General features: G+C 71.3%; 41 protein-coding genes and 1 pseudogene. 29 read left to right on the forward strand and 13 right to left on the reverse strand.

Annotation, left to right across the window (positions count from 1 at the left end; genetic code table 11):
• The first annotated feature begins 321 nt into the window (after nt 1-321).
• The 6 genes from ACFP2V_RS32185 to ACFP2V_RS32210 all read left to right on the forward strand — a co-directional run bounded on the left by ACFP2V_RS32185 (nt 322) and on the right by ACFP2V_RS32210 (nt 7,621).
• Nucleotides 322-1,419, forward strand: coding sequence for an ISAs1 family transposase (locus ACFP2V_RS32185; protein ID WP_381218811.1), 1,098 nt, complete (start codon nt 322-324; stop codon nt 1,417-1,419).
• Between the two features lie 270 nt (nt 1,420-1,689).
• Nucleotides 1,690-2,796 (forward strand): dual-specificity RNA methyltransferase RlmN, encoded by a 1,107-nt coding sequence (gene rlmN / locus ACFP2V_RS32190; RefSeq protein ID WP_381218812.1) that lies wholly within the window; start codon nt 1,690-1,692, stop codon nt 2,794-2,796.
• Between the two features lie 239 nt (nt 2,797-3,035).
• Nucleotides 3,036-4,124, forward strand: coding sequence for a thiamine ABC transporter substrate-binding protein (locus ACFP2V_RS32195; RefSeq protein WP_381218813.1), 1,089 nt, complete (start codon nt 3,036-3,038; stop codon nt 4,122-4,124).
• Entirely contained in the window at nt 4,100-5,773 is a 1,674-nt protein-coding gene (locus tag ACFP2V_RS32200) for an ABC transporter permease (RefSeq protein ID WP_381218814.1), read from the forward strand. Before ACFP2V_RS32195 ends, ACFP2V_RS32200 begins: the two co-directional genes overlap by 25 nt.
• The gene (locus tag ACFP2V_RS32205) at nt 5,774-6,799 is read left to right on the forward strand and encodes an ABC transporter ATP-binding protein (protein ID WP_381218815.1); all 1,026 of its coding nucleotides are present in this window, start codon (nt 5,774-5,776) and stop codon (nt 6,797-6,799) included.
• A 24-nt stretch (nt 6,800-6,823) separates the two neighbouring features.
• The gene (locus ACFP2V_RS32210; protein WP_381218816.1) at nt 6,824-7,621 is read left to right on the forward strand and encodes a maleylpyruvate isomerase family mycothiol-dependent enzyme; all 798 of its coding nucleotides are present in this window, start codon (nt 6,824-6,826) and stop codon (nt 7,619-7,621) included.
• 84 nt (nt 7,622-7,705) lie between these two features.
• Here ACFP2V_RS32210 and ACFP2V_RS32215 read toward each other — a convergent pair whose 3' ends face one another.
• The 6 genes from ACFP2V_RS32215 to ACFP2V_RS32240 form a co-directional block, all read right to left on the reverse strand.
• A complete protein-coding gene (locus ACFP2V_RS32215; RefSeq protein ID WP_381218817.1) occupies nt 7,706-8,440 on the reverse strand; it encodes an LAETG motif-containing sortase-dependent surface protein in 735 nt (244 codons plus the stop codon).
• A gap of 786 nt (nt 8,441-9,226) precedes the next feature.
• A complete protein-coding gene (locus ACFP2V_RS32220) occupies nt 9,227-9,634 on the reverse strand; it encodes a VOC family protein (protein ID WP_381218818.1) in 408 nt (135 codons plus the stop codon).
• A 555-nt stretch (nt 9,635-10,189) separates the two neighbouring features.
• On the reverse strand, nt 10,190-11,575 hold the full coding sequence (locus tag ACFP2V_RS32225) for a hypothetical protein (protein ID WP_381218819.1): 1,386 nt from the start codon (nt 11,573-11,575) through the stop codon (nt 10,190-10,192).
• Nucleotides 11,557-12,306 (reverse strand): ABC transporter ATP-binding protein, encoded by a 750-nt coding sequence (locus ACFP2V_RS32230; protein WP_381218820.1) that lies wholly within the window; start codon nt 12,304-12,306, stop codon nt 11,557-11,559. Before ACFP2V_RS32230 ends, ACFP2V_RS32225 begins: the two co-directional genes overlap by 19 nt.
• A 225-nt stretch (nt 12,307-12,531) precedes the next feature.
• A complete protein-coding gene (locus ACFP2V_RS32235) occupies nt 12,532-13,905 on the reverse strand; it encodes an aspartate aminotransferase family protein (protein WP_381218821.1) in 1,374 nt (457 codons plus the stop codon).
• A 2-nt stretch (nt 13,906-13,907) separates the two neighbouring features.
• Nucleotides 13,908-14,426 carry an Lrp/AsnC family transcriptional regulator gene (locus ACFP2V_RS32240; RefSeq protein ID WP_381218822.1) on the reverse strand — a complete coding sequence of 173 codons (519 nt, stop codon included), beginning with the start codon at nt 14,424-14,426 and terminating at the stop codon, nt 13,908-13,910.
• Between the two features lie 180 nt (nt 14,427-14,606).
• On the opposite strand from ACFP2V_RS32240, the gene ACFP2V_RS32245 reads away from it, so the two are divergent.
• Nucleotides 14,607-16,046 carry a gamma-aminobutyraldehyde dehydrogenase gene (locus ACFP2V_RS32245; protein ID WP_381218823.1) on the forward strand — a complete coding sequence of 480 codons (1,440 nt, stop codon included), beginning with the start codon at nt 14,607-14,609 and terminating at the stop codon, nt 16,044-16,046.
• A gap of 163 nt (nt 16,047-16,209) precedes the next feature.
• Nucleotides 16,210-16,737 (forward strand): hypothetical protein, encoded by a 528-nt coding sequence (locus ACFP2V_RS32250; protein WP_381218824.1) that lies wholly within the window; start codon nt 16,210-16,212, stop codon nt 16,735-16,737.
• 15 nt (nt 16,738-16,752) lie between these two features.
• On the opposite strand, the gene ACFP2V_RS32255 is transcribed toward ACFP2V_RS32250, so the two are convergent.
• A complete protein-coding gene (locus ACFP2V_RS32255; RefSeq protein WP_381218825.1) occupies nt 16,753-17,439 on the reverse strand; it encodes a glycerophosphodiester phosphodiesterase in 687 nt (228 codons plus the stop codon).
• Nucleotides 17,440-17,498: 59 nt separating this feature from the next.
• Complete coding sequence (locus ACFP2V_RS32260) at nt 17,499-18,575, reverse strand: adenosine deaminase (RefSeq protein ID WP_381218826.1); 1,077 nt, start codon at nt 18,573-18,575, stop codon at nt 17,499-17,501.
• A 152-nt stretch (nt 18,576-18,727) separates the two neighbouring features.
• Between ACFP2V_RS32260 and ACFP2V_RS32265 the strand changes: the two genes are divergently transcribed.
• On the forward strand, nt 18,728-19,666 hold the full coding sequence (locus ACFP2V_RS32265) for a DUF4190 domain-containing protein (protein ID WP_381218827.1): 939 nt from the start codon (nt 18,728-18,730) through the stop codon (nt 19,664-19,666).
• Nucleotides 19,667-20,430: 764 nt separating this feature from the next.
• Here ACFP2V_RS32265 and ACFP2V_RS32270 read toward each other — a convergent pair.
• Complete coding sequence (locus tag ACFP2V_RS32270; RefSeq protein ID WP_381218849.1) at nt 20,431-21,057, reverse strand: NADAR family protein; 627 nt, start codon at nt 21,055-21,057, stop codon at nt 20,431-20,433.
• Nucleotides 21,058-21,258: 201 nt separating this feature from the next.
• Between ACFP2V_RS32270 and ACFP2V_RS32275 the strand changes: the two genes are divergently transcribed.
• The 8 genes and pseudogenes from ACFP2V_RS32275 to ACFP2V_RS38665 form a co-directional block, all read left to right on the forward strand.
• The gene (locus tag ACFP2V_RS32275; protein WP_381218828.1) at nt 21,259-22,794 is read left to right on the forward strand and encodes a gamma-aminobutyraldehyde dehydrogenase; all 1,536 of its coding nucleotides are present in this window, start codon (nt 21,259-21,261) and stop codon (nt 22,792-22,794) included.
• Between the two features lie 49 nt (nt 22,795-22,843).
• Nucleotides 22,844-24,091, forward strand: coding sequence for a polyamine ABC transporter substrate-binding protein (locus ACFP2V_RS32280; RefSeq protein ID WP_381218829.1), 1,248 nt, complete (start codon nt 22,844-22,846; stop codon nt 24,089-24,091).
• A gap of 4 nt (nt 24,092-24,095) precedes the next feature.
• Nucleotides 24,096-25,280: an ABC transporter ATP-binding protein gene (locus ACFP2V_RS32285; protein WP_381218830.1), complete on the forward strand. Its 1,185-nt coding sequence runs from the start codon at nt 24,096-24,098 to the stop codon at nt 25,278-25,280.
• Nucleotides 25,280-26,206, forward strand: coding sequence for an ABC transporter permease (locus ACFP2V_RS32290; RefSeq protein ID WP_381218831.1), 927 nt, complete (start codon nt 25,280-25,282; stop codon nt 26,204-26,206). Before ACFP2V_RS32285 ends, ACFP2V_RS32290 begins: the two co-directional genes overlap by 1 nt.
• Entirely contained in the window at nt 26,206-27,006 is an 801-nt protein-coding gene (locus ACFP2V_RS32295) for an ABC transporter permease (protein ID WP_381218832.1), read from the forward strand. Before ACFP2V_RS32290 ends, ACFP2V_RS32295 begins: the two co-directional genes overlap by 1 nt.
• A gap of 5 nt (nt 27,007-27,011) precedes the next feature.
• Nucleotides 27,012-28,415 (forward strand): NAD(P)/FAD-dependent oxidoreductase, encoded by a 1,404-nt coding sequence (locus tag ACFP2V_RS32300; protein ID WP_381218833.1) that lies wholly within the window; start codon nt 27,012-27,014, stop codon nt 28,413-28,415.
• Between the two features lie 173 nt (nt 28,416-28,588).
• Nucleotides 28,589-29,047 carry a hypothetical protein gene (locus tag ACFP2V_RS32305; RefSeq protein ID WP_381218834.1) on the forward strand — a complete coding sequence of 153 codons (459 nt, stop codon included), beginning with the start codon at nt 28,589-28,591 and terminating at the stop codon, nt 29,045-29,047.
• 506 nt (nt 29,048-29,553) lie between these two features.
• A pseudogene (locus ACFP2V_RS38665) lies at nt 29,554-29,939 on the forward strand (carbohydrate binding domain-containing protein); the annotation flags it as partial.
• Between the two features lie 144 nt (nt 29,940-30,083).
• On the opposite strand, the gene ACFP2V_RS32310 reads toward ACFP2V_RS38665, so the two are convergent.
• Both ACFP2V_RS32310 and gabT read right to left on the reverse strand, forming a co-directional pair.
• Nucleotides 30,084-30,719 (reverse strand): phosphatase PAP2 family protein, encoded by a 636-nt coding sequence (locus ACFP2V_RS32310; protein WP_381218835.1) that lies wholly within the window; start codon nt 30,717-30,719, stop codon nt 30,084-30,086.
• Nucleotides 30,720-31,193: 474 nt separating this feature from the next.
• A complete protein-coding gene (gene gabT / locus ACFP2V_RS32315) occupies nt 31,194-32,528 on the reverse strand; it encodes a 4-aminobutyrate--2-oxoglutarate transaminase (RefSeq protein WP_381218836.1) in 1,335 nt (444 codons plus the stop codon).
• 351 nt (nt 32,529-32,879) lie between these two features.
• Here gabT and ACFP2V_RS32320 point away from each other — a divergent pair, with 351 nt between their 5' ends.
• The 3 genes from ACFP2V_RS32320 (at nt 32,880) to ACFP2V_RS32330 (ending at nt 38,629) form a co-directional block, all read left to right on the forward strand.
• On the forward strand, nt 32,880-35,003 hold the full coding sequence (locus ACFP2V_RS32320; protein ID WP_381218837.1) for an ATP-binding protein: 2,124 nt from the start codon (nt 32,880-32,882) through the stop codon (nt 35,001-35,003).
• A 207-nt stretch (nt 35,004-35,210) separates the two neighbouring features.
• Nucleotides 35,211-36,824 carry a PucR family transcriptional regulator gene (locus tag ACFP2V_RS32325; RefSeq protein WP_381218838.1) on the forward strand — a complete coding sequence of 538 codons (1,614 nt, stop codon included), beginning with the start codon at nt 35,211-35,213 and terminating at the stop codon, nt 36,822-36,824.
• Nucleotides 36,825-37,183: 359 nt separating this feature from the next.
• Nucleotides 37,184-38,629, forward strand: coding sequence for an aldehyde dehydrogenase family protein (locus ACFP2V_RS32330; protein WP_381218850.1), 1,446 nt, complete (start codon nt 37,184-37,186; stop codon nt 38,627-38,629).
• A 348-nt stretch (nt 38,630-38,977) separates the two neighbouring features.
• On the opposite strand, the gene ACFP2V_RS32335 is transcribed toward ACFP2V_RS32330, so the two are convergent.
• A complete protein-coding gene (locus tag ACFP2V_RS32335) occupies nt 38,978-41,935 on the reverse strand; it encodes a glycoside hydrolase family 3 C-terminal domain-containing protein (RefSeq protein WP_381218839.1) in 2,958 nt (985 codons plus the stop codon).
• Nucleotides 41,936-42,312: 377 nt separating this feature from the next.
• Here ACFP2V_RS32335 and ACFP2V_RS32340 point away from each other — a divergent pair, with 377 nt between their 5' ends.
• The 6 genes from ACFP2V_RS32340 to ACFP2V_RS32365 all read left to right on the forward strand — a co-directional run bounded on the left by ACFP2V_RS32340 (nt 42,313) and on the right by ACFP2V_RS32365 (nt 51,150).
• A complete protein-coding gene (locus ACFP2V_RS32340; protein ID WP_381218840.1) occupies nt 42,313-44,004 on the forward strand; it encodes an extracellular solute-binding protein in 1,692 nt (563 codons plus the stop codon).
• Between the two features lie 27 nt (nt 44,005-44,031).
• Nucleotides 44,032-45,075, forward strand: coding sequence for an ABC transporter permease (locus ACFP2V_RS32345; RefSeq protein WP_381218841.1), 1,044 nt, complete (start codon nt 44,032-44,034; stop codon nt 45,073-45,075).
• Complete coding sequence (locus ACFP2V_RS32350) at nt 45,072-46,010, forward strand: carbohydrate ABC transporter permease (RefSeq protein ID WP_381218842.1); 939 nt, start codon at nt 45,072-45,074, stop codon at nt 46,008-46,010. The genes ACFP2V_RS32345 and ACFP2V_RS32350 overlap by 4 nt, the downstream gene beginning before the upstream one ends.
• Before the next feature lie 130 nt (nt 46,011-46,140).
• The gene (locus tag ACFP2V_RS32355) at nt 46,141-48,108 is read left to right on the forward strand and encodes a beta-galactosidase (protein ID WP_381218843.1); all 1,968 of its coding nucleotides are present in this window, start codon (nt 46,141-46,143) and stop codon (nt 48,106-48,108) included.
• A 32-nt stretch (nt 48,109-48,140) separates the two neighbouring features.
• The gene (locus ACFP2V_RS32360) at nt 48,141-50,402 is read left to right on the forward strand and encodes a glycosyl hydrolase family 95 catalytic domain-containing protein (RefSeq protein ID WP_381218844.1); all 2,262 of its coding nucleotides are present in this window, start codon (nt 48,141-48,143) and stop codon (nt 50,400-50,402) included.
• Nucleotides 50,403-50,436: 34 nt separating this feature from the next.
• Entirely contained in the window at nt 50,437-51,150 is a 714-nt protein-coding gene (locus tag ACFP2V_RS32365; RefSeq protein WP_381218845.1) for a glycoside hydrolase family 12 protein, read from the forward strand.
• Between the two features lie 73 nt (nt 51,151-51,223).
• Here ACFP2V_RS32365 and ACFP2V_RS32370 read toward each other — a convergent pair whose 3' ends face one another.
• Nucleotides 51,224-52,273, reverse strand: coding sequence for a LacI family DNA-binding transcriptional regulator (locus ACFP2V_RS32370; RefSeq protein ID WP_381218846.1), 1,050 nt, complete (start codon nt 52,271-52,273; stop codon nt 51,224-51,226).
• A 433-nt stretch (nt 52,274-52,706) separates the two neighbouring features.
• On the opposite strand from ACFP2V_RS32370, the gene ACFP2V_RS32375 reads away from it, so the two are divergent.
• The 3 genes from ACFP2V_RS32375 to ACFP2V_RS32385 all read left to right on the forward strand — a co-directional run bounded on the left by ACFP2V_RS32375 (nt 52,707) and on the right by ACFP2V_RS32385 (nt 57,415).
• Nucleotides 52,707-54,647 carry an acyl-CoA dehydrogenase family protein gene (locus tag ACFP2V_RS32375; protein WP_381218847.1) on the forward strand — a complete coding sequence of 647 codons (1,941 nt, stop codon included), beginning with the start codon at nt 52,707-52,709 and terminating at the stop codon, nt 54,645-54,647.
• Between the two features lie 204 nt (nt 54,648-54,851).
• Nucleotides 54,852-56,114, forward strand: a complete 1,263-nt coding sequence (gene dxr, locus ACFP2V_RS32380) for a 1-deoxy-D-xylulose-5-phosphate reductoisomerase (RefSeq protein ID WP_381218848.1) — start codon at nt 54,852-54,854, stop codon at nt 56,112-56,114.
• 8 nt (nt 56,115-56,122) lie between these two features.
• Nucleotides 56,123-57,415, forward strand: coding sequence for a M50 family metallopeptidase (locus ACFP2V_RS32385; protein ID WP_381218851.1), 1,293 nt, complete (start codon nt 56,123-56,125; stop codon nt 57,413-57,415).
• The last annotated feature ends 256 nt before the right edge of the window (nt 57,416-57,671 follow it).

Here is a 57,671-nt window from a genome sequence, read left to right on the forward strand (position 1 = left end):
CAACTCGCCACCATCGCCGGGCACGACTCCACGCCCCCATAACTCCACATCAAGATCGAAGAGTTATTTTTCGACAGCCCCCAGGGTCCGTTGCAAGATCAGGATTGTCCCGGAACGCCGGGCTCGCTCGAGATTGAGCTGGACGTCCCGGCCGGGCGGCGGTGAACGCAGTGCAGGCACGGTCTCGGTGATCATGTGAGTGTCGAAGTCCCATGAACACTTGGTGAGTCCGTGCCTGCTCCTTCATCTTCCCTCATGCCCTCTGCGCTGGATCGGCTGGCCCAGGCGTCCGCACCGGCCCCGTTGGCGGACGCTGCGCGGTTGTCGCATTTCCTGGAGCGCATACCCGACCCGCGAGGGCTTCGGGGGCGTCGTTACCTGCTGTCCGCCTTGCTCGCTGCGGCCGCGGCCAGTGTCCTGGCCGGTGCCCGCTCGCTCGTCGCGATCACGGAATGGATCACGGACGCTCCGCACTGGGCCTGCCGAGCCCTCGGCTTTCCGCTCGATCCGCTGACCGGCACGGTGTGCGTTCCGCATCCTCACACTCTGCGCCGCCTCCTGGTCCAGCTCGACGGTGACGCCCTGGACACCGCGATCGGCGCGTTCCTGACCACCCGCGCCACCCCGGCCGGAACCGGACTGCGGGCGATCGCGGTCGACGGCAAGGCCCTGCGCGGCTCGCGCACCGCCACCAGCACCTACGTCACTCTGCTGGCCGCGATGGATCACACCGGCACCGCCCTCGCCCAGCGCCAGGTCGCCGACAAGAGCAACGAAATCCCCGCGTTCGCCCCGCTACTGGACAGCGTCGACCTGACGGACGCCGTGATCACCGCCGACGCACTGCACACCCAGCACGCCCACGGCGCCTACCTCCGCGCCCGCGGCGCCCACTACATCGCCCAGGTCAAGGCCAACCACCCCGGACTGTTCGACCGCGTGCGCCGTCTGCCCTGGCCCGACATCGTCCTGGACCACTACGAGCGCACCCGCGCCCACCACCGCCACGAGATCCGGCGGTTGAAGACCGCGGCCTTCGCGCACATCGACTACCTCGACGCCGCCCAGGCACTCCAAGTCGTGCGCTGGCGCAAGGACTTCACCAGCGGCAAGCTCACCGTCGAACGCGTCTACCTGATCACTAGCCTGCCGCCCGGCGCCGCGACCGGGGCTCAGCTCGCCGCGTGGATCAAGGGCCACTGGAAGATCGAAAATCTTCTGCACCACGTCCGGGACCGCACCTTCCGCGAGGACGACTCCAAGATCCATGTCGGTCAGCTCCCACGCGTCATGGCCGGCCTGCGCAACCTCGCCATCGGCGTCCACCGCCAGAACGGCCACACCAACATCGCCGCCGCACTACGCCACACAGCCCGCGACTACCGCAGGCCCCTGACCGCCCTCGGCCTCACCGGATAGATCCGGACAGAAGGTAATCACGCAACAGACCCTGGGTCTCCCTCTTCGGGCATTTCATCGCGGAACAGCTGGTCGTGCCCCTTTTACCTGCGCCTTTACCCGCATTTTCACCTGCCGCGATGAGGTGACTGCCGGGCCCTCCCCGGGCCGCCCCCGGGCCGTCCCCGGGCCGCCAAGGGGGGTGGCTGCCGCCGGCGGCAGCCCTCGGCGATCGTCCTTTGGAGCGACATCCTCAGGCCACACCAATGGATCTGCGACACTGGTACCGCTATGCCTAAGCCCGGAGAACTCACGTTTGTCGCGCCGCGCGGATCCAAGAAGCCGCCGCGGCACCTTGCCGACCTCACGCCCGCCGAGCGCAAGGAGGCGGTCGCGGCGGCCGGTGAGAAGCCGTTTCGGGCCAAACAGCTCTCGCAGCACTACTTCGCGCGGTACGCGCACGATCCGGAGCAGTGGACCGACATCCCCGCCGGGTCCCGGGCCAAGCTGCGGGAGGCGCTGCTTCCCGAGCTGATGACGGTGGTCCGGCATCTGTCCACCGACCAGGGCACCACCCGCAAGACGCTGTGGAAGATGTTCGACGGGACCCTCGTCGAGTCGGTGCTCATGCGGTACCCGGACCGGGTGACGATGTGCATCAGCTCGCAGGCGGGCTGTGGCATGAACTGCCCGTTCTGCGCGACCGGGCAGGCCGGTCTCGACCGGAACCTGTCCACCGCGGAGATCGTGCACCAGATCGTGGACGGGATGCGGTCGCTGCGGGACGGGGAGGTTCCCGGCGGACCGGCGCGGCTGAGCAACATCGTCTTCATGGGGATGGGCGAGCCGCTCGCCAACTACAACCGGGTCGTGGGCGCCATCCGCCGCCTGACCGACCCCGAGCCGGACGGCCTCGGGCTGTCCCAGCGCGGGATCACCGTGTCGACGGTCGGACTCGTGCCGGCGATCCACCGGTTCTCCGACGAGGGCTTCAAGTGCCGCCTCGCCATCTCCCTGCACGCGCCCGACGACGAACTGCGCGACACCCTCGTCCCCGTGAACACGCGGTGGAAGGTGCGCGAGGTCCTGGACTCAGGGTTCGAGTACGCGGCCAGGTCCGGCCGGCGGCTGTCCATCGAGTACGCGCTGATCCGGGACATCAACGACCAGGCGTGGCGCGGTGACCGGCTCGGGAGGCTGCTCAAGGGCAGGCCCGTGCACGTCAACCTCATCCCGCTCAACCCGACGCCCGGCTCCAAGTGGACCGCCTCGCGGCCCGAGGACGAGAAGGCGTTCGTGGACGCGATCGCCTCGCACGGCGTGCCGGTGACCGTCCGGGACACCCGGGGGCAGGAGATCGACGGGGCCTGCGGTCAGCTCGCCGCGAGCGAGAGGTAGCCTGGCCGGCACAAGAGCAACAACTGCATACCGGGTAACCACTACGTTCATATTCCGACAGGGGAGCGCCACAGCGCTGAGAGTGCGGCATCGGCCGCAGACCCTCCGAACCTCGCCCAGGTCATTCTGGGTAGGGAGATCGGTCATCACTCGAGCTGTTACGCCCTGCCCGGGACACCCGTGAGGGGTCCCGGGCAGGGCCGCGTCTCTTCCTGGTCACCCCCAGGAGGAAAAAACCGGTGAACATCACCAAGAAGGTCACGATCCTGGCCGTCGGGCTGGGCCTGGTCACGCTGTCCGCCTGCGGTTCGTCCGCCGGCGGAGGTGACGGCGGGAGCGACGGCGGGTCGAAGACCGTGACTCTCGTCAGTCACAACTCGTGGGCCGCGTCCAAGGACGTCGTCGCCGCCTTCGAGAAGGAGTCCGGCTACAAGCTCAAGGTCCTGGAGGACGGCGACGCCGGGCAGGCCGTCAACAAGGCGATCCTGACCAAGGACAACCCCCAGGGCGACGTCTTCTTCGGCGTCGACAACACCCTCCTCTCCCGGGCCCTCGACAACGGGCTGTTCCAGCCGTACGAGGCGAATGGCTCCGACCTCGTCCTGCCGGAGTACCGCGCCGACGAGGACAAGCACCGGGTCACGCCCGTGGACACCGGCGACGTCTGCGTCAACTACGACAAGGCGTGGTTCGACGAGCGCGGTCTCACCCCGCCGCGGACCTTCGACGACCTGATCGAACCCGAGTACAAGGATCTCCTCGTCACGGAGAACGCCTCCACCTCCTCGCCCGGCCTCGGCTTCGTCCTCGGCACCGCCGCGAAGTACGGCGACGAGGGCTGGCCGGACTACTGGAAGAAGCTCAAGGCCAACGGCGTGAAGGTGGTCGACGGCTGGGAGCAGGCCTACAACCAGGAGTTCTCCGGCTCGGCCGGCGGCAAGCAGGCCAAGGGCGACCGGCCGCTGGTGGTGTCCTACGCCTCCTCGCCGCCCGCCGAGGTGATCTACGCCGACCCGAAGCCCAAGACCGCGCCCACCGGCATCGCCGACGGCACCTGCTTCCGCCAGGTGGAGTACGCGGGGCTGCTCGACAACGCGAAGAACCCCGAGGGTGGCAAGGCGCTGCTCGACTTCCTGCTCACCAAGGAGTTCCAGGACGACATGCCGCTGAACATGTTCGTCTACCCGGTGCGCGAGGGCGCCCAGATGCCCGAGGACTTCGCGCAGTACGGTCCTCAGGCCGAGAAGCCCGAGACCATGGACCCGGCGAAGATCGCCGACCACCGTGACCAGTGGGTCAAGTCGTGGACCTCGCTCGTACTGAAGTGAGCCGAGCCGCGGCGAGGCGGCGCAAGGCCGCGGCGCGGCTCGGTCTGATGGCCGTGCCCGTCGCGTTCTTCGCCGTCTTCTTCGCCTACCCCGTCACCGCGATCGTCGCGCGGGGACTGAAGGCCGACGGGGTCTGGCAGTTCGGGCGGATCGGGGAGGTGCTGGCGCAGTCCGACGTCCGGCAGGTGCTGTGGTTCACCACCTGGCAGGCGCTGGTCTCCACCGCTCTCACCCTCCTGATCGCCCTGCCCGGCGCGTACGTCTTCGCCCGCTTCGACTTTCCCGGCAAGCAGCTGCTGCGGTCCGTGGTCACCGTCCCGTTCGTGCTGCCGACGGTCGTCGTCGGTACGGCGTTCATGGCGCTCGTGGGGCGCGGCGGGCTCCTCGACGAGCTGTGGGGTCTGCGGCTGGACACCACCGTGTGGGCGATCCTGCTGGCGCACGTCTTCTTCAACTACGCCGTCGTCGTACGGACCGTCGGCGGACTGTGGGGGCAGCTCGACCCGCGGCAGGAGGAAGCGGCGCGGATGCTCGGCGCCTCCCGGTTCACGGCCTGGCGGACCGTCACGCTGCCCGCGCTGGCGCCCGCCGTGGCCGCCGCCGCGCTGATGGTCTTCCTGTTCACCTTCACCTCGTTCGGTGTGGTGCAGGTCCTCGGCGGGCCCACCTTCGCCACCCTGGAAGTGGAGATCTACCGGCAGACGTCGGAGATCTTCGACCTGTCCACCGCCGCCGTCCTGACGATGATCCAGTTCGTCGCGGTGGGCGCGATCCTCGCCCTGCACGCCTGGACCGTACGGCGGCGGGAGACCGCGCTGCGGCTGGTGGACGCCTCCGGGACCGCGCGGCGGCCGCAGGGCGCCGGGCAGTGGGCGCTGCTCACCGGGGTCGTCGCCACCGTCGCCGTCCTGCTGCTCCTGCCGCTCGTGGTGCTGGTGGAACGATCCTTCGGTGACGCGGGCCTCGGCCACTACCGGGCGCTGACCCGCGACGACGGGGGCGTGTTCCTGGTCGCGCCGATCGAGGCAGTCGGCAACTCCCTGCGGTACGCGGTCCTGGCCACCGCCATCGCCGTGCTGATCGGAACCCTGGCATCCGTCGCGCTCACCCGGCGGGACGCGGGACGGCTGGTGCGCGGCTTCGACGCCCTGCTGATGCTGCCGCTCGGGGTGTCCGCCGTGACCGTCGGCTTCGGGTTCCTGATCGCCCTCGACGAACCGCCCCTGGACCTGCGTTCCTCCTGGATCCTGGTGCCGCTCGCGCAGGCGCTGGTCGGTGTCCCCTTCGTCGTACGGACCATGCTGCCCGTGCTGCGGGCCGTGGACGCGCGGCTGCGGGAGGCGGCGGCGGTGCTCGGGGCGTCGCCGTGGCGGGTGTGGCGGGAGGTGGACCTGCCGATGGTGCGGCGGGCCGTACTCGTCGCGGCGGGGTTCGCCTTCGCCGTGTCACTGGGGGAGTTCGGGGCGACGGTGTTCATCGCACGACCGGACAACCCGACACTGCCGGTGGCCGTGGCACGGCTGCTGGGCCGGCCGGGGGAGCTCAACTACGGACAGGCGATGGCCCTGTCGACGATTCTGATGATCGTGTGTGCGGTGGCGCTGCTGGCCCTCGAGCGGCTGCGGACCGACAGATCCGGGGAGTTCTAGATGCTGTTGAGCCTCGAGAGTGCCACCGTCCGCTTCGGTGGGCGGGCGGTGCTGGACACCGTGGATCTTCAGGTCGCCGAGCACGAGATCGTGTGCGTGCTCGGCCCCAGCGGCAGCGGCAAGTCCACGCTGCTGCGGGCGGTGGCCGGACTGCAGCCCCTCGACGCGGGGCGGATCTCGCTCGCCGGGCGCGACCAGGCGGGCGTGCCCGCGCATCGGCGCGGGGTCGGGCTGATGTTCCAGGACCACCAGCTGTTCCCGCAGCGGGACGTGGGCGGCAACGTGGCCTTCGGGCTGCGGATGCACGGGGCATCCCGCACCGAACAAGCCTCCCGCGTAAGGGAGTTGCTGGACCTCGTCGGGCTGCCCGGGGCGAGGGGGCGGGCCGTGGCCGCACTGTCCGGCGGAGAGCAGCAACGCGTCGCGTTGGCCCGCGCACTGGCGCCCAGCCCTCGGCTGCTGATGCTCGACGAGCCGCTCGGCCAGCTCGACCGGTCGCTCCGGGAGCGACTCGTCGTCGAACTGCGTGAGTTGTTCGGCCGGTTGGGCACCACCGTGCTCGCCGTGACGCATGACCAGGGCGAGGCGTTCGCCCTGGCCGACCGGGTCGTGGTGATGCGGGACGGGCGGATCGCCCAGTCCGGTACACCCCTCGAGGTGTGGCAGCGCCCGGCCGACGCGTTCGTGGCCCGTTTCCTCGGTTTCGAGAACGTGGCCGAGGCGACGATCACCGCGGACGTCGCGGCGACGCCCTGGGGCAAGATCCGGGTGCCGGCGGACGCCCCGCAGGGCGCGCGCACCCTGCTGGTCCGGCCCGCCGGCGTCCGTCTGGTCCCGGACGGGGCGGGCCTGCGCTGCACCGTGGCCGCGCGCACCTTCCGCGGCACCCATGTCGCCGTCCGCCTCCAGCCGGGGGACGGCGAAGGGCCCCACCTGGAGGCCGCCTGCGCCCTCCGGGCGGCACCGGAGGTCGGGGCCGGGGTCGGGGTGGAGTTCGACGCGGCCGAAATCGTCGTGCTCGGGTAGGGGATCCTGCCTAGGGTGGGTGGCATGACCTCACTCGCGCACGACCGCTACTGTGACGAAATCGCCGACCAGGTAGGCCGGTTGCGGTCCGTGGTGACCTCGGGGGCCGATCTGGACGGCACGGTGCCCACCACCCCGAAGTGGTCCCTGGAGGAGCTCGTCCGGCATGTCGGCGGAGCTCTGCGCTGGGCGGCGCTGATGGTGCGTACCCGGGCTGAGGAGGAGATTCCCGAGGATCGGGTGCCGGGATTCGACGGGCCCGACGCGCGGGGCGAACCGGCCGCGCTGGACGCGTGGCTGGCCGAATCCGGTGAACTGCTCGTCATGGCGCTGCGGGAAGCCGGGCCGGACGCCGGGGTGTGGAGCTGGGCGGGAATCCACAACGCAGGATTCTGGGCCCGCCGTATGACGCACGAGCTGACCGTCCACCGCGCGGACGCGGCCCTTGCCGCTGGGCTGCCCTACGAGGTCGCGCCCGATGTCGCCGCCGACGCGATCGACGAGTGGCTGGAGATCGTGCAATGGGCGCAGCGGACCCTGCCGAAGGACACGGCGCAGGAGCTGCGCGGCCCGCATCGGAGCATCCATCTGCACGCCACCGACACCGGTCCGGAGGTGAACGCGGAATGGAGCATCGAGCTGACCGAGGAGGGTGTCTCCTGGCACCGCGGCCACGAGAAGGCCACGGTCGCCCTCCGTGGCCCGCTCACCTCCGTGCTCCTCGCCTTCTACCGCCGGCTGCCGCTCGACGCACCCGAGGTGGAGGTGCTGGGCGACCGGGAGGTGCTGGAGTTCTGGCTGGAACGGGCGACGTTCGGGTGAGGTGAGCCGCCGGGACGGAAGGCCCCGCAGAGCGATGGCCCGCCCCCACCGGGGACGGGCCATCACTTTCATGTCTTTGAGACGTCAGCTGTCGCTGCTCGCCCCACGACGGCGCATGCCGAAGAAGACCGCACCGCCACCGACGGCGACCAGGGCCGCCGCGATACCGGCGATCAGACCGGTGTTGGAGTCGGCACCGGTCTCGGCGAGGTTCGACTCACCGACGGCGGGCGACGGAGCGTTGTCCGAGGTGTCCGCCGGGGCGCTGCCCTCGGGCGCCGGCTCCGACTCCGAGGAAGTCGGCGTGCCGGGCTCGTCCTCGTCCTCGGGCGGGGCCGAGGCGGAGTCCGACGGCGTCGGAGCGGGCTCCGACGGAGCCGGGGTCTCCTCGTCCTCCTTGCAGGCCGTGGCCGGGGTGGTCAGGTTCGGCTTGATGTCCTCGTCCACGTAGGGCTTGGCCTTGACGTGGATGCGGTACTCGGCGTTGGGCTGCCAGTCCTCCTCGAAGGTGATGGTGACACCCTCGCGGGAACCCTTGACGACCTGCTCGCCGATCTTCTTCTCGTCGGCACCGTTGTTCTCCAGGAACACGGTGACGGTGGCGGAAACGCCCGCCGGGTCGACGTCGGTGACGGTGATGACACCCTTGTCACCGACGCACTTCGCCTCGGCCGAGAACTCGTTGATGTTGCAGGCGGCCGCGCTGCCGGCGAGACCGATGGTGAGTGCGGCCGACGCGGAGACGACACCGAGGGCGCGTACGGTGCGTGCGGCGGTACGGCGCGAGGCCGTACGGCGTGATACGGACAGAACTGCCACGTTTGTCCTTTACGTGATACGCAAATGCGGGGGGTTGAGGGAGGGTTGATGCAGCATCAGCACTCCCATGAAGCTCCCAGGTCTATAAGCGCCGCGTAAGTAGTGTCAACGCATATGCCGATAGCAGGCCAACGCTTTACTGTTTTGTTAGCTGTATGGGCGTTTCAACGCTCCCGCACGGTGCCGGCGGTGACCGGCAGGACGACCGCGCCCGCCTTCCGGCAGGCCGGCCGCCCGTCCTCGCGGGTGGCGTCAACGGCGTACGCGGCGGTGGGAGGCGACGTGTTCGGCGGCTCGTGCCCATGGAGTCAGCGGTCGGACGCCGACCGGGGGTGGCCCTTCCGTCACCGCTCGCCCAGTTCGGAGGCGGCACACGGCCCGTTGGTGACCGACGGGTCGAATGAGGTTGCCGGAGCGATGAGTTCGCAGGCCTCGACCAGCATGGTGTTGTCGCGTCGGGGGCGTCGGGGGCGTCGGGGGCGTCGGACGTCGAGGCGTCGTGGGCGGCGCGCGGCCGAGAGGGACGGCCCCCGCGGGTCGGTGGGTGAGCAACTCCCTTGCGCGGTGGGCCGGATCGAGGCGCCGGCCCCGGAGCCCGGTGAGTGTGCCGCGGGCCGGGGCGATCGCGTCGCACTCCTCGGGTGTCTCGATCTCATGGTCGCCGCGGTGGGCGGCATGGGCGGGACTGTCCTCAACCGCCCATGCCGGGACGGGCGGGAGCGGGCCTCGGTGCCGGTGTGCCCGGCTGCCGCGGCTCTCTTCGCCGGACTCGCTCCAGGCCCTGCCTCAGCCCTCCAGCGCGGCCGGGTCCATCCACGCGATCTCCCAGGTGTGGCCGTCCAGGTCGTCGAAGGCGCGGCCGTACACGAAGCCCTCGTCCTGGGTCTCCCCGCTCACCGAGCCGCCCGCCGCGAGGGCCTTCTCGACCAGTTCGTCGACCTTCTCGCGACTCTCGGAGCTCAGGGCCAGCAGCACCTCGCTGGTCCCGGTGGAGTCGGCGATCTCCTTCTTCGTGAACTCCGCGTAGCGCTGCCTGGTGTGCAGCACCGCGATGATGGTGTCGCTGATCACGACGGAGGCGGTGTTCTCGTTGCTGAACTGTTCGTTGATCCCGTAACCGAGCGCCGTGAAGAACTTCTTAGAGGCCTCGAGGTCGTTGGTGGCCAGGTTCACGAAGATCATATGCTGTGCCATGGTGGTGCCTCTCCCGCGGGTCTGCCGGTTCCTGGGCGGTCCGCGCCGTGTCGTTCGAGGGGTTGGTAACTGCTCGCCGAAGAGTGCATACGAGGCCGCGTTGGCTCGATCGTGTGAGGGTTCGTTCGCGAGCTTACGGTGCCCTGGGCCGGCTGGGTCGACGTGAGCGTGCGATCTGCGGCGTCGGGACGGCGTCGGCGTGCGGGGCCCCCGCTCCACCGATGTGATGGTTCGGGGCCTCTCCGTCGCCTCCGGCCACACCCATGTGGCCGGGTCGCGCGGGGCAGTGTCATTCAGCGACCTCCGGCCGCGGAGGCCTCCCGGGACCGGAGCACGCACGGGATGCGTGCCGCCGCCCCGGGGTCGAGTACGCCGGGGACCCGGGGGCACCTCCCACGCCCTTGAGGCAGTGGGGAACGCCCAGGACCGTTCGGGGCGTGCGGCCGAACGGGCCCACTTCTGCTCGGTCTTCAGGAACGGTGGACCGGGGCCGCGTACGTAACTCATCGCCCCGCGGAGATTTTCTTCGGGTCCGGCGGCGTGTGGTACGCGGCCTCAGAGGGCCGGGGGCAGCGCCGACAGTTCGGCCACGATCACGGTCAGCGGGCCGAACAGGGCGAGGAGCGCGCCGGCCCTGAGCGCCGCGGCCCGGCGCGGTGTCGAGGCGGGAGCCCCGAGACGCAGCAGCGCGGCCGTGGTGCCGGCGTGCGCCTGCTTGGCCTCGACAGCGGCCGTCAGCAGCGTCGCCACGGTGCAGCCGGTCACCAGCAGCACGCCGAGCAGGGCGAGCGGGCCGGCCGACAGGCCGTCGGCGTAGTACAGCGAGTCCATGGCGTACGCGCCCGACAGCACGGCGCAGACCACACCCAGCGGACGGCCGATCCTGGTGGCCTCCGTCATGAGGACCCGCCCGGCCAGCAGGCGCAGGGCACCCGGGCGGACCGACTGGAGCAGCCGGCCGCACAGATGGGTGAGTCCGGGACCGGCCAGGATCAGGCCGACGGTGGCCAGCACCGGACCGGCCGGCGCGCCGGGCCGGTCGCCGGGCGCGGTGCCGGCGCCGGTACGGCTCGCGTAGGCCTCCACGGCCAGGCTCACGGCCAGTACCGCGATGCCCCAGGGGAGACCGGACGGCGCCGTGCCGGCGCCGGGCGCCGGGACCGCGGCCGCCGGTGCGGGGCTGCTCTCCGTGTCGTGCGGCCCGTGCGCCCGCTCGGGGTCCTCCCCCGGAAGATCTGCCCGCAGCCGATCCTGCCGTGCCTCCTCCGGCGTTCGCTGCTGGGCGGCGGGCGGACGGCGGCCGTGGGCCGCCGTCTCCAGGTGTCTGCCGAAGCGTCCGTACGACCCGAACGTCTCCCGCGCCGCCGTGGCACGGTACGCGCCGAAGCGGCCGTACGCCGTCCGCCCCGAACGGGACGGTCCTGCCGCCCGCTCGCGTGGGCGCAGCGCCACCGCCACCGCCACCGAGGCGCTCACCGGCACCAGCGTCAGCAGTGTCAGGGTCGCCGGGAGCGGCAGCGGCCGGCCGACAGCCAGGAAGTCGGTGCCGGCGTCCTTGAAGGGCATGCCGGTGAGGTCGCCGCGCAGGTGGAGGAAGACGAGCAGCGCGATCAACGACCCCAGTGCGCAGGCCAGGGCCGTGGTCGTCGCGGAGATCGCCCTCAGCCCGGCAGGGCCGAGGCCGAGCGCGGAGAGCCCGGACCGGGGCCTGGTCCCCGGGTCGGTCCGGGCCACCGCGACCGCGAAGTACACCGTGGCTGCCAGCGGGGCCGCGCACCAGGCCAGCCGGAGCAGCGAGGCGGACGGCGTGCCCGGGTGGCCGAGCGCGTGGCCGAGGGCGCACAGCAGCAGAAAGCCCGTGCCCGCCGAGGCCGCGGCTACCAGGAGGCGGCGCAGCTGGACGGCCGGACGGGCCCCTCGGGTCAGACGGAGAGCGAGCACGCGGCCCGGCCCTCCGTCTCGGCGGTCCCGGAGACCGGAGGCAGATGTACGGTGCGCACCCGGCGTCCGTCGAGCAGCGACACCGTGCGGTCGGCGAGGGCCGCGGTGTCCGCGTCGGCGGTGGCGAGCAGCACCGTGATGCCGTGCGAACGGGCCGCCGTGGTCAGCGTGCGCAGGACGTGCCGCCGGTCGGCGCGGTGCAGCGGGGCGGTCGGTTCGTCGGCGAACAGCACCGAGGGGGCCGGGGCGAGGGCGCGGGCGATGCAGACCCGCTGGCGCTCCGCGTGCACCAGGTCCGCGGGGTGCTTGCGGGCCTTGTCGCCGATGTCGAGCCGCTCCAGCCACTCCAGGGCCGTCGCCCTGGCCGGGTGGCGGGCGGCGCCGCGCAGCATCAGGGGGAGGGCGGTGTTCTCCCAGACGTTCAGCTCGGGGACGAGCACCGGCGCCGGGTCGATCCAGCCGAAGTGCTTTCGGCGCAGCCGTTCGCGGGCGGCCGGGCGCATGGTGTGCACGGGCACGCTGTTGAACCAGACCTCACCGCTCGCCACGGGCACCAGTCCGGACAGGCACCGCAGCAGGGTCGTCTTGCCGCTGCCTCGCGGGCCGCCGACGGCGAGGATCTCGCCCTCCCCGACGCCGAGCGAGACCCCGCTCAGCCCGGGTGAGCCGTCGTTGTGCCGGAAGTGCAGGGCGCGGGCCCAGAGCACGTCGTTGTCCGGTGGGGCCACCATGGCGTACACCTCGGTTCGGATCAGAAATGCCGTGCGAGATTCGTGAATCCCCCATGCGGGGGAACGAAAGCAAAGCCGATCGGTCACTGGGCACGCTAGGCAGCACGCGACGGGACGCCGGACAGCACGCGGCCCCGGACCGCCGTTTCTCACTCGAACGGGCGGCCCCGGGGCCGTATTCGATCATTCCAGCCGAAGATCACAGCCGAAGATCGCAGTGCGGAGTCACAGCTTCGTCCATGCCTCCGACAGGGTGGCGCGCAGGATCTGCTCGATCTCGTCGAACGTCTCCTGGTCGGAGATCAGCGGCGGGGCGAGCTGGACGACCGGGTCGCCGCGGTCGTCGGCACGGCAGTACAGGCCGTTCTCGTACAGCTGCTTGGACAGGAAGCCGTACAGGACGCGCTCGGTCTCGGCGTCGTCGAAGGTCTCCTTGGTGTGCTTGTCCTTGACCAGCTCGATGCCGTAGAAGAAGCCGTTGCCGCGGATGTCGCCGACGATCGGCAGGTCGTACAGCTTCTCCAGCGTGGAGCGGAAGGCGTCCTCGTGATCCAGCACATGCTGGTTGAGGCCCTCGCGCTCGAACAGGTCGAGGTTGGCGACGCCCACAGCGGCCGAGACGGGGTGGCCGCCGAAGGTGTAGCCGTGCAGGAAGACGTTGTCGCCCTGGTAGAACGGCTCGGCGAGGCGGTCGGAGACGATGCAGGCGCCGATGGGGGAGTAGCCGGAGGTCATGCCCTTGGCGCAGGTGATCATGTCCGGGACGTAGCCGAACTTGTCACAGGCGAACGTGGTGCCCAGGCGGCCGAAGGCGCAGATGACCTCGTCGGAGACGAGCAGGACGTCGTACTGGTCGCAGATCTCGCGGACCCGCTGGAAGTAGCCGGGCGGCGGCGGGAAGCAACCGCCGGCGTTCTGCACCGGCTCGAGGAAGACCGCGGCGACCGTGTCCGGGCCCTCGAAGAGGATCTGCTGCTCGATCTGGTCGGCGGCCCAGCGGCCGAACGCCTCGGGGTCGTCGCCGTGGATCGTGGCTCGGTAGATGTTGGTGTTCGGCACCTTGTGGGCGCCCGGCACCAGCGGCTCGAACGGGGCCTTCAGAGCCGGCAGGCCGGTGATCGACAGGGCCCCCTGCGGGGTGCCGTGATAGGCCACCGCGCGGGAGATGACCTTGTACTTGGTCGGCTTGCCGGTCAGCTTGAAGTACTGCTTGGCGAGCTTCCAGGCGGTCTCCACCGCCTCGCCGCCGCCGGTCGTGAAGAAGACCTTGTTCAGGTCGCCCGGCGCCTCGTGGGCCAGCCGCTCCGCCAGTTCCACGGCCTTGGGGTGGGCGTAGGACCACACCGGGAAGAAGGACAGTTCCTGCGCCTGCTTGAAGGCGGTCTCGGCGAGCTCGACCCTGCCGTGCCCCGCCTGGACGACGAACAGCCCGGCGAGACCGTCGAGGTACCGCTTGCCCCTGTCGTCGTAGATGTGGGTGCCCTCGCCGCGGACGATGGTGGGCACGGGCGCGTTCTCGTACGAGGACATGCGGGTGAAGTGCATCCACAGGTGGTCGTACGCGGCCTTGCTGAGGTCCTTGGGGCTGTCGGTGCTCACGATTATCGGGTTCCCCACATGTAGGTCTGCTTCTTGAGCTTGAGGTAGACGAAACTCTCGGTGGAGCGCACGCCGGGCACGGCCCGGATGCGTCGGTTGATGACCTCCAGAAGGTGGTCGTCGTCCTCGCAGACGATCTCGACCATGAGGTCGAAGGAGCCCGCGGTCATCACCACGTACTCGCACTCGTCCATGGCGCTCAGCGCGTCGGCCACGGACTCCACGTCCCCCTCGACATTGACGCCGACCATCGCCTGCCGGCGGAAGCCCACCGTGAGCGGGTCCGTGACGGCGACGATCTGCATCACGCCCTGGTCGAGCAGCTTCTGGACGCGCTGGCGCACGGCCGCCTCCGACAGGCCGACGGCCTTGCCGATGGCGGCGTAGGGCCTGCGGCCGTCCTCCTGGAGCTGCTCGATGATGGCGAGGGAGACGGCGTCCAGGTGCGGACCGCCGCCGTGCCTGGACTCGCGGGAGTCCTTGGGTTCTGCGCTTCGACTGGCCACACGGTCACTGTGCACGACGTCTCGATCGTTCCGCAAGGCGCATTCGATGAAATCCGTTGTTACGAGGGTTAATGTTTGCGGATTTCGCAGACTCGGGGTGGTCGGGGGTGTTGAATGCGTCAGGAGTCCGTCTAGGGTGGTGTCTCAGAGGTTGGACACCTCGGACATCCACGAGGAGCACCGGGAGGACCTGCAGTGAGCACCGAGCTGCGACGTCTGCGCAACTACATCGGCGGCGGGTTCCGTGACGCCGCCGACGGACGGACCACCGAGGTGGTCAACCCCGTGACCGGCGAGGCGTACGCGACCGCGCCGCTGTCCGGACAGGCCGATGTGGACGCCGCGATGGCGGCTGCCGCCGAGGCCTTCCCCGGCTGGCGCGACACCACGCCGGCCGAGCGGCAGAAGGCCCTGCTGAAGGTCGCGGACGCCATCGAGGAGCGTGCCGAGGAACTCATCGCGGCCGAGGTGGAGAACACGGGCAAGCCCATCGGGCTGACCCGCACCGAGGAGATCCCGCCGATGGTCGACCAGATCCGCTTCTTCGCGGGCGCGGCGCGGATGCTGGAGGGCCGCTCGGCCGGTGAGTACATGGAGGGCCTGACCTCCATCGTGCGCCGTGAGCCGGTCGGCGTCTGCGCCCAGGTCGCCCCCTGGAACTACCCGATGATGATGGCCGTGTGGAAGTTCGCCCCGGCGATCGCGGCGGGCAACACGGTCGTCCTCAAGCCCTCGGACACCACCCCGGCCTCCACGGTCCTGCTCGCCGAGATCCTCGGCTCGGTCCTGCCGACGGGCGTCTTCAACGTCGTCTGCGGCGACCGCGACACCGGCCGCATGATGGTCGAGCACGAGACCCCGGCGATGGCGTCCATCACCGGTTCGGTGCGGGCCGGCATGCAGGTCGCCGAGTCCGCGTCCAAGGATCTCAAGCGCGTCCACCTGGAGTTGGGCGGCAAGGCGCCGGTCGTCGTCTTCGAGGACACCGACATCGCCAAGGCCGTGGAGGACATCTCCGTCGCGGGCTTCTTCAACGCCGGCCAGGACTGTACGGCCGCCACGCGTGTCCTCGTCCACGAGTCGATCCACGACGAGTTCGTCACCGCGCTCGCCAAGGCCGCCGCCGACACGAAGACGGGTGCGCCCGACGACGAGGACGTCCTCTTCGGCCCGCTCAACAACGCCCACCAGCTGGCCCAGGTCCAGGGCTTCGTCGACCGGCTGCCCGCGCACGCGCGTGTGGAGGCCGGCGGCAAGCGCGTCGGCGACAAGGGCTTCTTCTACGCGCCGACCGTGGTCTCGGGCCTGGAGCAGGACGACGAGATCATCCAGAAGGAGGTCTTCGGCCCGGTCATCACCGTCCAGACCTTCACCGACGAGGACCAGGCCGTCGCGTACGCCAACGGCGTCGAGTACGCGCTGGCCTCCTCGGTGTGGACCAAGGACCACTCCCGCGCGATGCGCATGTCCAAGAAGCTCGACTTCGGCTGCGTGTGGATCAACACCCACATCCCGCTGGTCGCGGAGATGCCGCACGGCGGCTTCAAGAAGTCCGGCTACGGAAAGGACCTCTCCGCGTACGGCTTCGACGACTACACGCGCATCAAGCACGTGATGACGTCGCTCGACGCGTAGGCGCTCCGCTGGGGGGAGCCGGGCGAACAGCCTCCCGGGCGCCGTTCGGGCCCCGCCGTTCGGAGGGCGCGGGCCGTGCGGGGCCGGTCGCGCGGTTCCCCGCTCCCCTTCGAGGGCGCGACCCATTTTTGAACGCGTTCAACTGTGGGCGTACGCTGCCGCCATGAGCGACAGAGCCGCCCTGCTCAAGGGCATTCGCGTCTGGCTGGTCCTCTTCGTCTTCTGCCTGGTGCTCAGCGGCGCCACGGCCTTCCCTCTGGTGCACGAACTGCGCTGGACCGAGGAGGTGCTCCGCTCCCTGGGGACACCGGAGCACCTTCCCGCCCTCATGGAGTGGATCGAGCGGGTCCGGGACGGACTCGACGCCGCCGACGCCGAGTACCCGTTCCTCCTCTACGGCACCGACTGGCTGGCCTTCGCCCACCTCGTGATCGCCGTCGCCTTCTACGGCCCCTACCGCGACCCGGTCCGCAACATCTGGGTCATCGAGTTCGGCATGATCGCCTGCGCCGGCGTCATTCCACTCGCCCTCGTCTGCGGCCCGGTCCGTGGCATCCCCTTCTGGTGGAGCGTCATCGACATGGCGTTCGGGGCGTTCGGCGTGCTCCCGCTGTACGCCGTACGGAAGAAGATCAAGCGGTTGGAGGCACTCACCCCGTACGCCGTGCCGGCCCCCGCGTCCTTGGCATGATCCGTCGGACGAGCCCTACCGGGGGGAGCGCAGGGCGCGCAGGACGTCGATGCGGTTGGTGGTGATCGAGTCGGCGCCCAGCGCCAGCAGGCGGCGTAGGGAGCGGCGGGTGTCCGGGGTCCACACGGAGAGCAGATAACCGTCCGCGTGGACCCGGTCGGCGAGGGCCCGGTCGACCAGGCTGAAGCGGTAGTTCAGCCAGCGCGGCCGGATCGCCTCCAGGACACCGGCGCGCGGCGGGGCCAGTGACGTATGGGTGAGGGCGATCTCGGCGGCCGGGTCCGCCGCGCGCACGGCGAGCATGGCGGCGGCGCCCGCGCAGTAGTAGACCCGGTCCCGGGCGCCGTGCTCCCGTACGGCGTCCACGATCCGGCGCACCACACGAGGGGCGGGATCGCCCGGCAGGTCCAGCATGACCCGGCTGCCCTCGGTCGCCGACAGCGCGTCCGGGAGCGTGGGCACACCGCCGCCGGTCAGGCCGCGCACCTCCTCCCAGGACAGCGATCGCAGCGGGCGGTCGTGCCCCCAGAGCCGCTTCAGCGTCTCGTCGTGCAGCAGGACCGGTACGCCGTCCCGGGTGAGGCGTACGTCGAACTCGACCGCGTCCGCGCCCTTGTGGAGCGCGGAACGCAGCGAGGCGAGCGTGTTCTCGCGGACGTGGTACGGGTCGCCGCGGTGGGCCACGACGGTCACGTTGTGCATGGCGGTCCTTCGCGGGATCGGTCCACGGAACGACTGGTCCACCGCAGCGGAGGACGGATTCACCGCAGCGGCCGGGAGGCGAGCCAGGACGTGGTGTAGGCGTCGATCTCGGCCGCCAGCCGTGCCTTGGCCGGCTTGTCCAGGAACGACGCCTCCACCGCGTTCTTCGCCAGCGCCCCCAGGCCCCGCTCGTCGAGGTCCAGCAGCCGCGCGGCGACCGCGTACTCGGTGTTGAGGTCGGTGCCGAACATCGGCGGGTCGTCGGAGTTGACGGTGACCAGCACACCGGCGCGGACGAACTCCTTGATCGGGTGCTCGTCGAGGCAGGTGACCGCGCGGGTGGCGATGTTGGAGGTGGGGCACACCTCCAGCGCGATGCGCCGCTCGGCGAGATGCGCGAGCAGCTCGGGGTCCTGGGCGGCGCTGGTGCCGTGCCCGATCCGCTCCGCGCGCAGGTCGACCAGGGCGTCCCACACCGTTTCGGGTCCGGTGGTCTCACCGGCGTGCGGCACCGAGTGCAGGCCCGCGGCGATGGCCCGGTCGAAGTACGGCTTGAACTGCGGCCGGGGCACCCCGATCTCGGGTCCGCCCAGGCCGAAGGAGACCAGGCCCTCCGGGCGCAGCCGGTCGTCGGTGGCGAGCCGGGTGGTCTCCTCGGCGGACTCCAGGCCGGCCTCGCCGGGTATGTCGAAGCACCAGCGGAGCACGGTCCCGAACTCGGACTCGGCCGCCTTGCGGGCGTCCTCGATCGCCTCCATGAACGCCCGCTCGTCGATCCCGCGGCGGGTCGACGAGAACGGGGTGATCGTCAGCTCGGCGTACCGCACCTGCTGCCGGGCCAGCTCACGCGCCACCTCGTAGGTGAGCAGCCGGACGTCCTCGGGCGTGCGGATCAGGTCGACGACGGACAGGTACACGTCGATGAAGTGGGCGAAGTCCGTGAAGGTGAAGTAGTCGGCGAGCGCCTCGGGGTCGGTGGGGACCCTGGAGTCGGGGTGGCGGGCGGCCAGCTCCGAGACGATGCGGGGGGAGGCGGAACCGATGTGGTGCACGTGCAGTTCGGCCTTGGGCAGTCCGGCGATGAAGTCGTGCGGGCCGCTGCCCGCCTCGGCGGACGCGGCGAGGCGTTCGGTCATGGTCCCTCCCCGGGAGCGGCGTTCCCGGCCGGGGTGCGGCGGGACGCGGGTGATCGGCTGATCGGTGGATCGGGGATCATCGTAGGCCGGGCACGCACGGGGCGGGGACGGGCCGTACCATGACGGGACGTTCGACGGAGGGGGTCCGGCGTATGTCCGACGACGCGCAGGCGCCAAAAGCGCGGGGGAACTCGGCGGGCGGCACTCCGCCCCGGGACCCGCATGCTCATGACGACGTCTGGGCGGCGCCGGCCGACAGCAGGGCCGCGCAGGCCCAGCCGCCCCAGAGCCCGCCGCGGGACGTGGCGCCGCCCGAGCCGACCCAGGTGGACCTCGGCAGCCAGGGTGCGACCGGGCTGTCGGGCTCCGCCGGAGTCACCGACCCGTTCGCTCTCCCGGAATTCGACCCGCCGGCCCCTGCCCCGGGTACGCCCGGCGCGGCCGGCACACCCCCGACCTCCGGCACCCCGTCAGCTCCCTCGGCGCCATCCGCGCACGACCAGCGGACGGTCACGTCCTTCCCCGCGACGGGCGCCCCGGCCATCCACCCGGCCTCGCCGTCCGCCCAGGGCTGGGCCGACCCCTCCGCCCCGTCCGCCCCCGCAACGCCCGCCGGCCACGGCGCCGCGGCCCCCAATCCCTTCGCGCCCCCGGCCGCCGAGCCGGTCCCGCCGCCGCCCGTCGCCCCCGGCGGCCCCGGCCAGGCGCCGTACGGCTACCCGGGCGGCCCCCAGGGCGGTTACGCCCACCCGGCCGTGCAGCCGTCCGGCTATGCCGGCGCCCCCGGGTACAGCGGTACGCCCGACCAGGGCTACTACGGCTGGACCGGCATGCCTCCGCAGCCCGCCAACGGCATGGGCGTCACCGGACTCGTGCTCGGGATCATCTCGGCCGTCATCTTCTGCCTCTGGCCGCTGGCCATCGGGCTCGGCGTCCTCGCCGTGATCTTCAGTGCCCTGGGCCGGGGCAAGGCGGCCCGCGGCGAAGCCACGAACCCCGGCCACGCCCTGGCCGGCCTCATCTGCGGGGGAGCTGGCATCGTCCTGGGCACTGGCTTGGGCATCCTCGTCCTCACCACGTCCTACTGGTAGGGCCTGTCGTTCCGGTAGGGCCCCTCGTGTGGATCGGGCCGGGCTCGCGGGGTCCGGTGCCGTGCCTCGCCGCGTTGCCGTCGGTCTTCGGGGCTTCTCCCCCGAGCTCTCGGCTTCTCCCCCTCTCGGCTCCTCCCCCACTCTCGACTTCGCTCGAGCGGGGGGACCCCCATGAGCGGGGGACCCCCCGCTCGAGCGGGGGGACCACGACCGGCTCCCTCCTCCGCCCTGCGAGGCTCCTGCCTGCCCGAAGGGCGTGGGCGGTGCCCCCGGCACCGGGCCCCGCTCTCTGGTCCGGGCCCGATCCACACGAAAGACCGAGCCCGGCCCTCACCCGCACCGACGGCCTGGCCCGGCCGGCACGCGCGACCTTTGTCGGGGCCCGCGAGACGGACCTCGCCCTGTCCGCCCGGCCTGGACCGACCCCGGTTACCGTCCGCCCCGGATGCTCGTGGCGTTGGCCCGCATCCGGGCGGCTTTCACCCGGTCACGTGGCCGGGTGCGGTCCCGGTGCGCCGGTCCGGCCGCCGGTTGACCCTCGCCGTGCCGGTCCGGACCCCGAGCGACCCCAGGCGGCCGTCCGGTCCCGGACCGTCGGGGTGCCGGTCCGCTGCTGGGCGGGTTTCACCAGGCCATGAGGTGCGGTGGGGTCCCGACGCGCCGGTTCGCGCCCGGACCCGCCCCACGGCGTCCGTCCTGCCCCGGCCGGTTGTCGTCCGCCCGGTGGCCGGGGCCCTCACCGTGGCGGGCCGGACCCGGGCCGCTCATGCCTCCGCGCCGGCCCCGGCCTCCTGGAGGCGGGTGCGGGCCCGCATCAGGGCGAAGCCCAGGAGGTTCGGGCCGCGCCACTGGGCGGGGTCCGTCGCCCTCTCGTTCCCCGCCGAGAGCCCGATGCCCCAGACGCGGTCCCTGGGGCTCGCCTCGACCAGGACGCGGTCGCCCGTGTTCAGCAGGAAGGCGCGCAGGTCCGCGTGGGCCGCGAACTTGTGCGTGCTGCCCTCGACGACGACACGGAACCGCTCGCGCCGCCAGGTCGCCTCGTCGAAGTCCCGGACGAGCCGGCCCTCCTTCTTCGCGTCGGCGGGGTGCTCTGCGGCCAGGATCCTCCGTTCCGCCTCCGGGTCTGCGAATATCCGGGCCTTGGCCGCCATCATCCAGTGTTCGGCGGTCGCGTAGGTCACGCCGTCCACCGTGAACGGCGCCGGCCACCACTGGCTCAGGCAGCTCGCCCCGATCCGGCCGTCGGGCAGTGGCTGGTGCCCCCAGAAGTGCAGGTACTTGATCCGCTCCCCGGCGCTCAGTGCCTCGATCAGGGCCTCCCGGGAATCGATCGCCCCGGTTCGCACCGCAGCTCCAGCCCTCTCCATGACCTTCTCCGCCTCCGTGTTCATCCCCATGCGCGCGAGTTTCGCAGGCAGCACCGACAATCGGCCTGTCCTTTCCGTGCTCGCGCGAGGCTCTGCCGACAGATTTCGTTGCGTAACCAAATGGAAACAACGGAATCACTTGTTGGTGTCGCATGTCTCTGTCAGGATCGGCACTCAAATCGAGCCGGCGCCACGCCGCCCCCTCGGAAAACGGAGGAGAGCGACATGCAACACCCGGGCCATGCCACCCCGGAACGATTTCCGGCCCAGGAACGATTCGCCGACGGGGCGCAGTTCGTCGCGGGACGGCTGACGAAGGGCACCTCGGGCCGTACGCACACGGTCGTCGACCCGGCCACCGGCGAGGACGCGTACACCTACGAACTCGCCGGCACCGACGACGTGGACGCGGCCGTCGCCGCCGCGCGGGAGGCGTTCGGGGCATGGGCCGGTGCCACCCCGGGCGAGCGGTCCGACGCGATGCACCGGTTCGCCACCGTGGTCGCCGAGCGTGCCGAGGACTTCGCCCGCGCCGAGTCCCTGCAGTGCGGCAAGCCCCTGAAGCTGAGCCGGGAGTTCGACGTCCCCGGGACCATCGACAACATCGCCTTCTTCGCCGGTGCGGCCCGGCACCTGACGGGCCAGTCGGCCGGTGAGTACTCCGGCGACCACACCTCCTACGTGCGCCGCGAACCCATCGGCGTCGTCGGTTCCATCGCACCCTGGAACTACCCCCTCCAGATGGCCGCGTGGAAGATCCTCCCGGCGATCGCCGCGGGCAACACGATCGTCCTCAAGCCCGCCGAGATCACCCCGCTGACCTCCCTCCTCTTCGCTCGGGCCGCCACCGACGCCGGCATCCCGGACGGCGTGATCAACATCGTCACCGGCACCGGCCGGGAGGCGGGTGAGCACCTCGTCGGCCATCCCGACGTGGCCATGACCTCCTTCACCGGCTCCACCGCCGTGGGCAAGCGGGTCGCCGCCGTCGCCACCGCCACCGTCAAGCGCATCCACCTCGAACTCGGCGGCAAGGCGCCCTTCGTCGTCTTCGACGACGCCGACCTCGACGCCGCCGTCAACGGAGCGGTCGCGGGCGCGCTCATCAACACCGGCCAGGACTGCACGGCCGCCACCCGCGCGTATGTGCAACGGCCCCTCTACGAGGCGTTCGTGGAGCGCACCGCCGCGCTCATGGAGACCGTGCGGCTCGGTGACCCCTTCGCCGCCGGGACCGACCTCGGCCCGCTGGTCTCGCACGCGCAGCGCGAGAGGGTGGCCGGCTTCGTCGACCGGGCCCGCGCCTACGCGCGCGTGGTGACCGGCGGTCGGGCTCCGGGCGGGGAACTCGCCGCCGGCGCGTACTACCGGCCCACCCTGATCGCGGGTGCCCCGCAGGACAGCGAGGTCGTGCAGGCCGAGATCTTCGGACCGGTGCTGGTCGTTCTGCCCTTCGACACCGACGACGAGGGCATCGCGCTCGCCAACGACACGCCGTACGGACTCGCCGCCTCCGCCTGGAGCCGGGACGTGTACCGGGCCGGCCGCGCCACGCGCGAGATCAAGGCCGGGTGCGTGTGGATCAACGACCACATCCCGATCATCAGCGAGATGCCGCACGGCGGCTACAAGGCGTCCGGCTCCGGCAAGGACATGTCCGCGTACTCGTTCGAGGAATACACCCAGCTCAAGCACGTCATGTTCGACACCACCGCGGTGGTCCGCAAGGACTGGCACCGCACGATCTTCGGGGACCGATAGCAGCCGGGCCGTCCGACCCACGGCCCCACTCCCGAAAGGCACCACACGTATGGAGCAGTACGAGCCCGACCGCCTTTCCCCGGCCCAGGTGGCCGCCATGCGGCGCAGCTTCCGGCGCGGCAGGGCGGCCCTGTCGCGCCGGTCCCTGCTGCGCGCCTCCGCGGGCGGCGCGCTCGCGTTCGGCGGAGCCGGGGCGCTGAGCGCCTGCGGCATACCCCCGGCGGGCAACACCCAGGGCGGCGTATCGGCCGAGGACCACTCGGAGAAGGAGAAGAGCATCGCCTTCTCCAACTGGACCGAGTACATGGACGTCGACGACAGCGGGCGCGAACACCCCACGCTGGACGCGTTCACCGAGCGGACCGGCGTCAAGGTCACGTACACCGAGGACATCAACGACAACACCGAGTTCTTCGGCAAGGTCAAGCCGCAGCTCGCCGCCGGCCAGGAAACCGGCCGCGACCTCATCGTCCTCACCGACTGGCTGGCCGCCCGCCTGATCCGGCTCGGCTGGGTGCAGAAGCTGGACCCGTCCCACCTGCCGCACGCCTACGCCAACCTGTCGCCGCAGTTCCGCAGCCCCGACTGGGACCCGGGCCGTGCCTACTCCTACCCCTGGCAGGGCATAGCGGCGGTCATCGCCTACAACAAGAAGGCGCTCGACGGCATCGAGGTGAAGACCCTCTCCGACCTGCTGGACAACCCGAAGCTCAAGGGGCGCGTCGGCCTCCTCACCGAGATGCGCGACACCATGGGCCTGACCCTGCTCGACATGGACAAGGACCCGGAGAAGTTCACCGCCGACGACTACGACGCGGGGATAGCCCGCCTCCAGAGGGCCGTCGACAAGGGCCAGGTCCGCCGCTTCACCGGCAACGACTACACCTCCGACCTCAGCAAGGGCGACTTCGCCGCGTGCGCCGCCTGGGCCGGTGACATCGTCCAGCTGAAGGCGGACAACCCGGACATCGACTTCCTGATCCCGGACAGCGGCTACATGATGTCCAGCGACAACCTGATGATCCCGAACAAGGCCCGGCACAAGGCCAACGCCGAGCGGCTCATCGACTACTACTTCGAGCCGCGGTCGGCCGCCGAGCTCGCCGCCTACATCAACTTCGTCTGCCCGGTCGACGGAGTGAAGGACGAGCTCGCGAAGATCGACGAGGATGCGGCGAACAACCCGCTGATCCTCCCCGACCGGGCCATGCAGGCCGCGTCCCGTGCCTTCCGCTCCCTGAGCACCGAGGAAGAGACGGCATTCGAAGCGAAGTTCGCGAAGCTCACGGGGGTGTGACGAGATGAAGACGACGCACGACACGGCCGGCCACGGCGGGGACGTCCGCCTCACCGGCCTCGGCAAGACCTACGGCGCGTTCACCGCCGTCCACCCCCTCGACCTGACCGTGCCCGAGGGCTCCTTCTTCGCCCTGCTCGGCGCGTCCGGCTGCGGCAAGACCACCACCCTCAGGATGATCGCCGGCCTGGAGGAACCCACCGCCGGCACCGTCCACCTCGGCGACCAGGACGTCACCGCGCTCCCGGCGTACAAGCGGCCGGTGAACACCGTCTTCCAGTCCTACGCCCTCTTCCCGCACCTCGACATCTTCGAGAACGTCGCCTTCGGTCTGCGCCGGCGCGGCATCAAGAGCGTGCAGAAGCAGGTCGGGGAGATGCTGGAACTCGTCCAGCTCGGCGAGCAGGCCCACAAGAAGCCGCACCAGCTCTCCGGCGGCCAGCAGCAGCGGGTCGCTGTGGCCCGCGCCCTGATCAACCACCCGAAGGTGCTGCTGCTCGACGAGCCGCTCGGCGCCCTCGACCTGAAACTGCGCCGCCAGATGCAGCTGGAGCTCAAACGCATCCAGACCGAGGTCGGCATCACCTTCGTGCACGTCACGCACGACCAGGAAGAGGCCATGACGATGGCCGACACGGTCGCCGTGATGAACGGGGGCCGCGTCGAGCAGCTCGGCCCGCCCAGCGAGCTGTACGAGAACCCGCGCACCACGTTCGTCGCCAACTTCCTCGGCACGTCCAACTTCATCGAGGCCGACGTCGACACCAGGTCGGGCGACGACCTCGTGCTGCAGGCGGGCGGCGGCAAGCTCGTCCTGCCCTCGGCGCGCAACAACGGCCCCACGGCGACCGGCGGCAAGGTGCTGCTCGGGGTGCGTCCGGAGAAGATCTCCCTCGTCCACGCCGACGACGCCGGACGCATACCCGAGGGCCGCAACCGGATCACCGGCCGGATCTCCGACTCCAGCTACCTCGGAGTCTCCACGCAGTTCGTCGTCGACAGCCCGGTCTGCACCGCGTTCGAGGTCTACGTCCAGAACGTCGACCGCGACGACCGGCTGGCGCCCGGCGCCGAGGTCGTCCTGCACTGGAACCCGGCGCACACCTTCGGTCTCGACGCCGCTCAGTCCCTGCTTGCCGGGACAGTGGGCTCCGCCGGGGTGGAGACCGTCGAGGAGGAGGCCGTCTGATGGCCACCGCCACCCAGTCGCCGCCGGCCCTGGCGCCGGCCCCGCAGGCGAAGCCGCCGCGGAAGCGGGGCCGCTGGACGCCGTACCTGCTCCTGCTGCCCGGCCTGCTGTGGCTGTTCGTCTTCTTCGCGCTGCCGGTGCTCTACCAGGCCTCCACCTCCGTCCAGACGGGCTCCCTGGAGGACGGCTACGAGGTCACCTGGCACTTCGCCACCTACTGGGACGCGCTGTCCGCGTACTGGCCGCAGTTCGTCCGCTCGGTGCTCTACGCGGCCTCCGCGACCGTGCTGTGCCTCGTGCTCGGCTACCCGCTGGCGTATCTGATCGCCTTCCGCGCGGGACGCTGGCGGAACCTGATCATGATTCTGGTGATCGCGCCGTTCTTCGCCAGCTTCCTGATCCGCACCCTCGCCTGGAAGACGATCCTGGCCGACAGCGGTCCCGTGGTCGAGATCCTCAACACGCTGCACCTACTGGACGTCACCTCCTGGCTCGGCTGGACCGCCGGCGACCGGGTGCTGGCCACACCGCTCGCCGTCGTCTGCGGTCTGACGTACAACTTCCTGCCGTTCATGATCCTTCCGCTCTACACCTCCCTGGAGCGCATCGATCCCCGGCTGCACGAGGCGGCGAACGACCTGTACGCCAGGCCGGCGACCACCTTCCGCAGGGTCACCCTCCCGCTGTCGATGCCGGGCGTCGTCTCCGGCACGCTGCTGACCTTCATCCCGGCCACCGGCGACTACATCAACGCGGACCTGCTCGGCTCCACCGACACCCGCATGATCGGCAACGTGATCCAGACGCAGTTCCTGCGCGTCCTGGACTATCCGACGGCCGCGGCGCTCTCGTTCATCCTGATGGCCGCGATCCTGTTCGCGGTCACGTTCTACATCCGCAAGTCCGGCACGGAGGATCTGGTGTGATGGCCTTCGTCAACTGGCTCAAGCGCCGTCTCGTCGTCATCGCGGGACTGCTGACGCTCGCGTATCTGCTGCTGCCGGTCGTGGTGGTGGCCGTGTTCTCGTTCAACAAGCCCAAGGGCCGCTTCAACTACGAGTGGCAGGAGTTCTCCACGGACGCCTGGAAGGACCCGTGCGGGGTCTCCGGCCTGTGCGGCTCACTGTCGCTCAGCCTCCGGATCGCGCTGTGGGCGACCCTCGGCGCAACCGTGCTCGGCACCATGATCGCCTTCGCGCTGGTCCGCTACCGCTTCCGCGCCCGCGGCGTCGTGAACTCGCTGGTCTTCCTGCCGATGGCGATGCCCGAGGTGGTCATGGCGGCATCGCTGCTGACCCTGTTCCTCAACATGGGCGTCCAGCTCGGCTTCTGGACGATTCTCATCGCCCACGTCATGTTCTGCCTCAGCTTCGTCGTGGTCGCCGTCAAGGCGCGCGTGATGTCGATGGATCCGCGTCTGGAGCAGGCCGCCCAGGACCTGTACGCCGGTCCGGTCCAGACGTTCCTCCGGGTCACCCTGCCGATCGCCGCCCCCGGCATCGCGGCGGGCGCGCTCCTCGCCTTCGCCCTGTCCTTCGACGACTTCATCATCACCAACTTCACCTCGGGTTCCACCGTCACCTTCCCGATGTTCGTCTGGGGCTCCGCGCAGCGTGGAACTCCCGTACAGATCAACGTCGTCGGCACGGCCATGTTCGTCGTCGCCGTCCTGTTGGTGCTGGTCTCGATGGCCGTCGGCAACCGCCGCAAGCGGCAGAAGGCGTGAAGACCATGAACCGTTGGACGAAATCCCTCGCCGATGCCCGGCCGGCCGCGTACTGGCTGGACGACCCCGGCCGGCCGGAACCCCGGCCCGCCCTCACCGGCACCGAGACCTGCGACCTGCTGGTGGTGGGCGGCGGATACAGCGGACTGTGGACGGCACTGATCGCCAAGGAACGCGACCCGGGCCGGGACGTCGTCCTGGTGGAGGGACGCGAGGTGGGCTGGGCCGCCTCGGGCCGCAACGGCGGATTCTGCGCCGCCTCTCTCACCCACGGCCTGGCCAACGGCCTGACCCGCTGGCCGGACGAGATCCACCGGCTGGAGCGGTTGGGCGCCCGCAACCTCGACGCCATAGAGGAGGCGGTCGCCCGCCACGCCATCGACTGCGCATTCGAACGCACCGGCGAACTCGACGTCGCCACCGAGCCCTACCAGGCACGCGAACTGCGCGACTGGTACCAGGAGATCGACCGCCGGGGCCTCGCCGACGGCGTCGACCTCCTCGACACCGAAGCGGTCCGCGCCCAGGTCGACTCGCCCACCTTCCTGGCCGGCCTCTGGGACCGCCGGGGCGTGGCCATGCTCCACCCGGCGAAACTCGCCTGGGGGCTCAAACGGGCCTGCCTCGACCTCGGCGTCCGCGTGTACGAGCACACTCCCGCCCTCACCCTGCGCCCGTACGGCGCCGGGATGTCCGTCCGCACCCCCTACGGGCAGATCCGCGCCCGCACGGCCGCCCTCGGCACCAACGTCTTCCCCAGCCTGGTCAAACGGGCCCGCGCCTACACCGTCCCGGTCTACGACTACGCCCTGATGACCGAACCGCTCACCGACGGACAGCTGGCGTCCGTCGGCTGGAAGAACCGGCAGGGGCTCAGCGACAGCGCCAACCGGTTCCACTACTTCCGGCTGACCGCCGACCACCGCATCCTGTGGGGCGGCTACGACGCGGTCTACCCGTACGGCGGGCGGGTGCGGGCCGAGTACGACGACCGGCCACAGACGTACGCGAAGCTCGCCGACCACTTCTTCACCTGCTTCCCGCAACTGGAGGGTGTCCGCTTCACCCACGCCTGGGGCGGCGCGATCGACACCTGCTCCCGCTTCTCGGCGTTCTACGGCACCGCCCACCGGGGCCGGGTCGCCTACGCGGCCGGCTTCACGGGGCTCGGCGTCGGCGCCACCCGCTTCGGCGCCGAGGTGATGCTGGACCTGCTGGCGGGGGAGCGCACCGAGCGCACGGAGCTGGAGATGGTGCGCAAAAAGCCGCTGCCGTTCCCGCCCGAACCCTTCGCCTGGACCGGCATCGCGTTCACCAAGTGGTCGCTGGCGCGGGCCGACACCCATGACGGACACCGGAACCTGTGGCTGCGCACGCTGGACCGGCTGGGACTGGGCTTCGACAGCTGAGAACGGTTCTCGGCGGCGTGGCCGGTTTTCGACAGCGGCGGCCGGATGTCGACGGGTGTGATCCGGTTCACTCCCCTCGGGTGCCAAAACCCGCGTAATGCCCGGCGGAAAGCTTCCTCTCCTCCTCGTGACGCGACTTTCCCGCGTCCACGACAGAGAGGCAGGCGTTTGTGATGACAGGGAAGAAGTCGGCGGTCGAGTGGCTCTCCTCCGTCGCACCCGATCCCGAGGCGTGCCGCTGGGAGTGGGAGCGGAACCCGCACGGGGTGGCGCTACTGCCGGCCGGCAAGACGTGGGACGTGCTGATCCTGCCAGGTGAGCTCGGCTACCCCACGCTCGACGTGCTCACCCGCGTCCTTGACCAGCCCGGTCCGGTGCTGGTCGACGTCGGTGACGCGCGGATGGGCTTCCTCGTGCCGCCGGGCACCGCGGCCCGCTGGGTCGGCACCGGCATCCGCACGGCGGGGGACGGCACCTGGATCGTGGTGCCGTATCCGGGTCGCTCGTCGGCCGGCGGGACGCGCTGGCTGTTCCCGCCGGACGGCTCGGGCACGCTCACCGATCCGGCCCTGCTCGAACTGGCCATGCACGAGGCGGCGGCGGGGCTCCCGAGGCGGGAGGAGGGCTGGTAACTGCTCGCCGGGGAGTGCACACGGGGCCGCGTCGGCTCAATCGTGTGATGGTTCGTTCGCGCGCTCATGGCGCCCCGGGCCGGCCGGGTCGACGTGGGCGTGCGCTCCGGGACGCCGGGTGCGGGGCCGGTGTGCGGGGCCGCTGCTCCACCGGTGTGATGGTTCGAGGCCTCCCCGTCGCCTTGGCCGTACCCGTGGGGCCGGGTCGCGCCGGGAACCGGCCTCCCGGGACCGGACCACGCACGGGAGGCGGGTCGCCGCCCCGGGGCCGGGTACGCCGACAACCCGGGGGCACCTCCCACGCCCTTGAGGCGGTGGGGGAGCGCCCAGGACCGTTCGGGGGGCTGAATGGGCTCACTTCTGCGCAGTCTTCAGGAACGGTTCAGTGCCGGTAGAACGCATCAGTAGCAGAAGCTCTGACGACCTGACTGCCGGGTCCGGGGCAACTCGAAGGCGCTCCCTCCCCACCTTCCTCCCTCCGTTCCCCCTCATGCCCGGAAGCGGTTGTGGATCGCCGCTGGCCGTTTTGGGCATTCGGTTTTCTCGCCGTACTCGTCACCGCGGCTCTCGCCGCGTCCGGTATCCCGTCGGCCGCCCGTGCGGCCGACGCGGGCCTCATCAGGAACGGCGGCTTCGAATCCGGCCTCGAGAACCGGACCTCTACGGCAACTGGACCTGTGCAGCCGGCGAAACCGTGAACCTGCCCGTCCGCAGTGGTGGTTCGGCGCTCAGGGCGGCCCGGCAGGTGCCGACAAGGCCCGGTGCGTGCAGACCGTGACCGTGCGGCCGGACTCCCCCGTACGCGCTCTCCGCCCATGTCCGCGGCGCCTGTGTCCATCCCGGCGCGAGCGGGACCGGCGCCACCGACGTCTCGACCTGGCCCCAGTCCGCCCTCCGACCGGCAGCAGCTCGCCGCCACCCGGACCGCGGCTCGTACGCACCCCACGGCACCTGGCCCGACCTGCGTGGCCCGATGACCTGGTCGATCAACGGGGACCAGGTTCGGGGGCCGGGAGTTCCAGCGGACCTTCGACGGCTACTTCGGCTGATCGGCCGGCTGCCGGTCAGTGGCCGGCGGACGGCTGTTTCGGCCGACCAGCAGCCACAGGCAGATCAGCAGGAGCGCCCCCAGGCACCAACTGGCCGCCACGTCCAGTGGCCAGTGGTAGCCCCGGCGCACCAGCCCGTAGGAGGCGCCGGCGACCAGGGCGGCGCAGAGCAGCGGGAGTGCGCGGCGGACCGCCGGCGAGCGCAGCAGCGGGACGAGGAGCAGGACCGCCGCACCGTACGCCACGACGGCGGTGGCGGTGTGGCCGGAGGGGTAGTAACCGACCGCCGGGGGCACGGCCGGGGTGCCGGGGCGGTCGGCCCACTCCTTCAGGGGCACCACGAGCACCGGCACCAAGGCCATCGCCACGGCTCCGGCTGCGGGCGGCAGCCACCAGCGGTCCTGGCCCGCGGCACGCCCCCGCCACGCGACGTACGCCAGCGCGATCGCCAGGACGGGCACGGCCACCTCGATGTTGCCGAGGCCGGCGAGCAGCTCGGAGGACCGGTCCGGGTGGATGAGCGCACTGCTCAGCCGCTCGTCCATGTCCACCAGGGGGCCGTCGGCGACGACCTGCCAGGTGATCAGGGCGAAGAGGAGGAGGGGCGGTCCGAGCAGCAGCATGGTGCACAGCTTCGCAGGCGCGCGGCCGACCGCTGCGGCCAGGCGCGGGGCGTGGCATGCCGAAGGGCCAGTGCAAGGGGGGGTGAGCACTGGCCCTTCGGGGAACGGCCTGCCGCGCGTGACGCGTGGGCAGCCATCCGGATCGGAACGCCGCGCGCCCCGGGGGGTTTGGGGCGGGCGGCTGTCCGATCGTGAGAAGACCCGGAATCCGGGAACTCCCGCGGTGTGCGCGAGGGCACGACCAGGTCGAAGCTGGGGAGGCCTCGGCCCGTACCGCTCACAGTTCCCTGTGAGCGGGTGTATCTCTTGTCCCGGTAGAACCTACGGCAGGGGGTGGGCCCGCGACAGGGTCAACCGGCTCCTGTCATCCACCCCGCACACGTTCTTCACACGCTCTGCCGCTCGCGCCCCGGCCGTGGATGCCGGGGCGGCTCACCCGCTCCGTCGGCGGCTCAGATGTGCGCGCATGCCTGTTCAGAGGCGTGCGAACGCCTGCTCGAGGATGTCCAGGCCCTCGCTCAGCAGGTCCTCGCCGATGACCAGCGGCGGCAGGAAGCGCAGCACATTGCCGTAGGTGCCACAGGTCAGGACCAGCAGGCCCTCCTGCTGGCAGGCCTTGGCCAGCGCGGCCGTCGCCTCCGGGTTCGGCTCCTTGGTCGCGCGGTCCTTGACGAGCTCGATGGCGATCATGGCGCCGCGGCCGCGGACGTCGCCGATGAGGTCGAACTTGTCGGCCATCGCGGTCAGCCGGGTCTTCATGACCGCCTCGATCGCCTTCGCCCTGGCGTTGAGGTCCAGCTCCTTCATCGTCTCGATGGCGCCGAGCGCGCCCGCGCAGGCCACCGGGTTGCCGCCGTAGGTGCCGCCGAGGCCGCCGGAGTGGGCCGCGTCCATGATCTCGGCGCGTCCCGTCACGGCGGAGAGCGGGAGTCCGCCGGCGATGCCCTTCGCGGTCGTGATCAGGTCCGGGACGATGCCCTCGTCCTCGCAGGCGAACCACTGGCCGGTGCGGCAGAAGCCGGACTGGATCTCGTCGGCGACGAACACGATGCCGTTGTCCGCGGCGAACTCGCTGATCGCGGGCAGGAAGCCCTTGGCCGGCTCGATGAAGCCGCCCTCGCCGAGGACCGGCTCGATGATGATCGCGGCCACGTTCTGAGCGCCGACCTGCTTGGAGATCTGGTCGATGGCCTGGGCGGCGGCCTCCGGGCCCGCCTGCTCGGCGCCGGTCGGCCAGCGGTAGCCGTAGGCCACCGGCACGCGGTACACCTCGGGCGCGAACGGCCCGAAGCCCTGCTTGTAGGGCATGTTCTTCGCGGTCAGCGCCATGGTGAGGTTGGTGCGGCCGTGGTAGCCGTGGTCGAACACCACGACCGCCTGCCGCTTGGTGTAGGCCCGCGCGATCTTGACGGCGTTCTCGACGGCCTCGGCGCCGCTGTTGAACAGGGCCGACTTCTTGGCGTGGTCGCCCGGCGTCAGCTCGGCGAGCGCCTCGGCCACGGCCACGTACCCCTCGTACGGCGTGACCATGAAACAGGTGTGGGTGAAGTCGGCGAGCTGGGCGGTGGCACGGCGGACGACGGCCTCGGCGGAGGCGCCGACCGAGGTCACCGCGATGCCCGAGCCGAAGTCGATCAGCCGGTTGCCGTCGACGTCCTCGATGATCCCGCCGCCCGCGCGCGAGGCGAACACGGGCAGTACGGAGCCCACGCCCTGTGCGACCGCGGCGGTACGGCGAGCCTGCAGCTCCTGCGACTTCGGGCCCGGGATGGCGGTGACGAGGCGGCGCTCCTGCGGAAGTGCGGTCATGAGGGGCTCCTGGGGGGTAACGGACACTTGCCTTCTTTTCTCGCAGGCTAGGGCGGGGAGGGGAGACTGGGCATGCTCCATGTGGGCGTTGTCCGGGGGGCCGGGTTGTCCGGTGTGGACATAGCGGGGGACCGGGGCAGGGGAAATGGCGGCGGATGGGACGACGGCCCGGGCGTGGCGGGCAGGCGGCGCACGGTGGCGGCCGGAAACCGCGAGGGATTCGGCGCGGACCCGGCACCGCGCGGAGTGCCGCAGTGGCCGGACCCGGCCGTGAACGGTGAACTCGCCCTGCCGGGGCGTTAGATTGGCTCGCTGATGGTGAACGGCGCGGCTGCTCAGGGGGCAAGGGCGATGGACGGCGACGGGACGCAGGACGCACGGGGTACGCATGCGAACCCGGTGCCGCGCCCTGCCGGGCCACCGGAGGTGCCCTCGGCGCCCCCGAAGCCGGCCAGGGCACCGGGCGTGCCGCCCCTGCCGGACGGGTCGGCGTTCCTGACCTGGCTGCGCACCCCCCGCCCGGAGGCACTGCCCGGCGTGTGGCGGTTCGGACACCGGCCGCGCCCGGAGAAGGAACCGGAGCGGATTCCGGGACGGCAGCTGTTCAGCGGGGCCCTGATCGCGTTCCTCGTGGGCTGGCTGGTCTGGTCGCTGCTGTGGAACGGCTACCTCGGCAGCTGGTGGCTGCTGCCGCTGTACGCGATGATCCCCGACTCCTGGGCCGAGCCGCACAGCTTCGGCGCCGTCGTGGTGGTCTACGCCTACTACGTACTGATCGCGGGCCTCATCATGGTCGGCGTGGGTCGGCTCGGCCGCTGGGGCGAGATCTGGCGGCGCTACGGGCTGCCTGCCTGGCGTCGCACCCCCCGGGCCGCCGAGCGCCCGCCGGCCCCCGAGGACGACCCCGCCACCTGGCCCGCGCTGCGTGCCGCCGGCGCCACCGACGCGGCGGACCGGCTCGCCGCCGACGCGCACGCCGGGCTGATGCGGGACGTCGACCACGCCCGGATCACCCGTGCCTGGCAGGGGGTACGCAGTGGCCGGCACACCCTCGCCGCCTTCACCAGCGCGGTACTCGGCCACGGCGCCGCCGCCTGCCCGCACCCTTCCGGCGCCCGCGACCTGCCCGCCCGGCAGGCCCGGCACGACCTGGTCACCGGGCAGGTGCGGCTCGGCACCACCGCAGACGACGCCCGTAACCCGTACGCCTACCGGGGCACCGGCCTCGCCCTCGGCCCCGAACTGCTGGGCACCTCCCTGGTCGCGGTCGGACCGGCCGGCTCCGGCAAGACCGGCGCCGTCGTCCGACCGCTCGCCGAGTCGCTGTGCCTGCACGCGCTCGCCGGACGCGCCGCCGTGGTCGTCGTCGGCGCCGCCGGCGTGGGAGCGGGCCCGGCCGACGCGTACGACGTCGTGGTAGGGATCGGCAACCCCGACTCCGTGTACGACCTCGACCTGTACGGCGGGACCACCGACCCCGACGAGGCCGCCGCCGTCCTCGCCGAGGCGCTGGTCGGTGACCTGGCCGATCCACACCCCGGCAACGACAGCCGGCGCGCCACCACCGTCCTCGCCCAGCTGCTCGGCCCCTTCCGCGCGGTGCACGGCCGCTTCCCCTCCGTCCCCGAGCTGCGCGGGCTGCTCGACGGCTCGCCCGGCCCGCTCGCCGAGCTGCGCCGGGACCTGACGGAGACGGGACAGGAGTCGCTGCTGCGCGAACTCGACTCCCGGGAACGGCAGATGGCGCACCCCGGCGATGTCGGCGGGGCCCTCGCCGACCGGGTGGCGCTGTTCGACCGGCCGGCCTTCGCCGGATTCTTCGACACCTCCGGGCAGTCCCGGCCGTTCACCCTCAAGGCGCTGGACCACCCCGTACGGGTCCGGGTCGACCTGCCCGCTCGGGGCCACGCCGACGCGTCGCGGGTGCTGGCGCGGCTCGTCCTCGCCCAGTTCACCGCGAGCGTGACGGAGCGCGAGGACCGGTCCCTGTTCGCCTGCCTGCTGCTGGACGACGCGACCGGCGTCATCACCCCCGAGGCCGTACGCGGCGTCCAGCGGCTGCGGTCGGCCAACGCCGGGGCCGTGCTCACCCTGCGCACCCTGGACGACGTGGCCAGGCCACTGCGCGGACCCCTGCTCGGGACCGTCGGATGCAGGATGGCGCTGGCCGGGCTCACCCCGTGGGACGGGCAGGACTTCGCCGAGGTCTGGGGCAAGGAGTGGATCGAGGCACGGGACGTCACCGACCGGCAGATCATCGCGGAGAGCCCGGCGGGCAAGGCCTGGCACGCGGTGCGGCGGGCCATCACCGGCAAGGCGCCGACCGCGCGGGCGGTCACCGTACGGCAGGTCGAGCGGGAGCGGTGGTCCGCGTCCGAACTCGCGCACGCGATGCCGGCCGGGCACGCGGTGCTGTCCCTGACCGACGTCCGGGGCGAGCACGCGCCGCCGCTGCTGGTCGACCTGCGGGGCTGAGGGACGCGCCGGGCGGGGCGGCGCAGGTCCGGGCGGGGCGGTTCGCAGCAGGTGGCGAGCGCCGAGAGCGAAGCGTACGGGGCGACGCGGTGTGCATACGGTGAGGCAGAATTGATAAGGGTCGTTCATACGTGACGGCCAAAACGTCATACCGCTCACCGACTCGGACACCCGACCGACCGTTCCCGCCGCCGACCTGAAGGCGCCATGCCTCTGACGCTCGCTTCGCTCGCACACCATTCCGCGCTCAAGCTGACCGTGCGCGCGGGCGAGGACGGCCTCGACGTGCCGGTCCGCTGGGCGCATGCCAGTGAGCTGGCCGACCCCGTGCCGTACATGGAGGGCGGCGAGTTGCTGCTCATCACCGCGCTCAAGCTGGACGCGGAGGACGCGGCGGCGATGCGCCGCTATGTGAAGCGGCTGGTGGAGGCGGGGGTGGTCGGCCTCGGCTTCGCCGTCGGTGTCCACTACGAGGACATCCCCGAGGCACTGGTCGATGCCGCGCGCCAGGAGGGGCTGCCGCTCCTGGAGGTGCCGCGCCGCACGCCTTTCCTGGCGATCAGCAAGGCCGTCTCCGCCGCCGTCGCAGCCGACCAGTACCGCGCGGTGACCGCGGGCTTCGCGGCCCAGCGGGAACTGACCCGGCAGGCGCTGACCGGCGGGCCCGAGGGCCTGCTGACCGCGCTCGCCACCCAGGTCGACGGATGGGCCGCGCTGTACGACGCCTCGGGCGCCGTCGTCGCCACGGCACCGGAGTGGGCGGGCCGGCGCGCCGCACGGCTCACGGCCGACGTGCGGCGGCTGCGGGAGCGGGCCGCGCCCGCCTCGTCGGTCGTCGCCGGGCCGGAGGACGACGACCGGGTCGAACTGCACACCCTCGGCACCGGCCGGCGCCCCCGGGCCGCGCTCGCCGTCGGCACCGCCGCGGCGCTCGGCACCGCCGAGCGGTACGCCGTCCACTCCGCCGTCGCGCTGCTCACCCTGACCACGGAACGCTCCCGCTCCCTGCACGCCGCCGAACAGCGGATCGGGGCCGCCGTCCTGCGCATGCTGCTCGCCGGTGAGCCGGACCACGCCCGCGCGGTGGCCGGACACCTGTACGGCGGTCTCCTGGACGCGCCCTTCCGGATCGTCGTGGCCGAGACGGGCACGGCGCCCGCCGCCCGCGCCCAGGGAGACCCGAACGGGAACGCCCTCGGCGCACTCGAGGAGGCCGTGGAGTCCGCCGCCGCCCGCTCCGGCGAAGCGGTCCTGGTGGTGCCGGACGGAGAGCGGCTGGTGGTGCTGGCCGTCGACGGCGGCGCGGCCGTGGCCGCGTGCTGCGACCACGCGGCCGCCCTGGAGGCCGTGCGGGGCGCCGGGGGAGCCCACGAACCCCTCATGGGCGCCGACGAGGACGAACTGGTCGTGGGGCTCTCCGCACCGGCCGGTCCCATCGCCGCCTCCGCCGCCTACAAGCAGGCCGGACAGGCGCTGTCGGTGGCCAGGAGGCGGGGGCGGGTGCTGGTGGAGCACGAGCAGATGGCCGCCGGGTCCGTGGTGCCGCTGCTCGCGGACGATGCCGTCCGCGCCTTCGCCGACGGACTGCTGCGGCCGCTGAACGAACACGACGCGACCGGGCGCGGCGACCTCGTCGCCTCGCTGCGCGCGTGGCTCTCCCGGCACGGGCAGTGGGATGCCGCGGCGGCCGACCTCGGCGTGCACCGCCACACCCTGCGCTACCGCATGCGCCGGGTCGAGGAGATCCTCGGCCGTTCCCTGGACGACCCGGACGTCCGCATGGAGCTGTGGCTGGCGCTGAAGGCGACGTCGTCCGACTGACGGGGCTTTCGGGTGACAGGCCTCCGCCCACGTGCCGCAGGCCGACGGCTTCCGGTCGACGACCGCAGGCCGGCAGGGCCCGGTCGACGACCGCCCAGGACGTGCCGCAGGCCGACGGCTTCCGGTCGACGGCTGTTGGTCGGCGACCGCCGTCAGTCGCGGGCGTGGGCAGTCGGCCGCCGGGGTGGTCGGCCGCGCAGAACGGGGCAGCGACCGATCTGCCAAAGCGGCGCGAGGCGCGGACCGACTGCTACGACTCGGACAAACGCCACGTCATCCGCAGGCCCCTACCGTGGATGTGACAGGCCAAGTACCCACTCCAACGCGGAAGGGCCGGATCTCCCATGCCCCAGAAAGATATGGCGGCCACCCACGCCTTCTGGCTCGCCGGCCGACAGGCCACCGGCGAAGCCTCCTTCGACGTCACCTCCCCGTGGGACGGCCGGGTCGTCGGCACGGTGAGCGTGCCCACCGACGCCCAGGTCGAGGAGGCCGTGGCTGCCGCGTACGCCGTACGGGACGAGTTCGCGGCCACCCCCGCCCATGTCCGCGCCGCCGCTCTCGACCACGTCAGCCGACGGCTCGTCGAGCGCACCGAGGACATCGCCCAGCTGATCTCCGCCGAGAACGGCAAGCCGATCAAGTGGGCGCGCGGCGAGGTCGGCCGGGCCGTTTCCGTGTTCCGGTTCGCCGCCGAGGAGGCCCGCCGGTTCAACGGCGGAGAGGGCCAGCGGCTCGACACCGACGCCGGCGGCCAGGGGCGGCTCGCCCTCACCCGGCGGTTCCCGAAGGGCGTCGTCCTGGGCATCGCGCCGTTCAACTTCCCGCTGAACCTGTGCGCCCACAAGATCGCCCCGGCCATCGCCGCCGGTGTCCCCATCGTCCTCAAGCCCGCCCCGGCGACCCCGCTGTCCGGGCTGCTCATCGGCGAGCTGCTCGCCGAGACCGAGCTGCCGGCCGGCTCCTGGAGCATCCTCCCGGTCCCGAACGACCGCATGCCCGCCCTGGTGCGGGACGAGCGGCTGCCGGTGATCTCCTTCACCGGTTCCGAGAAGGTCGGCTACGCGATCATGGACTCGGTGCCGCGCAAGCACTGCACCCTGGAGCTCGGCGGCAACGGCGCGGCCGTCGTCCTCGCCGACTGGGCGAGCGACGAGGACCTGGACCGGGCCGCGCAGCGCATCGCCGCCTTCTCCAACTACCAGGGCGGCCAGTCCTGCATCTCCGTGCAGCGGGTCATCGCCGACGCCTCCGTGCACGACAGGCTGCTGCCGCGCATCGTCGCCGCCGTGGAGGCCCAGGTCACCGGCGACCCGGCCGATGACGCGACCGACGTCGGTCCGCTGGTCAGCCAGGACGCCGCCGAGCGCGTCGAGGCGTGGGTGCAGGAGGCCGTCGAGGCCGGTGCCACCGTCCTCGCCGGGGGCAAGCGCGACGGCGCCTCCTACGCGCCGACCGTGCTCGTCGACGTACCGGCCGAGGCGACGATCGCCCGCGAGGAGGTCTTCGGCCCTGTCCTGACGGTGACGAAGGTGGACGGCGAGGCAGCAGCCTTCGCCGCCGTCAACGACTCCAAGTACGGTCTCCAGGCAGGGGTGTTCACCCGCGACCTGCAGGCCGCCTTCCGGGCCCACCGCGCCCTGGAGGTCGGCGGCGTCGTCATCGGCGACGTGCCCTCCTACCGCGCCGACCAGATGCCGTACGGCGGTGCCAAGCAGTCCGGTGTGGGCCGCGAGGGCGTGAGGTTCGCGATGGACGACTACACCTATGAGCGGGTGATGGTCCTGACCGGCCTCGCCCTCTGAGGCAGGCGGCCGGTTCCCGGTTCCTGGGAACCGTTTTCGGGTGGCCTCGCGGGTGACACGGGAGCGTCGCCCGCGAGGGGCCCGGCACCGATGCCTTCCGGACGCTGTCGGTGAATCCGGTGAATCCGGTGAATCCGGCGGACCCGGGGCACGAGTCCGCCGACCGTGACCCTTTCCGGGACTGTGTCACGGTCGCGGCCGGCGTACCCGGCTCCGGCGGTACGGGCTCACGGAGCCCGGAACGCCGGGCCGGATCGACCAGCGGCATCCGATGCCTTCCGGTGCCGGGCCCCTTCGTTTCCGTACCCGTGGGTGCCTCTTCGTGCCTCTTCGCGCTTCTTCGTGTCCTCAGCGGGAGAAGCCGACCCGCGCGAGCCGCAGCGCGCCGCGCAGCCGCAGGCGCACATCGTGCACGCCGGCTGTGGCCGCCGGGACCTCGGTGGAAGCGAGGGGCGCGCCGAGCGTGACGTAGTCGTACGGGCCCGACGCCGGGGCCGACGGGGACATTCCGGCGAGCACGGGGCCGCCGTCGAGGGAGAGTTCGACGGTGCCCTCACCGGACACCTCGACGGTCACCTCCCTCGCCCCGTTCCCGAAGTCGCAGCGTCGGAAGACCAGTTCGCCTTCCTGCCCGGCCACCGGCGTCACCGCGTCACCCGACTCCCTGGTCCGGTCGACGATCTGGGTGCCGCTCTGCTCGTCGAAGCCGGCCGCGTCCAGGCCGTGTTCGAGGACCGCGCGGGGGACGGCGGGCTCGCCGTCGAGCGTGATGGTGGTCCGCTGCCGGACGTCCGCGCTGGACGCGCCGGCCAGCAGCTCGTACCGGCCCGGCTCCACCCGCCACCGGCCCACCGCCACGTCCCAGAACGTGAAGGCGGACAGGGGGAGTTCGAAGACGACCTCGGCCGTCTCGCCGGGCGTGAGGGTCAGCCGCCGGTGGGCCACCAGCTCGCGCAGCGGACGCGGCACCGACGGGTCCACCGCCCGCGTGTAGAGCTGGACGACCTCGTCGGCCGTGACGGCACCTGTGTGGGTGACCGTGAACGAGACGCGCACCATCTGCTCTTCGGCCCGCGCCGTCAGGCCGCCGTAGGCGAAGGCCGCGTACGACAGGCCGTGACCGAAGGGGAACAGCGGAGTGCCCCCGAAGTACAGGTAGGTCTGGCGGGAGCCGATCACGTCGTAGTCGAGCAGGCCGGGGAGATCGGCGTCGTCGGCGTACCAGGTCTGCGGAAGCCGGCCGGCGGGGGAGACGTCACCGGCGAGCACCCGGGCCAGCGCGGTGCCCGCGGCCTGCCCGCCGTGCGCGGTCCAGAGCACCGCCGGCAGGTCCGCCGGATCGACCGCGTACGGGTAGGAGGAGACCAGCGCCAGCACGGTCCTGGGGTTGGCGGCGCGGGCCGCGCGCAGCAGCAGCTCCTGCTGGGCGGGCAGCCGGAGCGTCGTCCGGTCCTCGGTCTCCCGGCCGTTGATGTGCGGGTCGTTGCCGGCGACCACCACGACCACGTCGGCCCGTGCCGCGGCCCGCGCCACGGCCTCCTCGCCGTGCTCGGTGACGATCAGCTCGAACACCTCGGGGCCGGCTCCGGCCGCCGCGTCCTGCCCGGCCGCCGCGCTCTCCTCGGCAGTGGGGTTCTGCGGGGCAACCTTCACGCCGTCGGCGGCGACCTGCACATGGAGCCCTGTTCCCACGTGCCTGAGGAGGTGACCGCCACCGTGCGGTTCCAGCCGGAACGTCTCCTGCACGACCCAGCCGCCCGGCTGGTCGGCGGAGGCGCGGAGGTAGCCGTCCTCGGCGACCGACAGATACCGGCCGTCCGGGGCACGCAGGGTCAGCACGCCCTCGCCCCAGTCGACCAGGGCGAGTTCGGTGCCCTTTGGCCCGGCGGTGAGCGGGGCCAGGTCGGTACGGCCCGCGAGCAGCGCCGGATCCAGCGCGCCCTCGGCGCCGCGCGCCGCGTCAGGGGCGTCGGGCGCGGGCGGGACGTGCAGGAAGGCGCCGGCGAAGGTCTTCAGCAGGACGCGGTCCACGCCCTCCGTGAACTCCACCCGCTCGGCGCCGAACCGCTCGTAGAGCCCTTCCAGGGGAGTGGAGCGGTGGATCAGGCTGCCGCTGTACCAGTCGAGCTTGCATTCGTCGGCCAGCAGGCCGACCACGGCGACACGGGTGGGCGCCGGGGCCAGGGGCAGCAGGCCGTCGTTCTTCAGCAGGACGACCGCCTGCTCGGCGGCCTCCTGCGCCAGCGCCCGGTGCTCCGGGGTGTCGAAGGCGTGCTCGTCGGCGCCCCCCTCCGCCTGCGGGACACTGCCGTCCCCGCCGTCCCCGTACGGGTCCGCGCCCGGGTCGAACTCGCCGAGCCGGAAGCGCACCGAGAGCTGCCGGCGGACAGCACCGTCGATCTCGGCCTCCGTCAGCAGCCCCTGCCGCAGCGCTGCTTCGAGGCGCCCCACGATGACCGAGCTGTCCGTGCCGTGGTCCGTGAAACTGTCCACCCCGGCCCTCAGCGAGGCCGCGACGGCCTCCTCGTGGGTGTCGAAGTAGTGCTCGGAATCGACCAGGTTGGACGGCGCGCCGGCGTCCGAGCAGACCAGCAGCTCCTCCTCGGTCCAGGTGCGCAACTGCTCGCGCAGATACGGCGAGACATGGTTCGGGCGGCCGTTGACCAGGTTGTACGCGGGCATCACGCCGGCCACCGCACCCGCCTCGACGGTGTCCCGGAAGGCGCGCAGATCGTACTCGTGCAGCACCCGCGGGCGGACCGAACTGGACGTGGTGTCCCGGGCGGTCTCGTTGTTGTGCGCGAGCCAGTGCTTGAGCACCGGCGCCGTCCGCCAGTACACCGGATGATCACCGCGCAGGCCACGGGTGTAGGCGGTGGCGATCGCCGAGGTGAGCCGGGGATCCTCCGAGTAGCCCTCCTCGTTGCGGCCCCACAGGGGGTGGTGCAGCAGATTGACGGTCGGTGCCCAGACGTTGAGGCCGACCCGCTCGTCCCGGGCGCGCATCGCACGGGCCTCCCTGGACACCGCCTCGCCGACCCGGCTCACCAGCTCCGGGTTCCAGGTCGCCCCCAGCCCGACGGCCTGCGGGAACACCGTCGCCGGACCCATCCAGGCCACGCCGTGCAGTGCCTCCTGCCCGGTGCGGAAGGCGGCGACGCCCAGCCGCTCGACGGCGGGCGTGAACTGGTGCAGAGCTCCGATCTTCTCCTCGAGGGTCAGTCGCGACAGAAGGTCGTCGATGCGCTTCGCGAACGGCAGGCGCGGATCGCGGAAAGGCGGAGTGGGCGGCGTTGGTGCGGTCACGTGGGCATCCCCTTGCGGTGGAACGACGAAGCGCTTTCGAAGCGCTTCGATGCTGATTCCGAGTAGGGGTGGGTGTCAAGGACATGGGTGCGCGCGATCGGATGCCCGGCGGGATCTCACGGATATTTCCTTGAAGAGTGCGCGTGCATGGTGCTCGTGCAGTTCCTCGGCGCACCTCCGAGGAATCTTGTAAGCAACTCTTGTGCGTCCCTGGGTGTTCACTTAACCTCGCAGCAACATCGAAGCGCTTCGACTGCGGGGCCGCCTCCCCGGCACGTTCCCTCCGAACGACCGCTTCGGCTCAGCCAGTTCCAGTGAAGACACCGCAGCCGACGGCCGCCGCCGGGTGTCCTGGTGCGCCATGAAGGGTTGACGCAATGACGCCGAACGCCTCCACCTCCTCCGGGCCCAGTCGGAGAAGCTTCCTCGCCTCCACGGCGGTCGCCACCGCAGCGGTGGCGGGGGGAATGCCGTTGCTCGCCGCGTGCGGTGGTGCGGACAGCGGCTCGCGGGAGGGCACCACCTCGGGCAAGGACGCGAAGGACATCCTCCCGGCCTTCGTGGCCGGCAGCGTGGTGACCCCGGACATCGCGTCGAAGAACGGCTCCGCGGTCGGCTTCACCGGCAAGCTCGACCTCGCCGGCCTGAAGACCTCGGTGCCGAAGAAGCTCGGCAAGGGCGGCAAGGTCACCATCATGGCGCCGTTCTGGGGTTCGCCGCCCAAGGGCGACAACGCCTACTACACGGCCATGAACGACCTGATCGGCGTCGACGTCGCCTGGCAGAACCAGGACGGCAACACCTACGACCAGAAGCTCGGCGCGGTCCTCGCCTCCAGCGACGTCCCGGACGTCGTGGTGATCCCCGGCTGGAACATGGGCGGCAAGATACCGAGCGCCGTCACGAGCAAGTTCGCCGACCTCGGCCCCTACCTGTCCGGGGACAAGGTCAAGGAGTACCCGAACCTCGCGGCGATCCCGACGGACGCCTGGCAGCGCTCCATCTTCGGCGGCAAACTGCGCGGCCTGCCGATGCCCGCCTCCTACGTCACCAACATCGTGCCGTACTACCGCAAGGACATCTTCGACGAGGAGGGCTACGACATTCCCACCTCCGCCGACGAGTTCATGGCCCTGGCCAAGGACGCCACCAACGCGAAGGCGAAGCGGTGGGCCTGCGGCGACATGAAGTGGACCGCGTTCAACGCGTTCGGCGTGCCCTCCGGCCAGGAGAAGCCGCTCGGCTGGATCGAGGAGGATGGCAGGCTGGTCTACCGGGCCGAGCTGGAGCAGTACCTCGAGGCCCTGGAATGGACCCGCAAGCTGTTCGCCGCCGGTGTGGTGCACCCCGACTTCAAGCTCGGCAAGAGCCAGGCCACCGATCCCAGCACCAAGTTCGCCGCCGGCGAGTTCCTGATCTACAACAACGACATCTCCAGCTGGTACGGCCTGACCGCGGCCCAGGCCATCCAGAACCCGGACTTCGAGATCTGGGGCATGGACATCTTCGGCCACGGCGGCGGCGACCCCACGCTGTACGCGACGCAGCCGGCCAACATCTTCGCCTTCGTCAACAAGAAGGCCTCCGAGGCCGTCATCCGCGACACCCTGGCGGTCGCCAACGTCACCGCGGCGCCGTACGGCACCAAGGAGTTCATGCTGACCAACTACGGCGTCGAGGGCACCCACTACAGCGTCGAGAACGGCGTCCCGGTCAAGAACGACACCGGCAACAACCACGTCGTCAACGCCTATGTGATGGTGGCGAGCCCCGCCCCGACCATCGCCCACCCCGACTTCGCGAACGTCGCCAAGGGGCAGGTCGAGTGGCAGCAGCGGATGGGAGCCTTCACCAGGAAGACCCCCTTCTACGGGATGCAGATCACCGAGCCCTCCCGCCTGACCAGCCTCTCCAACGACTTCGAGCAGCTCGAGGACGACATCGTCCGCGGCCACAAGAAGATCGGCGACATGCAGCAGGCCGTGTCCGACTGGAAGAGCAAGGGCGGGGACAAGCTGCGCGACTGGTATCAGAAGATCCTCGACGAGAACGGCCCGGCGGCCGGCTGACCCGGGGCCGGGGCAAGGAGAACCGCCGTGTCGCACAGCACGGTGCCTCGGAGCAAGGCCGAGGCCACGAAGCCGGTCGAGGGGCCGGCGGCGTCCGGTGACGCCGCCGGCCCCCCGGACGTACCACCCCGGGAAAAACGGGGCACCCTGAGCCTGCGGCTCAGATACCGGCGCGACCGCGTCCTGCTGTTGATGGCCCTGCCCGCCGTGGCACTGGTCCTGGTCTTCAACTACCTGCCGATCCTCGGCAACATCGTTGCCTTCCAGGACTACGACCCCTACATCAGCGACAACGGCGTCGTCTCGATACTGAACAGCCCCGTGGTGGGCCTGGAGAACTTCCAGCGGATCATGGAGGACTCGGCGTTCTGGAACGCCCTGAAGAACACCCTGGTGCTCTTCTTCCTCCAGCTCGTGCTGTTCTTCCCGATTCCGATCCTGCTCGCGCTGCTCATCAACAGCGTGATCAGGCCCCGGGTGCGGGCGGTCGCGCAGGCCGTCCTGTACCTGCCGCACTTCTTCTCCTGGGTCCTGGTCATCGCCGTCTTCCAGCAGCTGTTCGGCGGCGCGGGAATCTTCTCGCAGCTCCTGCGCCAGAACGGCCACGACGGCCTGGACGTCATGACCAACCCCGACACCTTCATGTTCCTGCTCACCGCGCAGAGCGTGTGGAAGGACGCCGGGTGGGGGATCATCGTCTTCCTCGCCGCGCTGGCTTCCGTCAGCCCCGACCTGTACGAGGCCGCCGCCATGGACGGCGCCGGACGCCGGCGCCGGATGTGGCACGTCACCCTGCCCGCGCTGCGGCCCGTGATCGCGCTGCTGCTCGTCCTGCGGGTGGGCGACGCGCTCACCGTCGGCTTCGAGCAGATCCTGCTGCAACGCGACGCCGTCGGACCAGGGGCGTCGGAGGTCCTCGACACCTTCGTCTGGTGGAACGGCGTGCGCAACCAGGACTTCGGCTACGCGGCTGCCGCCGGCCTCATCAAGGGCGTGGTCAGCCTCGGTCTGGTCCTCGCCGCGAACAAGGTGGCCCATCTCATGGGCGAGCAGGGGGTGTACAAGAAGTGACCGCCGTGATCGACGAACCCACGAGGCGCAGGGTCCGGGGCTGGGCCGCCCCGCCCCGCCCGGTGTGGGAAGAAGCGCCCACCAAGGCCGGGCTCGCGGGCAAGGGCGTCATCCTGGTCCTCGCCTGCCTGGCGGTCGTCTTCCCGCTGTGGATCGTGATCGTCACCAGCCTGTCCACCCGCAAGACCATCGACGAGGCCGGCGGCCTGGTGATGGTGCCCAAGGACATCACCTTCATCGCCTACCAGGAACTGCTCAGCGGCGGCCAGGTCACCCGGGCCGCGCTGGTCAGCATCGGCGTCACCCTGGTCGGCACCCTGTTCTCGATGACCGTGTCCGTGCTCTGCGCCTACGGCCTGTCGCGCACCGACTCGCTCGGGCACCGCTGGATCCTGATTACGCTGCTGGCGACCATGTTCTTCAGCGCCGGCCTCATCCCGACGTACCTGCTGGTGCAGACGCTCGGCCTGACCGACACCTACCTCGCCCTGATCCTGCCCAGTGCCCTCAGCGTCTTCAACATCCTGGTCCTGCGCGGCTTCTTCATGAACATCTCGCAGGAACTCGTCGACAGCGCCCGCATCGACGGTGCGGGCGACTTCCGCATCCTGTGGCAGATCGTCATGCCGCTGTCCCGCGCGGTGATCGCCGTCATCACGCTCTTCTACGCCGTCGGCTACTGGAGCGCCTGGTTCAACGCCTCCCTGTACCTCAACGACCAGAACATGCTGCCCCTGCAGAACGTCATGATCCAGCTCGTCCAGAAACAGGAGGCCCCCGTCGGCCTCGGCCAGGCCATCAGGACCGGGCAGCTGTCGGGACTGGCCGTCCAGATGGCCGTCATGGTCATGGCCCTGCTCCCGGTCGCCGTGCTGTCCCCCTTCGTCCAGAAGCACTTCAAGAAGGGCATGCTCACCGGCGCCGTGAAGGGCTGACGGAGGGGGAGCCCCGGCCGCGCCCGCGGCTCCCCACCGGCCGTCCCACCCCCGACACCCGCAGAACGAGGTAGGTCATGCACGCGTCCCGCACATCCCGTACGTCCCTCACCCACCGGGAGCGGACCTGATGCCCGGACTGAGCGACGCCACCCGCGGGCGCATCCTCTACGGCGGCGACTACAACCCCGAGCAGTGGCCCGAGGAGACCTGGCACGAGGACGTCCGCCTGATGAAGCAGGCCGGCGTCAACACCGTCACACTGGGCGTGTTCTCCTGGGCGAAGCTCGAACCCCGCCCGGGAGAAAGAGACTTCGCCTGGCTGGACCGCGTCATGGACCTGATGCACGAGGCCGGTGTCGGCGTCGTCCTCGCCACCCCGACGGCCTCGCCGCCGCCCTGGATGGGGCACCTCCACCCCGACACCCTGCCCCGTGACGAGGAGGGCCGCACCGAGTGGTGGGGAGGCAGACAGCACTTCTCCCACTCCAGTGCCACCTACCGCCGCTACGCCGCCGCCCTCACCGAGGACCTGGCCGCCCGCTACGCCGGCCACCCCGCCCTCACCATGTGGCACATCAACAACGAGTACTGCACCTACGACTGGGGCGACGAGGCCGCCGCCCGCTTCCGCGACTGGCTCCGCGAGCGCCACGGCAGCCTCGACGCCCTCAACACCGCCTGGGGCACCGCCTTCTGGAGCCAGGGCTACGGCGACTGGGCCGAGGTCATGCCGCCCCGCCACCCGCACTACCTGAAGAACCCCACCCAAGTGCTGGACTTCAAGCGGTTCACGTCCGACATGCTCCTGGAGTGCTACGCCGCCGAACGCGACATCGTCCGCCGGCACACCCCGCACCTCCCGGTCACCACCAACTTCATGCCGCTGTGGGCGGGGCAGGACGCCTGGCGCTGGGCCGGGGAGGAGGACGTCGTCTCCGTCGACCTCTACCCCGACCCGCGCGATCCCTTCGGCGCCCAGGAGGGCGCCCTGGTCCAGGACATGACGCGCTCCCAGGCCCAGGGCCCCTGGATGCTCATGGAACAGGCGGCCGGAGCGGTCAACTGGCGCGGGGTGAACCACCCCAAACCCCGCGGCCTCAACCGCCTGTGGTCCCTGCAGGCCGTGGCGCGCGGCGCGGACGCCGTCTGCTACTTCCAGTGGCGCCAGTCCCGGCAGGGCGCGGAGAAGTTCCACTCCGGGATGGTGAGCCACGCGGGCGAGCAGGGCCGTACGTACCAGGAGGTCACGCGGCTCGGCGCCGACCTGGCGCGGATCGCCCCGCACGTCACCGGCACGCACGGCACCGCCCACATCGCCGTACTGCACGACTGGCACTCCTGGTGGGCCGGCGACCAGGACGCCCGGCCGTCCCGCGAGGTCGACCATCCCGGCATGCTGCGTGCCTGGCACCGCGCCCTGTGGCAGGCCCACCTCACCACCGACTTCGCCCACCCCGAACACGACCTGTCCGCCTACCCGTTGGTCGTCGTCCCCCAGCTCTACCTGCTCACGGACGCGGCCGTCGACAACCTCCTCGCCCATGCACGCGGCGGCGGCACCCTCGTCTGCGGCTTCCTGACCGGCGTCGCCGACGAGGACGACCGGGTGCGGCCCGGAGGCATGGACGCCCGGCTGAGGGACCTCTTCGGCATCCGCACCCTGCACGAGTGGTGGCCGCTGGCCGCAGGGGAGACCGTCGCCTGCGAGGGCTTTCGCGGCACCCTGTGGTCCGAGGAACTGGAGGCCGACGGCACCGCCGACGCCACGACCGCCTACAAGGGCGGCGAACTCGACGGACTGCCCGCCGTCCTGCGCAAGGGCCGCGCCTGGTACGTCTCGACGCTGCCCGAACCCGAGGCGCTGCGCGACCTGCTCACCCGGATCGCCGTCGGCGCGGGCGTGCGGCCGGTGCTCGACGGGCTCCCCGACCAGGTCGAGGCGGTACGCCGGGGCGACCTGCTGTTCCTGCTCAACCACGGCCGCGAACCGGTCGCCGTCGACCTGCCGGGCACCCACCACGACCTGCTCACCGGCACCGACGTCACCGACCGGGTCGCCCTCGGCCGCCACGGCGCGGCGGTGCTGCGCCCGTGAACGCACCCCGGAACGCGTTCACGAGCACGCCCATGAACGGCACCGCACCCGTCCACGGGACCTGGGAACCGCGGCCCGCCGCCCGCTGGGAGGACGCCTTCCTGAGCGGGAACGGCCACCACGGCGCTCTTGTGTTCGGTGACCCGGACGACGAACGGGTCGTCGTCACCCATCACACCCTGGTCCGTCCGGTCGGCGCCGACGAGGACCGGCTGCCGCCCCGGCTGGCCGACGAACTGCCTGCCCTCCAGGACCGGTTGCTCGCCGGGGACGCGAGCGCCGCAGAGACCTTCACCGACGGCCGGCCGCTCCAGTGGGTACGGCCCTTCCACCCGGCCTTCCAGGTACGCCTGCGCCGACCCGAGGGCATCCAGGACGACACCGAGGCCCCGTCGTTCCACCGTCGCGCCGTCGACTTCCGTACCGGAGTGGCGGAGGCCACCCGCGCCGGCCGGACCGGCCGCGTCTTCGTCTCCCGCGCCGACGACGTGATCGTCCAGTACGTCACCGGGCCGGACCTCACCCTCGACATCCGCCTGGACCACCGTCTCGACGGTGCCCCCACCGGGCTCGGCGTCGGACACGGTGCCGTCCTCACCGCTGAGGGCGCCCTGCTGAGCCTGCGCGCCCGCTACCCGGACAGCGGCCTGGCGTACACCGGCGTCACCCTGGTCGCCGCCACCGGCGGCGTGACGACGCTCGCCCCGCCGGGCGTGCGGGTCGAGGGCGCGCGATCCGTACTCCTGCTCACCCGGGTACGCCGGCACACCGGGGAGGCGGACGTGGTCGCCGAGGGCCGCGCCCTGCGGGACCTGGTCGACCACGGCGAGCACGAGGACGAAGCGGGGGCGGGGCCGGGGTCGCCCGCGGAGGCGTACGACGCCCTCCTGTCCCGTCACCTGTCCCTCCACCGCACCGCCTACGAGCGCGTCACCCTCGACCTGGCCGCCGACCCGGCCGAACGCGCCCTGCCGGGATCGGAGTTGCTGGCCGGGCCGCGCAGCGCGGCCGGGCTCGAACGCCTCTTCGCGGCCGGCCGCTACCACCTGCTGTCCTCCGGCGGCCTGTTCCCGCCCCGCCTCACCGGCCTGTGGACCGGCGACTGGGACACCGCCTGGTCCGGCGCCTTCACCAACGACGCCAACCTCAACCTCCAGACCGCCTCCGCCGCCGCGGCCGCCCTCCCCGAGGTCACCGAGGCACTGGCGTCACTCGTCCAACGTCAGCTGCCCGACTGGCGGGACAACGCCCGGGAGGTCTTCGGCGCCCGGGGCGTGGTCGCGCCCGCGCACTCCGACGGCGAGTCCGGGCACGCGTACCACTTCAACCGCGAGTACCCGCTGCACCTGTGGACAGCGGGCGCCGACTGGCTCCTCGGACCGCTCGTCGACCACGACGACATCCGCGGCGAGCACGATCCCCGCACCACCGCCGTTCTCGCCGAAGTCGCCCTGTTCTACGAGGACTTCCTCACCCGCACCGACGACGAGGGCCATTTGGTCGTCGTCCCCTCCTACTCACCCGAGAACCGTCCCGCGAACGCCGGTTGGGGCACGGTCAACGCGGCCATGGACCTCTCCGCCGCCCGGCACGCGCTGCGCACCGCCGCCGACCGCCACCCCGAGCACGCCGACCGCTGGCGGGCCCTCGCCGACCGGCTCCCGCCGCACCGGATCAACGCGGACGGTGCACTGGCCGAATGGGCCCGGCCCGACCTCACCGACGCCTACGACCACCGCCACCTCAGCCACCTCTACGCCGTCTGGCCGCTGCACGAGATCACTCCCTACGACACCCCGGACCTGGCCGCCGCCGCCCACCGCGCCCTCGAACTGCGCGGCTCCGAGAACGACTCCGCCCACGGCCACCTGCACCACGCCCTGATCGCCGCTCGCCTCCGCGACGCCGAACGGGTCGCGAGTGCCCTCGGCAGCGTCCTCGACGGCGACTTCTTCCACGCCTCCCTGATGAGCGCGCACTACCCCCACCGCGACGTCTACAACGCCGACGCCGCCCACACCCTCCCGGCCGTGCTGATCGAGGCGCTCGTGCAGTCCACCCCCGACCGGCTGGTCCTGCTGCCCGCCCCGCCCGCGGAATACCCGCGCGGGGCGCTGCACGGCGTACGGACCCGCTTCGGCGCCGTCCTCGACCTCACCTGGACGCAGGACGGCGCCACCGCCGTCCTGCGTCCCACCCGCACCGTCCGCATCGCACTTCGGACTTCCGACGGCGTCGAGCCGCTCGACCTCGTCGCCCACGAAGACCGCGTCCTCACCCTGAAGGCGCGGTGACATCGGCGCTCCCCCCACCCATGGAAGGAACCCCATGGCACCAAACATCCTGAGCAGGATCGGCACGGTCCTGGCGGCCCCCGCCCTCGCCCTCGGCATCACCGTGGGCGCGGCCTCCGCCCCCGCCCACGCCGCGATCTGGAGCTCCTGCGACCAGTGGGGCAACACCACGCTGAACGGCTACATCCTCTACAACAACATCTGGGGCTCCGGCGCCGGCAGCCAGTGCGTCTGGGCCAACTCCGGTACCAACTGGGGCGCGTGGGCCAACCACCCGGGCACCGGGGGCATCAAGTCGTATCCGAACGCCAAGAAGGTGGTCAACAAGCCCATCGACTCGCTCCGTTCGCTGACCAGCAGCTACAACGTCACCGTCCCGTCCGCGGGCGCGTACAACACGTCGTACGACATCTGGGACACGGACTACGACTACGAGATCATGCTCTGGGTCAACCAGTACGGCCCCGTCGGCCCGCTCGGCAGCCCGCAGGGCACGGTCAGCCTCGGCGGCCACACCTGGAACGTCTACAAGGGCGACAACGGCGCCAACGAGGTCTTCTCGTTCCTGCGCACGTCCCGCTCCACTTCCGGGACCGTCAACATCCTGCCGATCCTCGACTGGATCAAGGACACCAAAGGCTGGATGGGCAACGAGACCATCGGCGACGTCCAGTTCGGCTACGAGATCACCTCATCGCCCGGCGGTCTGGATTTCCGCACCGACAACCTGACGGTCAGCAGCAGTTGACCCCGGCCTCCGTGGGGTGGGCGGCCGGCCGCCCACCCCACGGAGGAGCGACGGCGGGGCGGGGCGGGGCGGGTTACGTCCGGACGGGGGCCGGGCCCGAACTCGCCCGGACCGTCAGCTCGGGCGCGATCAGCACGACCTCGTCCCCGCTCCGCCCGTCGAGCTTGGCGACCAGGTGCTCCACGGCGTACCGGCCCATCTCCTGCGCGGGAATGGCGACCGACGTCAGCCGCACCGAGGCCTGGACGGCGACCTGTTCGGGGCAGACGGCGACCACCGAGACGTCCTCCGGCACGGCCCGCCCCTGCTGCCGCAGCAGGGCGAGCAGCGGTTCGACCGCCGACTCGTTCTGTACGACGAACCCGGTGGTGCCCGGACGCTCGTCGAGGATCCGGGCGAGCGTCAAGGCCATCGCGTCGTACCCGCCCTCGCACGGCCGGTGCAGCAGCCGCACTCCCGACTCCCGTGCCTCGGAGCGCAGTCCCTCCAGGGTGCGCTCGGCGAAGCCGGTGTGCCGTTCGTACACCGCGGGGGCCTCGCCGATGACGGCGATGTCGCGATGCCCCAGCTTCGTCAGATGCTCCACACAGAGCGCACCGGTGGCCCGGAAGTCGAGGTCGACGCAGGTCAGGCCGGAGGTGTCGGCGGGCAGTCCGATCAGCACCGCCGGCTGGTCGGCCCGTACGCCCGGCGGTGTTCCACCGGGGGCGTCCCCGCCGCGCAGCAACGACAGCCGTTCGTCCTCGAGTTCGACGTCCATCAGGATCATCCCGTCGGCGAGTCCGCTGCCCGCGACGCGGCGCACCGCGTCGGGGCCCTCCTCGCCGGTGAGCAGCAGGACGTCGTACCCGTGGGCGCGGGCCGTGGTGGCCACGGCGATGGCGATCTCCATCATCACGGGCACGTACATGTCCGTCCGCAGCGGGACCATCAGCGCGATGATGTTGGACCTGCTGCTGGCCAGGGCGCGGGCCCCGGCGTTCGGGTGGTACCCGAGCGTGCGGATGCTCTCCTCGACCCGCTGCCGGGTGTTCGCGGAGATGGACCTCTTGCCGCTGAGGACATAACTCACCGTGCTCGCCGAGACTCCGGCGTGCTGGGCGACCTCGGCGAGGGTGACCATCCAGCTCTCCAATTGTTGCGAAGCGCTTCGACAGTGCGCCAGGACGATGGGACGGGTGAGGGTGACTTGATCGGTGACTCGACCCTAATACCAGCACGGGTGCGTGTCCATACAACTGTCGAAGCGCTTCGACAGCGGGGGTGTGCCGACCTGTCCGCCGCTTGCGGGCGAGACGTGAGCCGGACCCCCGTGCCACCCAGGTTGCCACGAGCGCGCCACCGTCATCCCGAGGGGGTCCGGCCCGGCCGGGAGGCCGCGACGGATCGGCCGAACGGGTGCACAAAGGGTGGCGGGGTCGCTACGAATCGGGTAGATACGTACGGGTAGCACCAGTCGGTGACGTAACCCCCAAGATCGCATGAAACGGTCCTCGGGGCCGGTGCCGAACCCTCCACATTCCGCATACCTTCCGATACGCGGCGAGGTGAGCCTCATGTCCGCAACACCCGAGTCCTTGTCCCGACCCACCGTCACCGAACGGGAGGCCCGTCAGGTCGCGGAGGCCGCCCGGGAGCAGGACTGGCGCAAGCCCAGCTTCGCCAAGGAACTGTTCCTCGGCCGCTTCCGGCTCGACCTCATCCACCCCCACCCTCTCCCGGCCGCCGAGGACGCCGAGCGCGGCGAGGAGTTCCTGGCCAAGCTCCGCGACTTCTGTGAGACACGGATCGACGGAGCCCTGATCGACCGCGAGGCCCGCATCCCCGACGAGGTGGTCACCGGCCTCAAGGAACTCGGCGCCTTCGGCATGAAGATCGACACCAAGTACGGCGGCCGCGGCCTGACACAGGTCTACTACAACAAGGCCCTCGCCCTGGTCGGCTCCGCCAGCCCCGCGATCGGCGCCCTGCTCTCCGCCCACCAGTCGATCGGCGTCCCGCAGCCGCTGAAGATGTTCGGCACCCAGGAGCAGAAGGACACCTTCCTGCCGCGCTGCGCCCGCACCGACATCTCGGCCTTCCTGCTCACCGAGCCCGACGTCGGCTCCGACCCGGCACGGCTCGCCACCACCGCCGTCCCGGACGGCGACGCCTACGTCCTCGACGGCGTGAAGCTGTGGACGACCAACGGCGTGGTCGCCGACCTCCTCGTCGTCATGGCCCGCGTGCCGAAGTCCGAGGGTCACCGGGGCGGCATCACCGCGTTCGTCGTGGAAGCGGACTCCGAGGGCATCACCGTCGAGAACCGCAACGCCTTCATGGGCCTGCGCGGCCTGGAGAACGGCGTCACCCGCTTCCACCGCGTCCGGGTCCCCGCCGCCCACCGCATCGGCGAGGAGGGGCAGGGCCTGAAGATCGCGCTCACCACGCTGAACACCGGGCGGCTGTCCCTGCCCGCGATGTGCGTCGGCGCCGGAAAATGGTGCCTGAAGATCGCCCGCGAATGGTCGGCGGCCCGCGAGCAGTGGGGCAAACCGGTGGCACTGCACGAAGCGGTCGGCTCGAAGATCGCGTTCATCGCGGCGACCACCTTCGCCCTGGAGGCCGTACTCGACCTGTCCTCGCAGATGGCCGACGAGAACCGCAACGACATCCGCATCGAGGCCGCGCTCGCCAAGCTGTACGGCTCGGAGATGGCCTGGCTGATGGCCGACGAACTGGTCCAGATCCGCGGCGGACGCGGCTTCGAGACCGCCGACTCCCTCCGGGAACGCGGTGAGCGGGCGGTCCCCGCCGAGCAGATCCTGCGCGACCTGCGCATCAACCGCATCTTCGAGGGCTCCACCGAGATCATGCACCTGCTGATCGCGCGGGAGGCCGTCGACGCCCACCTGTCGGTCGCCGGCGACCTCATCGACCCCGAGAAGAGCCTGGGCGACAAGGCGAGGGCAGGGGCGAACGCCGGCCTCTTCTACGCGAAGTGGCTGCCCAAGCTCGTCGCGGGGCCCGGACAGGTCCCTGGCACCTACGGTGAGTTCAAGCACGGCATCGACCTGTCGCCGCATCTGCGGTACGTCGAGCGCGCGGCCCGCAGGCTCGCCCGCTCCACCTTCTACGCCATGTCCCGCTGGCAGGGCCGGATGGAGACCAAGCAGGGCTTCCTGGGCCGGATCGTCGACATCGGCGCCGAACTGTTCGCGATGAGCGCCGCCTGCGTCCGCGCCGAACTCCTGCGCACCCGCGGCGAGAACGGCCGCGAGGCCTACCAGCTCGCCGACGCCTTCTGCCGCCAGTCCCGCGTCCGCGTCGAGGAGCTCTTCGACCGGCTGTGGACCAACACCGACGACATCGACCGCAGGGTCGTCAAAGGTGTGCTCTCCGGCACGTACACCTGGCTGGAGCAGGGCGTCGTCGACCCCTCGGGCGACGGCCCCTGGATCGCGGACGCCGCGCCCGGCCCGAGCACCCGGGAGAACCAGCACCGGCCGATCCGCTGAGGCGGCCGGCCGCGGTGGCCCGGAGCCGGCGGGCACGGGTGATGCCGGGAGGGAGCCGGGAGGAACGGGGAGGAGGAAGGGAAGGAGCAGGGACGGAATGGGATGGACCGGGCGGACCGGTGACGGAACGCCGGCGCAGACCATGACGCACGAGCTGCCGGGGCGAGGCCCCGGCAGTACCCGCGACCGGACACAATGGGGTCCATGACCGACGCTCCAGCTCCGCTCGCCGACCCGCACCTGGTGTACGACCCCGTGGCGGGGAACGGCCCCAAGGACGTGGTGATCCTCGGCTCCACCGGGTCGATCGGCACCCAGGCCATCGATCTCGTACTGCGCAACCCCGACCGCTTCCGCGTCACCGGCCTGTCCGCCAACGGCGGCCGCGTCGCGCTCCTCGCCGAACAGGCCCACCGGCTGCGGGTGCGCACGGTCGCCGTCGCCCGCGAGGACGTCGTCGGCGCGCTGCGTGACGCGCTGACCGCGTGGTATGGCGCGGGAGAGCCGCTGCCCGAGATCCTGGCCGGAGCGGACGCGGCCACGCAGCTCGCCGCCTCCGACTGCCACACCGTCCTCAACGGCATCACCGGTTCCATCGGACTGGCCCCGACCCTCGCCGCCCTGGAGGCGGGCCGCACCCTCGCGCTCGCCAACAAGGAGTCGCTGATCGTCGGCGGCCCGCTGGTCAAGGCACTGGCCGCGCCGGGACAGATCATCCCCGTCGACTCCGAGCACGCCGCGCTGTTCCAGGCGCTGGCCGCCGGAACCCGCGCGGATGTCCAAAAGCTCGTGGTCACCGCGTCCGGCGGCCCCTTCCGCGGCCGTACCAGGGACGAACTGGCGAACGTCACCGTCGAGGACGCCCTGGCCCACCCCACCTGGGCCATGGGCCCGGTGATCACGATCAACTCCGCGACCCTCGTCAACAAGGGCCTCGAAGTCATCGAGGCGCACCTCCTGTACGACATTCCCTTCGATCGCATTGAGGTCGTCGTGCACCCGCAGTCGTATGTCCACTCGATGGTTGAGTTCACGGACGGATCGACACTGGCCCAGGCGACGCCCCCCGACATGCGCGGGCCCATCGCCATCGGCCTCGGCTGGCCCGAAAGGGTCCCCGACGCCGCCCCGGTCTTCGACTGGAGCAAGGCGTCCACCTGGGAGTTCCACCCCCTCGACAACGAGGCCTTCCCCTCGGTGAACCTGGCCCGGCACGTGGGCGGGCTCGCGGGAACCGCCCCGGCGGTATTCAATGCGGCGAACGAGGAGTGTGTGGAGGCGTTCCGCTCCGGCGCGCTGCCGTTCAACGGGATCATCGATACGGTCACCCGGGTGGTCGAGGAGCACGGCACCCCCCGGCCGGGAACCTCTTTGACGGTCCCGGACGTCCTCGAAGCGGAGACCTGGGCGCGAGCGAGGACCCGGGAACTGACAGCCCGTACGGCGAGCGCGGAGGCGCGTGCATGACGATCCTGATGTTCATCCTCGGCATAGTCGTCTTCGCAGTCGGCCTGCTGGTCTCGATCGCCTGGCACGAGCTGGGACACCTCTCCACCGCCAAGATGTTCGGCATCCGGGTGCCCCAGTACATGGTCGGCTTCGGCCCGACCCTCTGGTCCCGGCACAAGGGCGAGACCGAGTACGGCGTCAAGGCGATCCCGTTCGGCGGCTACATCCGCATGATCGGCATGTTCCCGCCCGGCGCCGACGGACGCATCGAGGCCCGCTCCACCTCACCGTGGCGCGGCATGATCGAGGACGCCCGCTCCGCCGCCTTCGAGGAACTGCAGCCCGGCGACGAGAAACGCCTGTTCTACACACGGAAACCCTGGAAACGGGTGATCGTGATGTTCGCGGGCCCGTTCATGAACCTGATCCTCGCGGTCGTGCTGTTCCTCACCGTGCTGATGGGCTTCGGCATCCAGCAGCAGACCACCACCGTCAGCTCCGTCTCCCCCTGCGTCATCTCGCAGAGCGAGAACCGCGACGAGTGCAAGCAGTCCGACCCCCGGTCCCCGGCCGCCGCGGCCGGCATGGAGGCGGGCGACAGGATCGTCGCGTTCAACAGCGTCAGGACCGACGACTGGGCCACGCTGTCCGACCTCATCCGCGACAGCGCCGGCAAGGCCGTGCCGATCGTCGTCGACCGCGACGGCCAGGAGGTCACCCTCCAGGCGAAGATCGCCACCAACCTGGTCGCCAAGAAGGACTCCCACGGGATCTATGTCGAGGGCGAGTACGTCAAGGCGGGCTTCCTCGGCTTCAGCGCGGCCACCGGCGTCGTGAAGCAGGACTTCGGCGACTCCGTGGTCTGGATGACCGACCGGGTCGGCGACGCGATCGACTCCCTCGCCGCTCTGCCGTCCAAGGTGCCCGCCCTGTGGGACGCCGCCTTCGGTGACGGCCCGCGAGAGCCGGACTCCCCGATGGGCGTCGTCGGAGCGGCCCGGGTCGGCGGCGAGATCGCCACGCTCGACATCCCGGCCTCGCAGCAGATGGCCATGTTCGTGATGCTGCTCGCGGGCTTCAACCTCTCCCTGTTCCTGTTCAACATGCTCCCGCTGCTGCCCCTCGACGGCGGGCACATCGCGGGCGCCCTGTGGGAGTCGCTGCGCCGCAACCTCGCCAGGGTGCTGCGCCGCCCCGACCCGGGCCCGTTCGACGTGGCGAAACTGATGCCGGTGGCCTATGTGGTGGCCGGTGTCTTCGTCTGCTTCACCCTCCTCGTCCTCGTCGCGGACGTGGTGAACCCGATACGGATCTCGTAGGGTCTGTCCGGTACACATTCGCCGGACACCTGCCGTTCACGATGGCCTGGAACCCTTTCGTTCCGGGCCATCGCCCTTTGGGTGGGTTTGCCGCCGGGATGTGCCGGGGCCGAGGGCCGTGCCGTAATCTCGGAGCCCGGAGCCCGCTGCTCACCGGGAGCCGGACCTTGATCCACGACTTGGGGTTGCACAGCAGATGACTGCGATTTCTCTCGGCATGCCGTCCGTTCCGACCACGCTCGCCCCGCGCCGCAGG

It is taken from the genome of Streptomyces incanus (assembly GCF_042656345.1).
Taxonomy (GTDB): domain Bacteria; phylum Actinomycetota; class Actinomycetes; order Streptomycetales; family Streptomycetaceae; genus Streptomyces; species Streptomyces incanus.

Excerpts from the sequence above, each read along its gene's own strand:
- ACFP2V_RS32330 (WP_381218850.1), top strand. The coding sequence starts at position 37,184 with ATGGCGGCCACCCACGCCTTCTGGCTCGCCGGCCGACAGGCCACCGGC.
- ACFP2V_RS32205 (WP_381218815.1), top strand. The coding sequence starts at position 5,774 with ATGCTGTTGAGCCTCGAGAGTGCCACCGTCCGCTTCGGTGGGCGGGCG.
- ACFP2V_RS32275 (WP_381218828.1), top strand. The coding sequence starts at position 21,259 with ATGCAACACCCGGGCCATGCCACCCCGGAACGATTTCCGGCCCAGGAA.
- ACFP2V_RS32295 (WP_381218832.1), top strand. The coding sequence starts at position 26,206 with ATGGCCTTCGTCAACTGGCTCAAGCGCCGTCTCGTCGTCATCGCGGGA.
- ACFP2V_RS32290 (WP_381218831.1), top strand. The coding sequence starts at position 25,280 with ATGGCCACCGCCACCCAGTCGCCGCCGGCCCTGGCGCCGGCCCCGCAG.
- ACFP2V_RS32340 (WP_381218840.1), top strand. The coding sequence starts at position 42,313 with ATGACGCCGAACGCCTCCACCTCCTCCGGGCCCAGTCGGAGAAGCTTC.
- ACFP2V_RS32365 (WP_381218845.1), top strand. The coding sequence starts at position 50,437 with ATGGCACCAAACATCCTGAGCAGGATCGGCACGGTCCTGGCGGCCCCC.
- ACFP2V_RS32220 (WP_381218818.1), bottom strand. The coding sequence starts at position 9,634 with ATGGCACAGCATATGATCTTCGTGAACCTGGCCACCAACGACCTCGAG.
- ACFP2V_RS32325 (WP_381218838.1), top strand. The coding sequence starts at position 35,211 with ATGCCTCTGACGCTCGCTTCGCTCGCACACCATTCCGCGCTCAAGCTG.
- ACFP2V_RS32375 (WP_381218847.1), top strand. The coding sequence starts at position 52,707 with ATGTCCGCAACACCCGAGTCCTTGTCCCGACCCACCGTCACCGAACGG.
- ACFP2V_RS32230 (WP_381218820.1), bottom strand. The coding sequence starts at position 12,306 with ATGGTGGCCCCACCGGACAACGACGTGCTCTGGGCCCGCGCCCTGCAC.
- ACFP2V_RS32370 (WP_381218846.1), bottom strand. The coding sequence starts at position 52,273 with ATGGTCACCCTCGCCGAGGTCGCCCAGCACGCCGGAGTCTCGGCGAGC.
- ACFP2V_RS32280 (WP_381218829.1), top strand. The coding sequence starts at position 22,844 with ATGGAGCAGTACGAGCCCGACCGCCTTTCCCCGGCCCAGGTGGCCGCC.
- ACFP2V_RS32320 (WP_381218837.1), top strand. The coding sequence starts at position 32,880 with ATGGACGGCGACGGGACGCAGGACGCACGGGGTACGCATGCGAACCCG.
- dxr (WP_381218848.1), top strand. The coding sequence starts at position 54,852 with ATGACCGACGCTCCAGCTCCGCTCGCCGACCCGCACCTGGTGTACGAC.
- ACFP2V_RS32260 (WP_381218826.1), bottom strand. The coding sequence starts at position 18,575 with ATGACCGAACGCCTCGCCGCGTCCGCCGAGGCGGGCAGCGGCCCGCAC.
- ACFP2V_RS32300 (WP_381218833.1), top strand. The coding sequence starts at position 27,012 with ATGAACCGTTGGACGAAATCCCTCGCCGATGCCCGGCCGGCCGCGTAC.
- ACFP2V_RS32385 (WP_381218851.1), top strand. The coding sequence starts at position 56,123 with ATGTTCATCCTCGGCATAGTCGTCTTCGCAGTCGGCCTGCTGGTCTCG.
- gabT (WP_381218836.1), bottom strand. The coding sequence starts at position 32,528 with ATGACCGCACTTCCGCAGGAGCGCCGCCTCGTCACCGCCATCCCGGGC.
- ACFP2V_RS32270 (WP_381218849.1), bottom strand. The coding sequence starts at position 21,057 with ATGAACACGGAGGCGGAGAAGGTCATGGAGAGGGCTGGAGCTGCGGTG.
- ACFP2V_RS32305 (WP_381218834.1), top strand. The coding sequence starts at position 28,589 with ATGACAGGGAAGAAGTCGGCGGTCGAGTGGCTCTCCTCCGTCGCACCC.
- ACFP2V_RS32265 (WP_381218827.1), top strand. The coding sequence starts at position 18,728 with ATGTCCGACGACGCGCAGGCGCCAAAAGCGCGGGGGAACTCGGCGGGC.
- ACFP2V_RS32210 (WP_381218816.1), top strand. The coding sequence starts at position 6,824 with ATGACCTCACTCGCGCACGACCGCTACTGTGACGAAATCGCCGACCAG.
- ACFP2V_RS32285 (WP_381218830.1), top strand. The coding sequence starts at position 24,096 with ATGAAGACGACGCACGACACGGCCGGCCACGGCGGGGACGTCCGCCTC.
- ACFP2V_RS32310 (WP_381218835.1), bottom strand. The coding sequence starts at position 30,719 with ATGCTGCTGCTCGGACCGCCCCTCCTCCTCTTCGCCCTGATCACCTGG.
- ACFP2V_RS32255 (WP_381218825.1), bottom strand. The coding sequence starts at position 17,439 with ATGCACAACGTGACCGTCGTGGCCCACCGCGGCGACCCGTACCACGTC.
- ACFP2V_RS32355 (WP_381218843.1), top strand. The coding sequence starts at position 46,141 with ATGCCCGGACTGAGCGACGCCACCCGCGGGCGCATCCTCTACGGCGGC.
- ACFP2V_RS32360 (WP_381218844.1), top strand. The coding sequence starts at position 48,141 with ATGAACGGCACCGCACCCGTCCACGGGACCTGGGAACCGCGGCCCGCC.
- rlmN (WP_381218812.1), top strand. The coding sequence starts at position 1,690 with ATGCCTAAGCCCGGAGAACTCACGTTTGTCGCGCCGCGCGGATCCAAG.
- ACFP2V_RS32250 (WP_381218824.1), top strand. The coding sequence starts at position 16,210 with ATGAGCGACAGAGCCGCCCTGCTCAAGGGCATTCGCGTCTGGCTGGTC.